Source organism: Kangiella taiwanensis (assembly GCF_020005165.1).
GTDB classification, from domain to species: domain Bacteria; phylum Pseudomonadota; class Gammaproteobacteria; order Enterobacterales; family Kangiellaceae; genus Kangiella; species Kangiella taiwanensis.
The window spans coordinates 1-57,671 of the sequence record NZ_JAHCLT010000002.1 but is presented as its reverse complement, the minus strand read 5'-3'; the positions used below and the strand labels follow the sequence as shown (position 1 = coordinate 57,671).

Here is a 57,671-nt window from a genome sequence, read left to right as displayed (position 1 = left end):
GCATTTCTGAGTGAAGTGCTCCAAACGCATGATACTTTTTTAGTTTCCCGCCATCTTGCCATAAGCTATCGAACTCAAGCGAGGCTGAGTTTAGTACAGAGTCCAGAATCGAACCAATATTAGGCGCTCTAAAGCCGATGGAGTAGGTTATGCTGTTGTCCACTGAAACGCCCCAATGTGGTGTATTTGGGGGGATGTATAACACATCACCTGGATTTACAATCACATCTATCGTTGCTTCGAAGGGTTCTACTTGAGCAATTTGAGGGTGCGGGTTGATGGTGCTAACTTTTTGGCCTTGATAGCCTACTCGCCAGCGTCTTTGACCTTGCCCTTGCACCAAAAATACATCGTATTTATCCAAGTGAGGGCCGACGCCACCATTTTCTGTGGCAAAAGACACCATGATGTCATCCAGCCGCCAGCGAGGAAGAAAATTACAAGCCTTAATCAGTTCCTGCAGAGGCGGGTGGAAATAATCTAATGATTGAACCAGTAACGTCCAGTTGGCATCACCCAGATCTTCAAACGCAGACTCTTCAAGAGGACCATGCGATAGCTGCCAACGCTGTTGATTCGCATTATGTTGAATTAGGCGAGACTCAATATCATCATCAAGACTATACCCGGCTAACTCTTCAGGAGTGATTAGCGCAGGATCGTCAGCAAAGCCACCCCTTATTAAGAGTGGTTTTTTTTGCCAATAGTCCGAAAGAAACTCTTCCGGACTCATATCGCCGAGCATGCTGGACTGAATCTGCGCTACTTTAACCATAATACCGTCTGACTATTACTGAGTAATCAAGCGTTAATTTAAATCGCCTTTGCTTGCGCGACAGCGTTACCAATATAGGTTGCTGGAGTTAGCTGCTTCAAGCGGTCTTTTTCTTCCTGAGGAAGTTCTAAACTATCGATAAACGCCTTTAAGTCTTCTTGAGTCACGCGCTTACCACGAGTTAACTCTTTTAATTTCTCGTAAGGGTTTGGAATCGCATAGCGACGCATAACCGTTTGGATTGGCTCGGCTAAAAGCTCCCAGTTAGCGTTTAATTCGTCAAGCAATGACTGCTCATTGACTTCCAACTTAGAAATGCCTTTCAAGGTTGCCTGATAAGCAATCACACTATGAGCAAAGCCTACGCCTAGAACACGTTGAACTGTTGAATCTGACAGATCGCGCTGCCAACGAGAAATAGGCAGTTTCATGGCCAAATGATCAAATAAAGCGTTTGCAATACCTAGGTTTCCTTCCGAGTTTTCGAAGTCGATAGGGTTGACCTTGTGTGGCATGGTCGAAGAGCCAATTTCACCAGCAATGGTTTTTTGTTTGAAATGGCCCAGCGCGATGTAGCCCCAAACATCACGATCAAAATCGATAATAATGGTGTTATAACGTGCAATGGCATCAAATAGTTCGGCCATGTAGTCGTGTGGCTCAATCTGGGTGGTATAAGCGTTCCAAGTTAAACCCAGTGAGGTTACGAACTTTTCTGCGAAGCTTTGCCAGTCGAATTCAGGATAAGCTGACAGATGCGCATTGTAGTTGCCGACTGCGCCATTAATCTTACCTAAAACTTCTTGTCCTTCGATTTGCTTTAACTGACGCTCTAGACGGTAAACCACATTGGCCATCTCTTTACCCATGGTCGAAGGAGAGGCTGGTTGGCCATGAGTACGTGACATCATCGGAATGTCTACAAACTGCCCCGCTAAGTCGCGAATAGCACTGACTACTTGCTTTTGGGAATCGATTAACGCTTCGGTGCCTTCTTTTAGCATTAAGGCATAGGAGAGGTTGTTAATATCTTCTGAAGTACAAGCAAAGTGAATGAATTCACTGACTTTGGCAACTTCTTGATTACTTTCAACTTGTTCTTTAAGGAAGTACTCAACCGCTTTTACGTCGTGGTTAGTTGTGCGCTCGATTTCCTTAATGCGCGCAGCATTCTCTTCTGAAAAATTCGCTACAATCGCGTCAAGCAATTGGTTTGCTTCAGCCGAGAACTCAGGAACCTCTTTAATTTCAGCGGCTTGGGACAAGGCCTGCAACCAGCGAACTTCAACCGTTACGCGGTATTTTAAAAGGCCATATTCACTAAAAATTGGACGTAAGTCAGCGGCTTTTGAACCGTAACGACCATCGACAGGAGAAATTGCAGTTAAAGCGGAAAGTTGCATCGTCATACCTAATCCGTAAAAGCTTAATTGATCAGTACATAGTGTACAGTACATTTAAGGGGCTGATCATACCTTAACTGCCTGCTTTTAGCACCTTCTGTCATAAGAAAAGTATTGATGTGATGCATAAAAAAAGCCAGTTTGAACTGGCTTTTTAAGGTGACTGTCCGCTGACTTAGTTAACGATCAATATCGAATACATCGAGAATCATTCGTGTCCCTTCCATCACGCGAATGATTTTGCCTTCGAGCTCAATAATTTTGCTGCCAACTGGACCAACAGGGAGTCGCTCTCTAAGCTCATAGGGAATATCGTGAGCGTGCCTGTATATATCTATCGGTAAAACCTCCCCACGTTGCACCTTCATTTGCCAGCCCGGAGGTAACTCTCCAGTGCGCTCGTATTTCTTTTGTAAACCCTTAGGAATCGTTGTTCGTCCAGAGTCATAACGATGACGGTAGTAGTAATCTTGAATCAAATCGTGTTCATCACCTGAAAAGCGATGATCGCGTTCTGGCTTTGAACTTTTCTCAGCGTGTTGCTGCGCGTGCTGAGGTTTGCCTTTATGGCCTTTGCTATTGTCGTTTTTAGCCCATGCTAGCGGACTACTTAATGTCACAATCACAGCGATGCTGGTTAATGTTATCAATTGGTTTTTCATACTATTTCCCCTAATTGTTCTATAGCGTTATAACACATATTATTATAAGCGTACTGAATATCGACTGAATAAGATAAGCCTCACATTCTTTATGGGCTGTGTTATAATCAGCCGCCGATTTTCGGAGGAATGCGTCCAAAGTACACTAACTGTGTACGAAAAGTAGCCAAATCACTTGAGTTGATAGCAAAAGGTGGTTAACCGGCTCTCAACATTTCTTCGCAAGAGACTGAATTTACATTACATTGAGGAATATAGCGTGTTAGAAGCATACAGAAAACATGTAGCAGAACGTGCTGAGCAAGGTATTCCACCTTTGCCTTTGAGCGCCGAGCAAGTCAATGAGCTTGTTGAATTATTGAAAAATCCACCAGCAGGTGAAGAAGAGTTTTTAGTCGAACTATTAACTGATCGTGTACCTCCTGGTGTTGATGAAGCTGCTTATGTCAAGGCAGGCTTTTTAGCGGCGATTGCGAAGGGCGAGGCAGAGTCTCCATTAGTGGATAAAGAACACGCTGTTAAGCTTCTTGGTACCATGTTGGGCGGTTATAACATCGCGACATTGGTTGAGCTGTTAGACAATAAAGAATTGAGCCTTTTGGCCGGTGAAAAGCTAAAAGATACGTTATTGATGTTTGACGCTTTCCATGATGTTGCTGAGAAAGCTGATGCGGGCAATGAAGTTGCTAAAGACGTTATTAAGTCATGGGCAGAAGGTGAATGGTTCACGAAAAAGCCTAAACTTGATGAAAAAATCACGCTAACAGTTTTTAAAGTTCCTGGTGAGACTAACACAGATGATCTGTCACCAGCGCAAGACGCATGGTCTCGTCCTGATATCCCATTGCACTCATTAGCGATGTTGAAAAACTCTCGTGAAGGTATTAATCCTGATAAAGAGGGTGAAATTGGTCCTATCAGCACCATTGAAAAGTTAGAAGAGAAAGGTCATCCAATCGTTTACGTTGGTGACGTTGTGGGTACCGGTTCTTCTCGTAAATCTGCGACAAACTCTGTGTTGTGGCTAATGGGTAACGATATTCCTCACGTTCCAAACAAGCGTGCAGGAGGTTTCTGTTTCGGTAATAACATCGCTCCTATCTTCTACAACACGATGAAAGACGCTGGTGCGATGCCGGTTGAGCTTGACGTGTCAAAAATGGAGATGGGCGACGTCATCGATTTTTACCCATATGAAGGTAAAGTCACCAAAAACGGTGAAGTGATTGCTGAGTTTGAATACGGTAGCAAAGTTATCTTTGACGAAGTTCAAGCGGGCGGTCGTATCCCATTAATCATTGGGCGTGGTTTAACTGAGCGCGCTCGTGAATACTTAGGTTTAGAAGCGACTGATTTATTCCGTAATGCAGAAGAAGTTAGCGACTCAGGCAAAGGCTATACATTAGCGCAAAAGATGGTTGGCCGTGCTTGTGGTGTTGAAGGTGTTCGTGCGGGTCAGTACTGTGTACCTAAAATGACTACTGTTGGTTCGCAGGATACTACGGGTCCTATGACACGTGATGAGCTTAAAGATTTAGCGTGTTTAGGTTTCTCTGCAGACTTAGTGATGCAGTCATTCTGTCACACCGCTGCGTATCCAAAGCCAGTAGATGTCGACACTCAGCATACGCTTCCTGATTTCATCATGAACCGTGGTGGCGTTTCGTTGCGTCCAGGCGACGGAATTATTCACAGCTGGTTAAACCGCATGTTACTTCCTGACACGGTTGGTACTGGTGGTGACTCGCATACACGTTTCCCTCTCGGTATTTCTTTCCCAGCAGGTTCAGGCTTAGTTGCCTTCGCAGCTGCTACAGGCGTTATGCCATTGGATATGCCTGAGTCAGTTTTGGTACGCTTCAAAGGTAAGCGTCAACCAGGCATTACTTTGCGTGACCTGGTCCATGCGATTCCTTACCAAGCAATTCAAGATGGCCACTTAACGGTGGAGAAAGCGGGCAAGAAGAATATCTTCTCTGGTCGTATTCTTGAGATTGAAGGTCTTGAAGATTTAACTGCAGAGCAAGCGTTTGAGTTGTCTGATGCATCTGCTGAGCGTTCTGCTGCAGGCTGTACGATTAAGTTAAGCGAAGAGTCAGTTGCTGAATATCTTGAATCGAACATCGTCCTACTGAAGTGGATGATTTCAAACGGTTATGGTGATGAGCGTACGCTATCACGTCGTATTGAAAAGATGCAAGAGTGGTTGGATAACCCAAGTCTGTTATCTGCTGATGCTGATGCTGAGTACACTGAAGTTATCGAAATTGATATGGATAACTTAAAAGAACCTGTGCTGTGTGCGCCAAACGATCCTGACGATGCTCGCTTGTTGAGTGAAGTCGCTGGCGACAAAATTGATGAGGTTTTCATTGGTTCTTGTATGACTAACATTGGTCACTTCCGTGCGGCAGCTAAATTACTTGAAGATGTAGAAGCGGGTACATTAGCTACACGCCTATGGATTGCTCCGCCAACTAAGATGGACGAGCACCAGTTGATGGAAGAAGGGCACTACAATACGTTTGGTCGTTCTGGAGCCCGCCTTGAAATGCCTGGCTGCTCATTGTGCATGGGTAACCAAGCACGTGTTGCTCCTAAGTCTACGGTAGTTTCAACTTCAACTCGTAACTTCCCGAACCGCTTAGGTCAGGGTGCGAACGTGTACTTGGCTTCTGCTGAGTTGGCGTCTGTGGCAGCTGTGATTGGTAAATTGCCAACAGTTGAAGAGTACATGGAGTATGCAAACAAGATTGATTCAATGGCGGATGATATCTACGTTTATATGAATTTCCATCAGATGGAAGAGTATAAACAACAAGCGAACAAAGTAACTATCCCTGTCGCAAACCAAGTGACAGTTGGTTCTTAGTTCTAGTGTCATAAAAAGGCCCGCATAATGCGGGCTTTTTTGTGCGTCACTTAAACCTACTTATGAAGTTATTTGTTAGTCGATCGTTTTGAGTATTGGTCAAGGCGTACAACTTTTGGATCTTTATTGTTGGAGCCTTCGAAATGATCAAAGTATTTTTCTTCCATTTGTTCTAATGAAATAGGGGGATCAAAGTAAAAACCTTGGAAGAGGCTACAGCGCTCTTTGACTAAGTACTGTAATTGATCTTTAGTTTCTACGCCTTCTGCAATCACTTCTAAGCCCATATCTAGGCTCATGCCAATAACGGTTCTGATGATGGTTTCGCTATCCGGATCGCCTGGTACATCTTTAACAAACGAGCGGTCAATTTTAAGCTTGTCTAGAGGTAACTTTTTTAAATAAGTTAAGGAAGAGTACCCTGTCCCGAAGTCATCAATTGATAACCTGACTCCAAGTTTTTTTAATTCGTTTAAGACATCAACAGACACGCGAGCTTCATGCAGTAAGACCGTTTCTGTAACTTCTAGCTCTAACAGCTGTGGTGGAATTTTTGTTTGATCTAGGAGTTTCTGAATATAGTTGACTAGATCTGAGTTGCGTATTTGTACCGCTGATAAATTCACTGTAATAAAAGGAGAGTGTCCATACTGTTCAAGCCAGTGTTTAATTTGGTAACAGACTTGCTTCAACACCCACTCGCCGATGGGAATAATTAGGTGGTTTTCTTCAGCGATCGGAATGAACTCTGCTGGAGAAATAATGCCTTCGGTAGGGTGGCTCCAGCGAAGTAGTGCCTCGGCTCCAATAAATTTATCGCCTTCTTGAGTAACTTGGGGCTGATAACGAATGATAAAGCGGGACTCAGCTAAAGCTTTGCGTAGCTCTTTCTCAAGCACATGCTTCCTCACTACCGCCTTTTCCATGGCTTTTTTGAACACCGCGTAGCGATTTCGACCCATGGACTTAGCATAGTACATGGCTGTATCTGCTCTTTGAATAATCGACTCTTCCGTATCTGCGTCTCGTGGATAGATAACGACGCCTATACTCGCTGTTGAGAAGAGTTTATTACCATCAACGGTATATTCTTGAGCCAAAGTATAGTTAACTTTTTCAGCTATTTGACAGGCTACTTTCTCTGCCTTATCGGGATCTCCAGATAACTGGTTAAGTTGTATAATAAATTCGTCGCCTCCTAGCCGTGAAATAGTATCGCCATCACGCACAATGCCTTGTAGTCTTTTGGCCACCTCCTGTAGCAATGTGTCGCCAGCCATGTGACCCAGTGAGTCATTAATAGTTTTAAAGTAATCGAGATCAATAAATAATACTGCACCACTGTGACCATAGCGCCTAGTTAGGGCTAATGACTGGTGAATTCGATCATTAAGCAGCAAGCGATTAGGTAGCTCGGTTAATGAGTCGTGCTGTGCCATATGTTGGATTTGCCGTTCGTACTCTTTTGACTCAGTGATGTCTACGCCAACAGTTACAACGGAGGGGATTCGGCTGTATCGAGTGATGAATGGAACTTTGGATACGTTGAGAGTTACTTTGTTATTCTCAATGTCAAAAGTTTCGATTTCTTTTTGGATGGCGTGAGCATCGCGTCTTAGAAGAATAGCTTCATCTTCAAACAAATTTTCTGCGTTAGGTAGGTTGTCTACTAGATCTTTTTTACAGTATCCCTCTATGTCAGTCATGCTGATTCCAAAGAAATTAGCTGCGTAACGGTTAGCGAGGATTATTTTTCCATTGGCGTTGGTCGCAAGTATCATGTGCGGAACAAGATTGATGATTTGACGAATTTGATCACTTTGGTCTTCTAAATCTTGTGTTTGTTTCTTAACTTGTCTTTTCAATAACACGGCTATAAGAGCAGATATGAACAGTAGCCCAACGGCTACTAATAGTGCGTAAATTAACCATGTTGGAAAGACTTTATGCTCTTCGATGATACCTTGGAGATATTTCTCTTTTAAGCTGTAGTAGGGAGAGCTTGCATCAAAGCGCCATAGCTTGGTGTATCGATCGATGGTTTGCAGGATATCATTGTTTGTATTTTTAGCCGTTGCAAATAGAACCTTTCGAGGTTCAAACACTATTGGGGTAAGTTTAACGTGAGGGTTGTTATGGCTATAGCTGACAAGGTTGCTGGTGACCGCTGCGTATGCGTCGCCTGATTCAATTGAGGCCAACGCTTCTTTATAGGTTTGAACTTCAACAAAAGGGCACTCTATATCAAACAGTTCGCATAAACTCTTTAACTTAATGCCGTAAACTTCATTCTTGATAGCTGCAATTTTTTTACCAGATAAACCGATAATATTTTCAGGGACTTCGTCATCTTTGTGAATATAGACTTGCCCCCAACCGGTAAGGATACCTTCTTCGTTGTAATCCAGGTACTCGGCTCGGTCTTCTGAGTAAGCAATAAAGGGAATGAGATCGAGTTCGTGATTGAGTGTCTTTGGAATAACTTGTGGCCAGTTAAGTCTAACCCACTCTATGTCCCATCCTTCACGTTCGGCGATGGTCTCTAGTAACTCGACCATAAACCCTGAATTGTTTCCTTCTTGGTCAACAATCATGATAGGGGGAGCGTTAAACATAGCAACCCGTATGGAGCGCTTGGGCTCCTGACTCGGTGTGTTTGCCAATGCGTCAAGCGCTGGGATATGACTTATAAAAAGTAATGTGACCAGCACCAGGGTTTTAAAGTAGGTTTTATGCAATTTTTACCCCTCACTACCGATTACCTTATTATTTTTTCTTATTTTTAGCAATATAATTTATTAGTATTGGTAATTGCTTCCGGACTTTGATTTAAGCCACAGTTGGGCTGGTTCGGTGGCTGGAAATACACCAATTGAGTAGGCTGATTTAGGGCTTTTGAAAGGTGCTTGTGGCTGGTTTATGTACAATTGTTCTAGATAGTGCCTCTCCAACACCGACATATTTCCTTTACTCAGAATAAATGCTACAGACTCATAAAGGTCTTGGTGAGCTTTCGATTGAATATAACTTTTACAGTCAGACCCAATCTCCGAAATTCCATTCAGATAGATCAGTAGTTGAGGTAAGCGGCTGTGAAAGCGGTGGTATTGTTGAACAAGAAGTTCATCTTGTTGTTTCAAAAGGTCTGCAGTGAATTCTGCATTATAGGGATAGTCAACGCTAATCAAGGTATCACGAACCTCTACGATCGATATGGTTTGTGACTTCTTCGCTCTAGATCCATGTCTAGGCCTAGTCACTAGTTGCTTATCCATTGTTGAACCTCTTGCTCAATTCACTAAAACGTCGCCATTATAGAGAACAAGTGGTCGGATGTTTGTTATATTGTTTAAAATGTATACAAAAAGGGCAGCCCTAGAGCTGCCCTTAATCTTTTTTACATTGTGGAAATGTTAAATCAATACATTATCGAACAATCTTCATCTCTTTAATAAGGTTGCTGGCACCATCAATATGCTCCATAACCCATAACATGTAAGCACTGCTGACGTGGATTGAGCGATTCAGACTAGGATTGTAGTCCCAGTCACCAATGATCGACTCATAGACGCCATCAAATAGCAGTCCTACAAATTCAGCATCACCATTCATTGTTGGAGAGCCTGAATTACCACCTGTGGTGTCGACAGTACTTAGGAAATTGACTTGGACACTGTTAAGCGCCTCATCTTCATATTCCCCATACTGCTTGTTCTTAATAAGCTCTAACTGCTTTGCAGGGGAGTTGAATGGCTCTTCACCAATATGCTTTGCCGCTAAACCTTCAAGCGTGGTAAACGGTGTTGCAAACATACCGTCTTTAGGAGAGTAGCCTTTAACATTACCGTAGGTCACGCGAAGTGTGCTGTTAGCGTCTGCGTAGACTGCTTTGTCTTGTGATTCATAGTAGTCAATGATCGCAGCCATGTACTGTGGACGTAGCTTCTTGAATTTACCTGATTGCTCTTTGTCTTCCAGCTCTTTCGCGTGTTTCTCATCGAAAGTAGCAACAGCCAGCTGAATAAATGGGTCATTTGAGTTTTTAAACTCATCAACTGATTTACCAACCCAGCTTAAGCGCGTTTCTTCATCAGTAAGACCTGTTTCAGCAAACATGTTGTCAACTTTGGCATTGAACTTTTCTGCATCAAACTCTTCATCAATGCCCATGAACGTGTCATAGCTTTGGACGCGGTCTTCCGCTGGCAGTTTAGCGTATTCAGCAACGAAGTGCTTATACAATGCTTTTTCAACGTCAGCATCCCAACGACGGTTCATACGCTTCAAGCCTTCCCTGATGCGAATTAAGTCGCGTTCTTGGTAGCCTGGCTCACGCTCTGCGTCTGGTTTCTGGCTTTCAATGGCTAGACGATATAGCTGAGCGGCTGTACCAGAAAGAGTATCTCGGTTCATGCCCCACTTTTTAAGCTCCACTGCCTGATCTTTAATGTCTTCTTTAATCAGGGCATCAAGCTCAGCAACAGCATCACCATGCTTTTCCTTCATCTCAGGATTATCAAGTAGCCAAGCTTCTAAGTCTGCTTCAAGTTTTTGTCTGCGCTCTAGCAAGTCACCTTTGCCATAGCTTTCAATCATACTACCCCAGTTTTTCTCAGCATTGTTTAGACCTGCTAGAGTACTGGCATACTTAACGCGGGCATCACTGCCTTCAGGTGCGTTTTCTTTGATGATATCGATGTATTTGTGAAGAATGGTGCGGAATGTCGGGTAGCGCCATTCAAATTGGTTCTCTACTTCTGCGCTTGTACGGTAGCGGTTTGTACGGCCCGGATAGCCGGTAACCATGACGAAATCACCTTTCTCAACACCGTTAGCGTTAACTTTCAAGAAATGCTCTGGCTCATAAGGAACATTGTCTTTAGAGAAGTCAGCTGGTTTACCGTCTTTGCCCACGTATGCACGGTAAAAAGCGAAATCGCCGGTATGGCGTGGCCACATCCAGTTATCAACATCACCGCCGTATTTACCAATGTGTGACGATGGTGCGTACACTAAACGGACGTCACGGATTTCCATTTGTTTAATTAAGCGGTATTCCAGTCCACCGTGGAAAGCGTATACATTACAGCGGTAACCGTCTTCAGCTTCACAATCTGCGACTAAGGCCTTTTCTTTTTTCTCAACGGCTTTGTAGCGCTCCATACCAGACATTTCATCTGTTAAACCATCGTTGATGGTGTCTGTTACATCAGTGACTTCCGTGGTTACATATACTCGAGAGCCTGGTGCTGCTGCTAGTTCTTCTGAAAAATCTTTTGCTAAAAAGCCTTTTTCCAAAAGGTTGTTCTCAGCAGTTGAGTTGAACTGAATGCTACCGTAGGCACAGTGATGGTTTGTTGCGACTAAGCCTTGAGGAGAAAGGAACGATGCCGTACAACCACCAAGACTGATGACAGCCCCCATTGGGAATTCGGTCAACTTGCTTAAATCTTCAGGATCAATATTTAAGCCTGCATCTTCCAGCTGATCTTCGATTAATGGCAATTGGCTCGGTTGCCACATACCTTCATCCGCCATCAATGGCGAAGTCGCTGCAGCAACAGAAATCGCCGCAACTGATAGTAACTTCTTCATGGAGTAGTCCCCTGATGTTGTCATTTGAATTATTGCAGCCAAACAATATAAAGAGTTGGAAGACAATTTCCAGTGGGGTTGGGTAGTAAAATGTAAATAAGTGTTGCAGTAGGAGATCGTAGTATTGTTCCTTTTCTTGCTTGTCCAAGAAAAGGAACCAAAAGAAAGACACCCCTAGATTAAGGTTATCCTGCGGATAACTCCCTTCGTAGTAAATCAATCACTTAACGCATCGTGAAATACATCCCATCCATGGTCTGAATTTCACTATTCAAAACGTCCTGTTTTGAATTGCTATGATTGCTTTTCTACTCAGCTTAATCTAATGGGTAGGTATGATACTATCAAGCGTCACTAACTCTGAGTGTTCAGATAAGACATGTGAATTAAGGAGATAAAACAAATGAAGATAGAAGCGGGCAAAAAATTTTGAAGTTAGGGTTAATTATGTTTCAAGTTATACCATTACTTTAACAGATGGTAGTAAAATTAGAGGTTTGATCACACCAAACAACGCTTTTACTGGTAAGTCTGAGGGGAGTATTATAAGTATTGATGTTGAAGTGCTAGTCCCTAAAGAGACAGGAAAAGAATTTTGATTAAAAAAGCGCTCGGTTTAGAGCGCTTTTTTAGTGAAGCTTAGACGTTCATTTCAGGAACGTGGTCTGGAATAACTAAGTCTGCTTCTGTTTTTTCTTTAATTTCTTCTACCGATACGCCTGGTGCGCGTTCAACGAGGTGGAAGGCGCCATCTTTAATTTCCATTAAGGCTAGCTCTGTGATGACGTGCTTAATGCATTGTGCGCCAGTCAGCGGTAGGGTACATTTCTTGAGGATTTTCGATTGGCCGTGTTTGTTGGCGTGTGTCATGGTGACAATGATGTTTTCTGCGCCCGCTACTAAGTCCATTGCGCCGCCCATGCCTTTGACCAACTTGCCAGGAATCATCCACGAGGCGATGTTGCCTTCTTGGTCAACTTCAAATGCACCCAGTACGGTTAGGTCGACATGGCCACCACGGATCATGGCGAAGCTTTCTGCAGATGAGAAAAATGCTGCGCCGGTTGCGGCTGTTACTGTTTGCTTACCTGCGTTAATCAAGTCCGGATCAATCGTTTCTTCGGTAGGGAACTCGCCCATGCCGAGTAAACCGTTCTCTGACTGCATCATGACTGATACGCCTTTTGGAACATAGTTAGCGACTAGGGTAGGGATACCAATACCTAGGTTTACGTAGAAACCATCTTCAAGTTCTTGCGCCACTCGCATGGCGATTTGTTCACGTGATAGTGCCATGATTGCGCTCCTTATGCTTTAACTGTGCGTTGTTCGATGCGTTTCTCAAAGCTATCGCCTTTAATCACGCGTTGAACATAAATACCTGGTGTGTGAATAAAGTTAGGATCTAACTCGCCGGGCTCAACAATTTCTTCAACTTCCGCTACAGTGATTTTGCCTGCGGTTGCCATCATCGGATTAAAGTTCATGGCAGTTTTGTTGAAGATTAAGTTACCCATAGTGTCGGCTTTCCACGCTTTAACTAGCGCGAAATCTGCTGTTAGCGACGGCTCTAGTACATAGTCACGGCCATCGATATTTCGAGTTTCTTTACCTTCAGCAACTTTCGTACCGAAACCAGTTGCGGTGAAGAAAGCAGGGATGCCTGCGCCACCAGCTCGAATTTTCTCAGCTAAAGTACCTTGTGGCGTTAAGATCACTTCCATCTCGCCAGAAAGCAGTAACTTTTCGAACAATTCGTTTTCACCAACGTAAGAACCAATCATGGTGCTGATTTGGCGCTTTTCTAACCACTTACCTAAGCCAAAACCGTCAACACCCGCGTTGTTTGAAATTGCAGTGAGGCCTTTATTGCCCATTTTATAAACTTGTTCGATCAAGCCTTCTGGAATCCCGCAAAGGCCAAAACCGCCAATCATAACGGTCATGTCGTCTTTGAAGCCCTCTAAGGCTTCTTCGTAACTGTTTACGACTTTATTAAAACCTGACATTTTAATTCCTCGTCATATTTTAAGAGTATTTGTGTAACCAATATCGGTTCTTTTGTACTATTTCTTGCTATTTTCTTTTTGCAAGAACGGCATTCGCTACACGCGATACCGGTTTTCTTCCTAGCTCGTCAGAGATATAAACACCAGCATCGACTAGCTTATCTAAATCAATGCCTGTTTTAATACCTAAGCCATTCAGCATGTAGACCACATCCTCAGTCGCTACGTTACCCGTCGCGCCCGGTGCATAGGGGCAACCACCAAGGCCTGCCACAGAGCTGTCGATGGTGCTAACACCAAGTTCTAAGCAAGCATATAGATTTGCCAGCGCTTGTCCATAGGTATCGTGGAAATGGCACGCTAATTTCTCTACTGGTACAACCTTTGATACGGCTTCAATCATCGCCTTGGCTTTGGCTGGCGTGCCGACACCAATGGTGTCACCCAGTGATATTTCGTAGCAGCCTAAGTCATAAAGGTCCTTAGCAACTTTGGCGACTTGCTCAGGTGCGATCTCGCCATCGAAAGGGCAGCCCAGTACGCATGACACATAGCCACGAACTTTAATACCGTTCTCTTTAGCAGCTTCCATCACAGGCTTAAAGCGCTCGATGGATTCAGCGATTGAGCAGTTAATATTCTTCTGCGAAAAGCCCTCAGAAGCGGCAGCGAACACAGCCACTTCTTCAGCGTTACCGGCTAGAGCACCTTCAAAACCTTTGATGTTCGGCGTCAACACTGGGAAGGTTACCTCTGGATGAGCTTCTTTCAAAGGTTTCAGCGCTTGCATCATCTCGTGATGATCCGCCATTTGAGGTACCCACTTTGGCGAAACAAAAGCTGTTGCTTCAATATCATTCTCGCCAGCGGCGATTAAACGCTTAATCAACTCAACTTTAACTTCGGTTGATACAGGTTGCTTTTCGTTTTGCAAACCATCGCGAGGTCCCATCTCTACGATGCGAACCTCCTTCGGTAAATGCTCAATATGATCGTCAACTAGAACCATAATCGTTTCCTAAAATCAGTTGTCTCGAGTATTACTCAGCGGCATCAAGAATCAACAACTCAGCTCCGTCGTCGACCAAGTCACCTGCATTGTATAATACTTCAGCGACTGTACCTGCCGTTGGCGCATTAATGGTGTGTTCCATTTTCATCGCTTCTAGGATGATTAGTGGCTGACCAGCTTCGACCGAGTCACCCTCAGAAACTTTGACTTCAATAACCGTGCCCGGCATTGGTGCTGTTAGGCTACCGCCGGCATCTTCAGAGTCACCGTCCAGACCTCGCTCAACTTTTTCAAGCATCTGGTATCTTCCACCAAAAGAATTACCGTTAACGAAAATGTGCAGGCTTTTACCATCGTCAACAACCTTAGCATTGTATCGTTTACCAGAAGCATCAAGGCGCAGATCGTTGCCCTTTAACTCAGCAGCATGAATTTTGACTTCCTTAGACGGAAGCTCTAGCAGATACTGATGATCGTGCGTTTCGTCACGATAGTGTGTTGTCACCGACACTTCGTTTGGAATGCTGTCGACATAATCAATGTATTCAAACGCATGATGGTTATCGGTATTTAATCGCCAGCCGCTAACTGAGTTCCAAGGTGAATAAGGGTCGGCGCTATTTGCTGCGGCTTCTTCAGCAGCCTGTTGACGTTGTACCAATTGGTAAACTGTTGCTGCTACCAAAGCATCTTCATCGGCGGGAGCATCTTCCAAAATTAGCTCGTCGCGATAACGCTCGATGAAGTTAGTGTCTAAATCACAATCTTCGAATGCTTGGTTGTTCGCTAGTGCAGAAAGAAACTCAACGTTAGTCGTTAAACCAACTACTTGATATTGAGCCAAAGCACCACGTAAGCGGGCTAGGGCAGCGTTACGGTCATGATCCCAAACAATAAGTTTCGCAATCATTGGATCATAATGCACAGAAACCGTATCACCTTGAAGAACACCCGTATCAATTCGAACGTGTTCACTTTCTTCAGGTGTGCTTAAGTGCAATAAAGTACCGGTTGCTGGTAAGAAGTCTTGGCGTGGGTCTTCAGCATAAATACGAACTTCGAAAGAATGCCCGTTAATCGTCAGGTCTTCCTGTTTCGCTGGAAGCTCTTGTCCTGAAGCCACTTTTAATTGCCACTCAACCAAGTCTTGCCCAGTGATTTTTTCAGTCACTGGGTGCTCAACTTGAAGACGAGTATTCATCTCCATAAAGTAGAAAGAACCGTCTTCGTCATATAAGAACTCAACGGTTCCAGCGCCGACATAGCCAATGGCTTGTGCCGCACGGATAGCCACTTCGCCCATCTTCTGACGGTTTTCTTCTGACATGCCTGGAGCAGGGGCTTCTTCGATCACTTTTTGGTGACGACGCTGAACTGAGCAGTCCCGTTCAAATAAATGAACTGCATTGCCGTGTTTATCAGCAAACACTTGAATCTCAACGTGGCGAGGCTTGGTGATGTACTTTTCAACCAACACCTTATCGTCGCCAAATGAAGCCGCTGATTCACGTTTACAAGATGCTAAGCTTGATTCAAATTCTTCAGCTTTCCAAACGATACGCATACCTTTACCACCGCCACCAGCTGTGGCTTTGATGATAACAGGGTAGCCGATATCGTCTGCTTGAGATTTCAAGAACTCAGGGTCTTGGTTTTCGCCATGATAGCCTTTAACTAAAGGCACGCCTGCTTCTTCCATGATTTCTTTTGCCGCTGACTTTGAGCCCATCGCCACGATAGCGCCTTCTGGCGGGCCGATGAATTCAATGTCTGTTTCTGCTAAGGCTTTAGCAAAACCGGCGTTCTCTGATAAGAAACCGTAGCCAGGGTGTACTGCTTGTGCACCAGTTTCTTGAGCCGCTTTGATAATAAGCTCAGGTTTTAAATAAGAATCTTTTGCAGGAGCAGGACCTAAGTAAATGGCTTCGTCCGCCATAGCAACGTGACGAGCGTTTTTGTCTGCCTCGGAATAAACCGCGACGGTGCGAATACCTAGCTTTTGTGCGGTTTGAATCACACGACAGGCGATTTCACCACGGTTTGCAATTAATATTTTAGTAAACATAGATGCTTCCTTAACTGTCGCTGTGTTCATTTGTGTTTGAAGTACCTACTGACCAGTCAGCGGGGCGCTTTTCTAAAAATGCGTTTAGACCTTCTTTGCCTTGTTCACTTGCTCGAATATCAGCGATACGTTTCGCTGTTTCGTCTAAGACGTCTTGATTAATTTCTTTTCCTGCAACCGCTTTAATTAAGCTCTTTGCAGCACGAACAGCCTGCGGACCATTCGCTAATAACCCAGCGATCATTTCGTTTGATTTTGCAACAAGATCTTCTTCAGCGACCACTTCATGGACTAACCCAAACTCTTTAGCCTGAGGTGCTTTAAAGCGCTCTGCAGTTAAGAAGTAGCGTTGGGTTTGGCGCTCGCCGATAGCTTTAACAACGTATGGGCTAATCACAGCTGGAATTAAGCCTAGCTTAACTTCAGACAGACAGAAGCTCGCGCGCTCAGATGCGACAACGATATCGCAGCAAGCGACAAGACCGACGCCACCACCGAATGCTGCGCCTTGAACCACAGCAACTGTAGGTTTGCTTAAGTTGTAAATTGTATGCATGAGGTCAGCTAAACCCTGAGAATCTTTGTAGTTCTCATCCCAGGTGTAATCTGCCATGCGGCGCATCCAATTTAAGTCTGCGCCCGCGGAGAAACTTTTTCCTTCAGCTTCCAGCACGACAACTTCAACGCTCGGGTTAGCGTCTAAACGACGGAAAGCTTGTGTTAAGTCGGCAATTAATTGATCATCAAAAGCGTTGTGGATTTCACCACGTGCCATGGTGATACGGCCAACGCCACGACCTTCGGAGCCGAGCTCTTTGGTATCGATAGAAATGTTAAGTGCTTCAGTCATAACTAATGATTCACCTTACATTCTGAAGACGCCGAACTTAGTTTCTTCGGCTTCTTTGTTCATTGCAACGGAAAGACCCAAGCCCAGTACCATGCGCGTGTCTGCTGGATCGATAATACCATCGTCCCACAAGCGTGCGCTTGAATAGTAAGGGTGACCTTGTTTTTCATACTGATCTTCAATCGGCTTCTTGAAAGCTTTTTCTTCTTCGTCTGACCACATTTCTTCGCCACGACGTTCGAAGTTGTCGCGTTTAATTTGTGCCAGTACGTTAGCCGCTTGTTCGCCACCCATCACAGAAATACGCGAGTTAGGCCACATCCATAAGAATTTAGGGCTGTATGCGCGACCGCACATACCATAGTTACCCGCACCAAAACTACCGCCAACAATCACGGTAAACTTAGGGACTTTGGCACAAGCAACAGCAGTCACCATTTTCGCACCATGCTTAGCGATACCTTCGTTTTCGTACTTACGGCCGACCATGAAGCCTGTGATGTTTTGCAAGAAAACCAAAGGAATGCCACGTTGTGAGCATAGCTCGATAAAGTGAGCGCCTTTTTGCGCTGACTCTGAGAATAAAATACCATTGTTGGCGACGATGCCTACAGGGTAGCCATGGATGCGTGCAAAACCACAAATTAGCGTTGTGCCGTACATGGCCTTAAATTCATCTAGTTCTGAACCGTCAACAACGCGTGCAATAATTTCACGAATATCGAAAGGTTTACGAGGATCTTTATTGATCACGCCATACAGTTCTTCTGTTGGGTACAAAGGTTCGACTGGTTTTTTAACCGTGACGAAAGGTTCTTTCTTGCGATTTAAGTTAGACACCACTTGGCGTGCTAATTTTAATGCATGCTCATCATTTAAAGCATAGTGGTCAGTAACGCCTGAATTTTTACAGTGAACGTCTGCGCCACCTAAATCTTCGCTCGATACCACTTCGCCAGTCGCTGCTTTAACCAGAGGAGGGCCACCCAAGAAAATCGTACCTTGTTCTTTAACGATGATTGACTCATCAGCCATTGCTGGGACGTATGCGCCGCCAGCCGTACAAGAACCCATTACCACGGCAATTTGTGGAATGCCTTTCGCAGACATGTTGGCTTGGTTATAGAAAATACGACCAAAGTGATCTTTGTCTGGGAATACTTCGTCTTGCTGTGGCAGGTTTGCGCCACCTGAGTCTACTAAGTAGATACAAGGTAAGTTGTTCTCTTCAGCGATTTCCTGAGCACGTAAGTGCTTTTTAATCGTTTCTGGGAAATAAGTTCCGCCTTTTACCGTTGCATCGTTAGCAACAATCATGCACTCAACGCCAGAGACACGGCCAATACCCGCGATTAAGCCAGCTGCTGGAACCTTGTTGTCGTACATGTCCCACGCCGCCATTTGTGAGATCTCTAAAAATGGCGAGCCAACGTCCAGTAGCTTACGAACGCGATCACGAGGAAGTAATTTTCCACGTGATAAATGTTTTTCTTGGTACTTTGGGCCACCACCTTGGGTGATGTACTCCATCTTATCGCGTAGGTCATCGACTAAAGCGCTCATGGCTTCAGAGTTTTCGATAAATGACGCGCTACGCGAATTAATCGAAGATTTAATTACTGGCATATAATTTTCCTGTCTAAAATCTTACAAATATCTCAGTCATTCCCGCGAAGGCGGGAATCTCTCTTGCGCTAATTTTATAAAGATTCCCGCCTTCGCGGGAATGTCTTAATAGCTCTTAATCCTGGCCTATTGCTCTAGCAATAACCATTTTTTGAACTTCACTGGTGCCTTCATAAATTTGTGCAATGCGAACGTCACGATAAATACGCTCAACAGGGTAGTCTTTAAGGTAACCATAACCACCTAAAACTTGAATCGCGTCAGAGCACACTTTCTCCGCTGCTTCAGAAGCGAACAGTTTCGCCATGCAAGCTTCTTTCAAACAGGGTTTACCTGCGTCTCGAAGCTGCGCTGCGTTAAGCACCATGTTACGCGCGGCATCAACCTGAGTCGCCATTTCAGCTAGCTTAAATTGTACTGCTTGATGTTTGAAGATCGGCTTACCAAAAGAAGTACGGTCTTTTGAGTACTCTAAAGCGTACTCATAAGCCGCTCGTGCCATTCCGACAGCTTGAGCAGCGATACCAATACGACCACCTTCAAGGCCTGAAAGCGCGATTTTATAACCTTCACCTTCTTTGCCTAACAAGTTCTCAGCTGGAACTTTGCAGTCTTCAAACACGATTTGAGCCGTATCAGAAGCATTTTGCCCCATCTTGTCTTCAATATTGGCGACAATGTATCCTGGCGTATCCGTTGGCACGATAAAAGCACTAATACCTTTCTTACCGGCATCAGGATCGGTGACGGCAAATACGATAGCAATATCACCATTTTTTCCGGAGGTAATAAATTGCTTAACGCCATTGAGGATGTAGTGATCACCGTCAGGACTCTTGTGAAAAGACGCTTTCGTTTTAAGGTCCGCAGCATCAGAACCAGCATGCGGTTCAGTTAAACAGAAAGCACCCAGTGCTTCACCAGAAGCCATTGGCTTTAAAAACTTTTCTTTCTGTTCATCGGTACCAAAGTTTAAGATCGGCATACAACCAACCGAGTTAGTGACCGAGATCACCGTGGAACAAGCGCCATCGCCAGCTGCAATTTCTTCTAAGACCAAAGCTGCGGCGGTGTAACCAATTTCGCTGCCACCCCATTGCTCAGGCACCAGCATGCCATAGAAACCTAGCTCACCTAGGCCTTTCAATGCCTCGGCAGGAAAGGTTTTGTTCTTGTCCCACTCTTCAGAGAAAGGGGCAATACGTTCTTGAACATAGCCGCGAGCCATGTCCTGAATCATTGTTTGTTCTTCTGTCAGAATCATTTTGTCTAGTCGCTTAGGTTTAACTTGTCATTCCAAACCGAGGCAATGCCTCGGATTTGGAATCTTAGATCCTGACTTTCGTCAGGATGACAGGGTTTAGTTAATAATTTTAAACCAGTTCAATTGCTAACGCCGTCGCCTCACCACCACCAATACACAGTGACGCCACACCTTTAGACTTGCCATACTTGCGTAATGCTTCAATCAATGTCACTACGATACGAGTACCAGAACAACCGATAGGGTGGCCCAGTGCACAAGCACCGCCGTGAACGTTAACTTTGGCATGGTCAAGCTCTAGCTCTTTCATCGCCGCCATAGTCACTACGGCAAAGGCTTCGTTAATTTCAAACAAATCAACGTCGTCTTTTGTCCAACCAGCTTTTTCTAGAACTTTCTCCATTGCGCCAACAGGAGCGATTGTGAATTCCGCAGGAGTACGAGCGTTAGTCGCGTGTGCATGAATCTTGGCGAGTGGCTTAAGTCCACGCTTTTCAGCTTCTGATTGACGCATCAATACCACTGCTGCAGCACCGTCAGAAATTGAACTAGCGTTTGCTGCCGTTACCGTACCGTCTTTCTTGAACGCAGGGCGCAGCGCAGGAATCTTGTCCGGACGAGCTTTTAATGGCTGCTCGTCAGTGTCAACTTCTACGTCACCTTTACGCGATTTAACCGTTACCGGCGTGATTTCGTTTTTGAACGAACCGTCTTCAATCGCTTTGTTAGCACGAGCAAGTGATTCGATAGCGAAGTTATCTTGATCTTCACGGGTGAAACCATAACGCTCAACCGTTTGTTCAGCGTAAACACCCATTGCTTGGCCTTCGTATGCATCTTCAAGGCCATCAAAAGCCATGTGATCAAGGGTTTTACCATGACCAAAGCGTTGACCATAGCGGCCAGTAGGCAATAGGTACGGCGCTAAACTCATGCTTTCCATACCACCAGCAACCATAACTTCGTTTGTGCCCGCGACTAATAAATCGTGCGCTAACATGATGGTTTTCATACCAGAGCCACAGACTTTGTTTACTGTTGTAGCGCCAGTTGATTTTGGAATGCCAGCGCCTAGAGAAGCCTGGCGAGCAGGTGCTTGACCAACACCTGCTGGTAATACACAACCCATGATAACTTCTTGAATATCTTCAGGTTTTAATGTCGCACGCTCTACGGCTGCTGCGATTGCGTTAGCACCAAGTTCTGTTGATTTAACAGTAGAAAGAGAGCCGCCGAAACCACCCATTGGTGTTCTAGCAGCGGAGACAATTACGATAGGATCTGACATACTTTCATTCCTTTTCGAAGTGGCTGCACTTGCTAATACGGTGTTAAAAAGTTTCTCAAATGTGCTCATGTACTTTTTGTACACTGCGCATTTTCGAAACTTTTTGCCTTGTCTTAGCTGCGCTCGCTCACTTCTCAGTTGTAAGTGAGTTTCAAGTTTTTGACCGAACTCTTAAATGCTCGGTCAGTTCTTTAATTTAGTTCGAGAAGGTAGGTTCGCTACTTCTCTATTTAGTGAATTTAAAACTAAAACTTAAATCGTCATTCCCGCGAAGGCGGGAATCTTTTATTAATTAATACGTTAGCTGACTGAGATTCCCGCCTTCGCGGGAATGACAGGCCTAAGCCGTCTCGTTGAACAACTCGCGCCCAATCAGCATTCTTCTGATTTCAGACGTGCCGGCGCCGATTTCATATAACTTAGCGTCACGAAGTAGGCGACCAGTAGGGTATTCGTTGATGTAACCGTTACCGCCTAGAATCTGAATCGCGTCTAACGCTAATTTAGTCGCGTTCTCAGCAGCAAATAAAATCGCCGCTGCCGCATCTTTACGAGTGGTTTCACCACGATCACAGGCTTTAACTACTGAGTAAACGTACGCACGACTTGCGTTCATGGTGGTGTACATATCAGCGACTTTACCTTGAATTAGCTGGAAGCTGCCGATAGCTTTACCGAACTGTTTACGCTCGTGTACATAAGGAACCACAACGTCCATACATGCACGCATAATACCTAGTGGGCCAGCAGAAAGAACGGCACGCTCGTAATCCAAACCACTCATCAAGATTTTAACACCTTGGTTAACTTCGCCCATGACGTTTTCGACAGGTACTTCACAATCTTCGAAAACTAATTCACAGGTGTTTGAGCCACGCATGCCCAATTTGTCGAGTTTCTGAGCTGTACGGAAGCCTTTCATGCCTTTTTCGATAATAAAGGCTGTAATACCTTTGGAGTGAGCTTCCATATCGGTCTTAGCGTAAACCACTAGAACGTCAGCTTCTGGACCATTGGTAATCCACATTTTATTACCGTTTAGAACGTAGTGATCACCTTTTAGTTCAGCTTTAAGCTTCATGCCGACAACATCAGAACCTGCGCCAGGCTCAGACATGGCTAATGCACCAACGTGCTCGCCCGAACAAAGCTTAGGAAGATACTTCTTCTTTTGCTCTTCAGAAGCGTTACGACGAATCTGGTTAACGCATAGATTTGAGTGAGCACCGTAGCTCAAGCCAATAGAAGCACTGGCACGGCTAATTTCTTCCATCGCTACAACGTGCTCAAGATAGCCCATACCAGAGCCGCCGTACTCTTCTTCAACGGTAATGCCTAAAAGGCCTAAGTCACCGAGTTTTTTCCACATCTCATGTGGAAACAGGTTTTCCTCGTCAGTTTTTTCAGCGATTGGAGCAATTTCTTTCTGTGCGAAGTTGCTAACCATTTCGCGGATCATGTCGGCTGTTTCACCTAAATCGAAGTTCAATGATGGATACATGTTTTGTCCTCTAATAAATCTTGGTATCGACTATTTTGCTTGGTGCTCGGAGGTTAACTTCTCCTCCAGCACATCAAATTCATTTAATAAGTACTTGATATCTTTGAGTTGTTGTTTAAGAGACTCACGGCGAACGTTTATCAGTTCTAACAATCGCTCTGTTTGTCTCTGTTCGCCTTCGACGCCATACAAATCAATAATTTCTTTAATTTCAGCCAAGGAAAAGCCGAGTCGCTTGCCTCTAAGAATCAGCTGCAGGCGCACACGGTCGCGGGCGCTGTAAATTCTATGAACCCCACGACGAGTAGGAGTGATGAGTTTTTCGTCTTCATAATGGCGAATAGAACGTGACGTAATCTCGAACTCTTTCGCTAAATCGCTAATGGTGTATTCAGTTTTCTCATCGCTCATAGGCGTTAATTCCTTAGTAATCACGCGCAACATTTTAGCTTACCTTTACGCAAACGTAAACTTCGAAAGTCTGCTGAGCTACTGTTCAGAGCAGTGCAGTGTGTTATTGTGAAAAATTGTTGGGAGATAGATTCATATAATCAATAAGTTACAGGGGTTATGTCGAGTCATTTGTAATAAGTTCGGGTAACCAATTAAGACTTCATTTTTATGATTTTTTTGTGAACTTTTTCGTCACAAGTCCCTCAAAATGGTGTAATCTGGTTAAAAGTTAAGCATATTGAATAAGGTAGGTAATGCCTCTAATCATTCAACACAACGCGCAGCTGAAGCGAAACAACGACTAATAAGCCGATAACTCCTATGAGTGCTCGGCTTTTTTTATGCTTAATTTTTAACACAAAACTAAAAAGTAACGCTATACATTCAATCAAATGTACAAAAAGGGTATGTATCAATGAAAAGACAGAAAAGAGATAAGTTGCAAAGAGCACACGCAAAAGGTTTTCATGCAGCCATGCAAGGTCAGTCAAAAGAAGTGTGCCCCCATGAAGATATTCATGCAAAAGAAGAGTGGCTAGGAGGTTGGCGAGAAGGCCGAGAAGCCTTTACCCAAAATGGAATGAAAAACTACTTATAATATTCTTCAGCATCATGAGAAGCCTGGCAGTTGCCGGGCTTTTTGCTATCGGTTTTCTTATTTGGTATCTTTGCTGCGAGAATAACTTATAAATACAAAGGATTAAGGATGAACTTAAAGCGTATACTGATCGCATTTCTATTATTACCATCATTAGAATTAAAGGCTACTTTCCAAGACGCTACTGAGCTGTACGACAACCAATCCTATCAGCAAGCATTTACTGAGTTTGAAAAACTAGCCAAAATCGGTCACAAGTCCTCACAGTTTAACCTTGGCGTTATGTACTTAGAGGGGACAGGCGTTAAACAAGACCTAGTGAAAGCCTATGCTTGGGTCAAGCTGTCTGATGAGGATGCTAATAAGGAAGTAGACTTCTTAGAAGAAATTAAGGGATATATTAGTGACAAAGAACAATTAGCCAGCGCCGAAGAGCACTTCAATTTTCTCAAGGCTAAGTACGGTACTGAAGCGATTGTTGAAAAGTATAAGCCTGAAATCAATGATGTGAACATAACAGAAGTAAACAATATCAAACCCTTAAAGAACACCAACCCTGACTACCCAATTACTGCGCAACTAAAGGGTATTGAAGGCTTAGTGACCCTAAATCTGCACGTGTCACCCTCTGGGTACCCAACTGATATTCGTGTTGAAGATGCTGTTCAGGAAAGATACTTTAAAAGGGTAGCTTTAAAAGCGGTCAGAAAGTGGATGTTTACTCCTAATGAAAGTGATTTTCCACATGTATTCAAATATCGCATGGGCTTTCAGCTAGGTAGCCCTAAACGTGAAAGGTTGGTTAGCTTAAAAGAAAAGGCTATAGATGGAGACGCAAAATCTCAGTACCTTTATGGAAAGTATGGTTCTTTTGGTGTTCCTTATGATGAAAACGGACATAGACCTTTTAATTCAAATTCGTGGTATTTTGAAGCTGCCAGCAATGGTGTCGTGAATGCGCAGCATGCAGTCGCGGATAACTTGATTGAGGGTAAAGGTTGTGAGGCTGATCCTAAAAAAGGAATCGCTTGGTTAACTATTGCGGCCAGTGCTGGATATGAGCCTTCAATGTTTTACCTAGCGAAGTTAAGCTTTGACAAAGGCAATGGTGAACAAGGGACTGAGTGGTTGACTCAGGCCTTTGAAACAGATGACCCTATACTGTCGTATAAATTAGTGAGCTATGTTTTTGATAACGATATCCAAGGAATAAATCCGAAGACTTTATTAAAACTCCTTCAATCTGTCCTTAATTCAGGTGTAAAGAACCCTGTAAGAACCTATTACTACTTGGCTCGTGCGTATGAGTTAGCGGGTAACCTAGATGAAGCGATTGACTACCAAGAAGAAGCTATTGAAGAGCTTGAGGATCTTGGCGAGACAAAGATACCCGTTGAGTTCACTTCATACCTTTCCAAGTTAAAAAAGAAGGTTAGTTAACCTTCCTAATTAAAAAGCCTCACTCTGATGGGGCTTTTTTTGGGGCTCTTATTCTAAGGTCCTTAGTTTTCACTGTTTATTCACTGGTCTAGGTTGAGAGATTAGAATAATATCGTACCTATTCGGCACAATTCGTCATAATGTTAACCCGTTCTGGTAATAGTGACGTTCATATAATACGGGCTAATAATAGAAATCGTTACAGGGGAGTACCATGTCTTATCATTTGCGTTCGTTGTTGGTTAGCATTGTTTTAATGTTGTTTATAGTGGGTTGTAGTGGCGATGAGGACTCCAGTACAACGGGCGCTAAGAAACAATCATCTGGGCAAAATATTGAGGGAAGTGTAGAAACGGAGCATGATGAACTAACACCTTTCAATGTGTTGAGTGTGTATCAAGGAAGTTATGATGATGCACCAGCATTACAGATCAATTTTACTCGCCCCATAAAACGCGACCAAGATTTGGAGCAGTTAATCCAAGTTAACGTCGAAGGTCAAAGACAATCTGGTGGATGGATCATTAGTGACGATCAGCTGCGGCTTTATTACCCCTATGTTCAACCAGAGCAAGTTTACAGTATTCAGTTTTCGAGTGAGCTGAGCGCGGATAATGGTAAAACGTTAAAGCGCAGCTTCAAAGAACAGGTTAAAACCACGGCCCTCGAACGACAACTGCGCTTTCTAAGTCAGGGTTCGACTATCTTGAGAGATAGCGGATTTTTGCCTGTCGAAGCTGTCAATGTTGATGAAGCGGATCTAAAATTTTGGCGATTAAAGCCAAGCCATTACGATAGTTTCTTTTCCAATAATCATTACCGTAACTACTATCAGCTTCAGAACTTAAAAGAAATCGCCGATCTAGTTCATACCGGTCGCTTTGCTTTTGATGCAAAAAAGAATCAACGCCTAACGCACCAAATTCAACTGAATGATATCGATGCTCTGGAGGAGAACGGAGTTTACGCCGTTACCATGAGTCCCGCGGATGATTATCCGTATCAGTATGAGTTTAGCTGGTTTGTGATTAGTGACATTGGCCTCCATACGAGACAGTATCAAGATACTTTTGTGACCTTCACTCATCAATTGCCATCCACTCAGCCCTATCAGGCTGTGAAGTTGGCTCTGTTAGATGATAAAGGCCAGCGTCTTGAAGAAAAGACTAGTGATCATGAAGGTTTTGCTGAGTTCGATGCAGACAAATTAAATAACGCTCGCTTCTTGGTGGCGACTAAAGGCCAAAATACCAACTTGATTCGTTTAAGTAATCCCAAGCTGGATTTATCAGAGTTTAAATTGACTCAACGCCAGCAACATCCTATTGAGTTGTTTTTGTATGGCCCAAGAAACTTGTATCGGCCAGGAGAAGTCGTGCGGATGCAAGGGATCTTGCGTGATTCTCAAGCCAACTGGTTAGAGCCGACACCTGTATCTGTTCGTATTTTACGTCCTGATAATAAAGTGTATAAAACCTTGCAGTGGAAAGGTGATGAGTCAGGGTATTACGTGGTTGACTTTAAGTTACCTTCGGATGCTATGCGGGGTAAGTGGACGTTTGAAGCGACCCTGGGCAACAAGACTGTTTTTGACTATGAGTTAGCTGTAGAAGATTTTTTGCCTGAGCGTTTGAAGTTAGAACTGAGCGCAAATGATTCCGCTACGTTGAACACGAAGGAAACTCCTGCAATACAAGTACAAGCAGACTACCTGTACGGGGCACCCGCCAGTGGCAACCGCTATGATGCAACGGTTACTGTTTCCAGCGCTAGAAATCCGTTTGATGGCTACGATGGATTTTATTTTGGCTCTAATAAATACCGAGATTTTGATCAAATCGTGGATGTTCCAGCTGGCTCATTAGATGAGAAGGGACATGCAGAGCTTTCTTTGAAGAATCAATGGTCAGGAAGCCAATTTCCAATACGTTTACTTAGCAGTGTCAATGTTTACGAAAGTGGTGGTCGGCCGATTACCCGCAGGCATGTTCAGTTTGCATTACCGCATGATGAACTGGTTGGTGTGAGGCCCTTGTGGACGACTGAGCGTGAATTTGCTGAGCCGAATCAGAATAATTCAATGGAACTAGTTGCTGTTGATAAACAAGGTGAGCAGTTGATCTCGGGACGGCAATATCATGTGACGCTAATTCGTGAGGATAGCCGTCGCTATTGGCAGTACGGAAGTAGTGGCTGGGAGTACCGAACGTCAGGCGCTAATGTTCCTGTTTACTTTAAGACGATTCAATTCAATTCGGCTGAGCGTCAAAAAATATCGCTACCTCTGGAATACGGAAACTATCGCGTAGAAGTGCGTAATGATAAAAGTCAGCTCCTGACGCGCTATCATTTCTTTGCTGGTTGGTATTGGTCAGATGATTCGGAACACAGTGGCGAGCGACCTGATCAGGTGAGCTTGTCGATGGAACAAGACTTTATAACGCTTGGAGACGATTTAGCGTTAAATATTAAGTCACCTTATGCAGGTCAGGCTTTGATTACAGTAGAAAGTGATCAACTGCTGTGGAAGCGGGCTGTGAAGCTAGATTCAGCTGAATCGACAGTTCGTATCCCGATCGATGCGTCGTGGATGACTCACAACCTTTACGTGTCAGCGATGGTGCTAAAGCCGGGTGATATCGACCGCAAACGCTTGCCAGCACGCGCTTTTGGTGTGATGCATTTACCGCTAGATAGAGAGGCGCGTAAACTTCAGCTTGATGTTTCCCACGCAGAAAAATTGCGCCCGCAGCAAACGGTTGAAGTTAATATTGAAGCGAAAAATATTCAGTCCGGTGAAGATGTTTATGCCACTTTGGCGCTGGTTGATAGCGGTGTTCTGAGCATCAGTAATTTCGAGTCGCCTAAACCGTTGGATTGGTTTTATGGGCAAAGGGCTTATGAGGCTGCCTTAAAAGATAATTATGGCAGCTTGGTAGACTTAGTAGATGGCAAGCGAGCACAACAACGCTTTGGTGGTGATGCTGATTTGAGCCGCGGAGGTGATGCCCCTGTGTCTGACGTTCAAATCGTATCGATTGTTAAGGATAAAGTGCAACTAGACAGCCAAGGCAAAGCGACACTATCCGTTGATCTTCCTTACTTTAATGGCGAGTTACGCTTGATGGCGGTAGCCTTTAGCAAAAAGCGTTACGGCTCAGCTGAGTCCAAGGCTACGGTTGCAGCTCCTCTGGTAGTACAGGCATCAATGCCACGCTTTTTGGCAAAGGGCGACCAGTCAGAAGTGTTATTTGATATTAAAAACATGGAAGACGCGAAACAAACCTTTACGGTTAACCTGTCGTCAGACGATGCTTTGGGCAGCACCTCTGTCAATAAAACATTCGCCCTTGAAGCAAAAGAAAAGGCATTGGTTTCACTTCCCGTCAAAGCATCTCAGTTTACGGGTGCTGGTCAGGTTTCGCTAACCGTGGAAAGCGATAACCAAGATTTAAACATGGAGCGCAACTGGTCACTCGGCTTGCGACCAGCCTATGCAGCATCAACCATTAGCAAGCAAGCGGCAATAAAGCCGGGTAGCAACTTTACTGTTAATCAAAACTTTGCCAGCCTGTATGATGACTTTGGCTTAAAGTCGGTACTGTCAGTGTCTACGACGCCACCACTTGATGCCGGCAGTTATATTGATGGGTTGTTGCAATATCCTTACGGTTGCTTAGAGCAAACCACATCAAGAGCCTGGCCTTGGTTGTATGCTGATCAGTCTGATCTGACATCGCTGGATACAAGTAGAGCGCAAAAGCTGTTTAGTTCCCGCCAAGAATTAATTGACTCTGCAGTTAGCCGCGTGATTTCAATGCAGCGCTATGATGGCAGTTTTGGGCTTTGGTCAAACGATAGTCCAGAAGAGCCATGGTTAACAGCTTACGTTACGGACTTCTTAATCGCAGCGAAGCAGTTAGGTTATCAGGTGCCTGAAGATAACTTGAATCGCGCCGTGCGACGTTTACAGCGCTATGTTCGCTCAAGCGCCTTTAGATCGAATGACTGGGGTTATTATGATGACCGCGAGCATTTTGAATTGGCCTACCGCTCGTACTCAGCTTACGTGTTGTCCAAAATTGGTCGAGCTAATTTACAGGACGTTCGAACTTTATTTGACAAAAAGTCCTCAGACGCAGAACGTTCTTTACCACTGGCTCATCTAGCTTTTGCTCTTGAAAAGCTGGGTGATCAACGCCGTGCTAAACTAGCTTGGGGCAAAGCGTTTACGACCAAGTTTACTTATCATCGTTACTGGTATTATGGTGATTACGGTTCACCTATCCGTGATATGAGTCAGGTAGCAAACCTGAGTCTTCAAAGCCAAGTGGTTGAGAGTTTAGATATTAATGGTTTGGACTTGGTGTTTGACTTAAAAGGCGAACTAGAATCCCGCAGCTGGCTATCGACTCAAGAAAAGGGTGCGTTGGCGCTATTGGCTAATCAACTTAACAACCTAAGCGATACCAGTGCGCAGTTGAACTTGGATGCCGCACGAGGTGATAAGTCTGAGTCGTTTAAACAGAGTGCTGACTATATCAGTGTGGACAGAGCGCAATCTGTTAAACAACCGTTAAACTTAAAGAACAAAGGCCAAGAAACCGTTTTTGTGGATTACAAAGTTCAAGGCTATCCGAAGTCTGCTCCTGATGGTTTGTTTGATGATATTGCTATAGAACGCCGTTACTTCAACTTGCAGGGTGAGCCGATTTTAATTCAGCAACTGAATGCCGGTGACCGAGTGATTGTTGGTGTGTCGATTAATCTAGCTAAAAGGCATAACAAGTTACGCAATGCAATGTTAATTGATTTGTTACCTGCTGGACTTGAGCTTGAGAACCAAAATCTTGAGCATTCGTTTAAAATTGATGAGATCAAAATTGATGGCAAAACGATCAAAGAGTTAACCGAAAACACGAAGATTGCACATCAAGAGTTTTGGGGCGATCGCTTTATGGCGGCTTTGGAGTTACGAAGCTATCAAGCGGCGCATGTCTTTTATATGGTCAGAGCGGTTACGCCGGGTGATTACACGGTGCCGTCAAGCTTTGTTGAAGATATGTACCGTCCTGAAATTCGAGGCATTAGCCAGCCTGAAAAAGCGATCACGATCAGTAAGCCGTCTCAGTAATTGTTGTAGCTGATGAAAGAGGCTTTAGTGGCTAGCACAAAGAAACCGGTAAAGAAAAAGAACTCAAAGCGCTTTTGGTTTAAGAACCTAAAGCGCTTGCTGGCTTTATTTATCGTTTGTTTCATAGCGTTTTGGATACTGGATAAAGTGTATCCATTACCCATAGACCAGTTCGACAAACGCAGTTTCGCTCAGCTAGTCGTTGATGCTAACGGGAAACCACTGCGAGCCTTTCCAGATAAGCAGGGCGTTTGGCGTTATCCGGTGACTATAGATCAGGTTTCGCCGCTGTATCTCGAGGCATTAATTAATTATGAAGATCAGTATTTTTATCAACACCCGGGAGTGAACCCTATTGCGCTCATAAGGGCCGTTGGACAGGCTGCCTATCATGGAGAAGTGATATCGGGCGCCTCAACTCTAACCATGCAAGTGGCTCGAATTCTGGAGCCACACGACAAAAGTGTAAGCGGCAAGTTACAGCAAATGTTTCGCGCCTTACAGTTGGAGTGGCATTACTCTAAAGATGATATTCTGACTTACTATCTAAATTACGCCCCGTTTGGCGGCACGATTGAGGGGGTTGAGGCAGCGAGTTTTACCTACCTTGGAAAGTCCTCGAAAGATCTAACGGCATCAGAAGCTGCTTTGTTAGCGGTATTACCACAAGCGCCATCATGGAATCGCCCTGATTTACATCCAGAACGGGCCAAAGAGCAACGTAACAAATTACTGGATAGGTTAGCAGAGTTTGGTGTTTGGTCAAAAGCACAGGTTAATGACATCAAGCAAGAAGATGTTTGGGCTGAGTATTATACGCAACCGATACTGGCACCTTTATTGGCCCGTGAGCTTATTCAGCGCTACCCTAAGGAACGGTTAATTCAAACGTCCATCGACCGCACTTTGCAAACGGAGATTGATTGGACGGTGTCTGACTATATCCAAGGCAAAGAAGAAGGAATGTCAGCGGCTGTGATCGTTATGGACAATGATACCTCTATGCCGCTGGTGTATATCGGCAGTGCTGACTTTGGTAATGAACAACGTGCTGGCTATGTCGATATGACGCAAGCCATTCGATCACCTGGCTCGACGCTAAAACCCTTTATTTATGGTCTTGGGTTGGATCGTGGACTGATCCACTCAGAGTCTTTGCTGTTTGATGTGCCGCAGTCATTTGATGGTTATAAGCCAAGAAATTTCAGCGAAAACTTCAATGGCGCGGTTAGTGTTTCACAAGCACTAGGGCGCTCGCTCAATATGCCAGCCGTGCAAGTCTTAAACGAAGTCTCACCCGAGTACTTTTATAGCAAACTGACTAATGCTGGCTTAAAGCTGTCGTTACCGGAAACCGCTTCACCAAATTTAAGCTTGGCTCTCGGTGGTGGTGGCGCGAGTTTACAGCAGCTGGTTGGCGTGTTTTCATCATTGGGTAATGATGGTGTCGCGACCAAACTGAGGTTATCGGAAGCAGAGCCACGGCTACAACTTCCTTTATTAAGTCAGCAGTCGAGCTGGATTGTGCAGCAGGTATTGTGGCAAGTTCCGCTGAATAACCAAATCAGTCATCGTTACTTTTCTGCCAATACGCCTATCGCGTACAAAACAGGTACCAGTTACGGCTCGCGGGACGCGTGGGTCTTGGCGTCCAACGCAAAAGTTACTATCGGTGTCTGGGTCGGAATGCCCGATGGTTCTTTCAGTGTGAATAATAGCGGCCGTACCACTGCAGTACCTTTGTTGCAACGCATCATGAACACACTGCCACAAGAATGGATTGAACCGATTAATAAACCTGGTTCGGTGACAACCGCTACTATTTGTTGGCCATTAGGAACGCTCGCCTCGCTACAGTCGAAAGCTAGTTGCCACAAACAACGTAGCGCCTACTTAGTCGATGATACGGCTCCTGCGACATTTACCGATCCTCTGTCGAGTGAGTGGAGTCATGGGCTGTTCAAAGTGCAGGTGGATGCTGAGACAGGGCTACGAGTCAACGCGCAATGCTTTGATGGGGAAGTGGAGCATAGAGAGTTCGCTTTATGGCCAAAAAGCTTGGAGCCTTGGATTGCAAAACCATACCGTAGTGATAGCATTCTTCCGAAATATGCTGCTGGTTGCGACAGTCGTGTCAGCCTCAATAAACCGCGCATTAAAGGTATTGACCAGGATTCAACATTGTATGCAGAGCCACAACAGGATAGTTTGCCCGAAGTACAACTATGGGCCGAAGGAGCGACAGGTCAGCTGCATTGGTTTTTAAATGGTCATCTTCTGGAGCCCTCGCTGCAAACTTATCATCGAATCGCATTGAAAGATTTAAACCAAGGTCAGTATGAGCTCATCCTCATCGATGAGACTGGAGCCTTTTCGGAGATTAGCTTTTCAGTCGCAAAGTAGGTCCCTCAAAATGGCGCAAATGCTTGCGTTTTGGGGATGAGCCGATAAACTAGGCGCATATTTTTTCATGACCCCGTAAGGTCAGTACCTCATGCAATTAAAAGATTTTCACTTCGATTTACCCGACGAGCTTATCGCTCGTTATCCTACTGAACAGCGTACGGCGAGCCGCTTGTTACGCCTTAATGGCGAAACAGGTGAGGTTAATCACAGTCACTTTTATCAACTGGTTGATTTCCTTGAACCAAATGATTTATTGGTTTTTAACAATACTCGAGTATTACCTGCACGTCTTTTTGGCAAAAAGGCCAGCGGTGGACAAGTAGAAATCCTTATTGAGCGAGTGGAGTCGGATCTTGAAGCGATTGCACACGTTCGAGCGAATCGTAGTCCCAAGCCGGGTGCTCGTTTGGTACTTGAAGACGGCTCAGAACTTGAAGTGTTAAGTAAAGACGGTGCTTTGTACGAATTAAAGTTGCTGACCAATGATTGGCATAGCGTGATGCAGGCTGTTGGCCACATGCCGCTTCCACCCTATATTGACCGCGAGGATGAGCTTTCAGATAAGGAGCGCTACCAGACCGTTTATAGCAAAGTAGAGGGCGCTGTAGCTGCGCCTACGGCAGGTCTACACTTTGATGATGAGTTGCTGGCAAAGATTGCTGAGAAGGGCGTTGAGACGGCTTTTGTTACTCTACACGTTGGTGCTGGAACCTTTTCACCTGTGCGTGTTGATAACGTGGAAGAGCACAAAATGCATTCTGAGTGGTATGAGCTCAATCAAGATGTCGTCGACAAAGTTAAAGCGACTCAAGCCAAAGGCGGTAGAGTGATCGCGGTGGGCACGACTTCTGTACGCTGTTTAGAGTCTGCATCATTAAACGGTGAGATTAAAGCAGGCTCAGGCGAAACTGATATTTTTATCTACCCAGGCTATATATTTCGCTCGGTTGATGCCTTGATAACCAATTTTCATTTGCCGGAATCAACACTCATGATGCTGGTTAGTGCATTTGCCAGTAAAAAGCACATATTAAACGCCTATAATGAAGCTGTTAGCGACAAATATCGGTTTTTTAGTTACGGTGACTCGATGTTTATTACGCGACCCTTTACGGGACAGCACCCTGAATCTTTAACTGAAAAAGAGTCATTCATTAAGAGTAGCCTAGAGAAGTAGCCAAGGTATTTTAAGTTATGAAGTTTGAATTGAATAAAACGGATGGTCAGGCTCGTAGAGGTCAACTGACGTTCGAGCGCGGTACTATCCAAACACCAGCCTTTATGCCTGTGGGAACTTACGGCACCGTAAAGGGCTTAACACCCGAAGAAATCAAAGACTTGGGCGCTGAAATCATTTTGGGCAATACGTTTCATCTTATGTTACGTCCTGGAACTGATATTATTGAGCAGCACGGGGATTTGCATGACTTCATGCACTGGGACAAACCTATCTTGACGGATTCCGGCGGCTTTCAGGTGTTTAGCCTAGGAAAACTACGCAAAATTACGGAGAAGGGTGTGGAGTTTCGTTCACCCGTCAATGGCTCTAAGGTGTTTTTAGGTCCTGAAGAAGCGATGGAAGTCCAGCGTAAACTGGGCTCTGATATCGTGATGATCTTTGACGAATGTACGCCATACCCAGCAACTGAAGCCGAAGCGCGTGAGTCTATGGAGTTATCATTGCGCTGGGCGAAACGCAGCAAAGATGCTCATGAGGGTAATGATGCGGCGCTATTTGGAATTGTCCAAGGTGGTATGTATCCACATTTGCGCAAAGAGTCGTTAGAAGGCTTAACAGCAATAGGGTATGACGGCTATGCGATTGGTGGCTTATCGGTGGGTGAGCCCAAAGATGAAATGTTGAAGGTTTTGAATCATATAACTCCGGAAATGCCCGATGATAAACCGAGATATTTGATGGGGGTCGGCAAGCCCGAAGATATTGTTGAGGCTGTTCGACGTGGGGTGGACATGTTTGATTGCGTCATGCCGACTCGAAACGCTCGAAATGGACACCTTTTTACACGTAAAGGGGTTGTAAAACTCCGAAATAGCCACAATAAAACATTCACAGGCCCGCTGGATGATGCATGCGAGTGTTATACCTGTAAGAATTATAGTAGAGCCTATTTGCACCACTTAGATAAATGTAACGAAATGCTGGGTGCAAAACTGAATACCATCCATAATCTTCATTACTACCAAGATCTGATGGATGGATTGCGAAAGGCGATTGAAACAGGTACATTGTCCGACTTTGTAAACGAATTTTACGCAGCTCAGGGTAAAGACGTCCCTGAACTGTAACATTTTGATTTTTAGTTGTTTTAATTAATTAGAGGTAACAATAAATGTTATTAGCAACAGCAGGTGGCGCAGCGCCTCAAGGTGGCGGTTTAATGAGCTTCTTGGTTATGTTCGTGCCATTAATCTTGATCATGTATTTCATGATGATTCGTCCACAACAGAAAAAAATGAAGCAGCACAAAGAAATGATGGGCGGCTTAGAAAAAGGCGACGAAGTTATGACAACTGGCGGTATCATCGGAAAAGTTAGCAAAATTAAAGATGACTATGTTGTATTAAGTTTGTCAGAAGGCATGGAAATTAAGTTCCAAAAAGCTTCAATTGCACAAACTTTGCCAAAAGGCACTATAAAATCTATTGAAGATTAATACCTAAAGCCCGGCTAGAGTCGGGCTTTGTTGTATTTATAAGAGCTTCATAACAATAGGCAAAATTATGTTCGTCAACCAACCAAATCAACAACAACTACCAATCAACACCTATCCAAAGTGGAAGTATGTGTTGATTGTTATCGTGCTATCGTTAGCATTTTTATATGCAGCACCCAACATCTTCGGTAAAGATCCAGCCGTTCAGCTATCTGGTTTACGCGATGCGATGATAACCCAGCAGCAGCTGGATGAGATCGAGTCATCCTGGGAAGCTAATGGTGTAGAGCCAGTCAGTGTCAAACCTTCGGCGATTGGCGAAGAAGGCGTAAAGCAAATTATCGCTCGTTTTAAAAAAGATGCTGATCAGTTAAAAGCACGAGAGCTAGCTAACGATGTGCTAAACCCTACGCTAGAAAATCAAAACTATGTGACTGCATTGAACTTAGCACCAGCCACACCTGAGTGGTTAGCAAACCTTGGTGGTGAGCCGATGAAGCTAGGTCTTGATTTGCGTGGCGGTATCCACTTCTTAATGCAAGTGGACATGGAGCAGGCATTGAAACGCCAGCAAGATCAGCTACGTCGTGACTTTATTGATACCTTAACTGATCAAGAGCCATCGATAAGAGGTCGAGTTGAGCCAATAGAAAACGGCATGTTGTTGAGTTTTAGAAATCAGGAAGATGCTGAGCGAGCCTATGAAGCCTTATTTAAAGAGCACACTGGCCGTATCGATTTACAGCTTTCTGAAAAGGGCGGTCGTCCTATTATTCGCGGTACTTTGAATCAGCAAAAATTACAAGAAATCAAAGATCACGCAATCGACCAAAACCGAGTCATTTTAAGCTCTCGTGTTAACTCATTAGGCGTTGCTGAGCCGTTGATCCAGCGTCAGGGTGCAGACCGTATCGTGGTTCAACTTCCTGGTGTTCAAGACTCAGCTCTCGCAAAGCAAATCCTAGGTGCGACTGCTAGTTTGGAGTTCCGACTGGTTGACCATGAGGCAGATGTTGTGTCTGCACAGAATGGTAGAGTGCCACCCGGAAGTAAGTTATTTGAATCAGAATATGGGCCAATAGTGGTATTTGATGAAGTTGAGGTTGCTGGTGAGCACTTAACGAATGCGACAGCTAGCTATGACCCTCAGACAAATGAGCCGATTGTATCGGTTCGTTTGGATGGCGAAGGTGGTTCTAAGATGACTCGTACAACCACTGCTAACGTCAATAACCAACTTGCCATGATCCTTAAAGAGTCACGTCCAATTTTCGATATCAAAGATGGTAAGCGTGTTCTTGTGGGTTCTGAGCTTGAAGAGCGTTTAATCAGTGCTCCGAACATTAACGGTCCATTTGGTAGTCGTTTCCAAATCACTGGTCGCTTCACTGAGGCTGAAACTCGCGATCTTGCGCGTAAATTACGTTCAGGTGCTTTAATTGCTCCAACGTTTATTGTTGAAGAGCGTACCATTGGTGCAACACTCGGCGAAGAAAACATCCAGAAGGGTGTCACGTCAGTTATTATTGGTTTTGCCTTAGTTCTAGGCTTCATGCTGGTTTATTACAAGCTATTTGGTTTGGTTGCCAATGTGGCGTTAACGTTAAACTTAGTCATGATTGTTTGTGTGATGTCTCTGATGGGGGCCACCTTAACCTTACCAGGTATCGCGGGTATCGTTCTAACTGTCGGTATGGCAGTTGATGCGAACGTCTTGATTTTTGAGCGTATCCGTGAAGAGTTACGCAGTGGCTCGCGTCCAGCTCAGGCTATTGATAAAGGTTATGGGCATGCAGTATCGACCATTGCTGATGCCAACATAACAACGGCGATTGCAGCGATTATTTTATTCGCAATTGGTACAGGTCCTGTGAAAGGTTTCGCTATCACATTGTTTATTGGTATTTTGACTTCTATGTTCACGGCCATCTTTGTTAGCAGGGGTATTGTTAACTTGATGTACGGTGGCAGAACCGTCAAAAAGTTATCAATATAGGTAGAGGTGAATTATGCAAATATTAAATAAAGAGACCAATATTGATTTCTTGAAATTGCGTAAGTTCGCAATGGTGTTATCGATATTGTTAATCGTCGGTTCTGTAACCTCATTCTTTACAAAAGGTCTTAATTACGGTCTGGATTTTACAGGCGGTACTTTGATTGAAGTGGGCTATGAACAGGATGCTGATATCCCTAAGATTCATGACCAATTAGAGGCGATTGAGATCAATGGCGCGGTTGTGCAAAACTTTGGTTCAGCAAAAATCGTTCAAATCAGAATGCCACAACAAGAGCATATTGAGAATGCTAAAGTAGGTGATGAGGTACTATCTGCATTGCGTTCTGAAGGTGCTAGCGTAACCAAGCGAGATCAATCTTTTGTCGGTCCTGTGATTGGTGAAGAACTTAAAGAGAAGGGCGGCTTAGCGATGATTGTTGCCTTAATCTGTATCATGATTTATGTTGCGTTACGCTTTGAGTGGAAGTTTGCCGTAGGTTCTGTTTTTGCCTTGGCTCACGATGTCATCATCATTGTTGGCTTCTTCTCAATAACAGCAGTAGAGTTTGACTTAACTGTTCTAGCGGCGTTACTTGCCGTGATTGGTTACTCTCTTAACGATACCATTGTTGTTTTTGACCGTATTCGTGAGAACTTCTTAAGAATGCGTAAGGGTAGCTCAGAGGAAGTTGTTAATACTTCATTGAATCAGACCTTGTCTCGCACCTTAATGACGTCGATTACCACCTTGTTGGTATTGCTGGCGTTATTCTTTTACGGTGGGCAAACGATCCATTCGTTCGCGGAAGCCTTAATTGTTGGTGTTTTCATTGGTACTTACTCTTCTATCTATGTAGCAAGCCCAGTGGCTTTGTTGTTAGGCGTGAAGAAAGAAGACTTGATGCCACCAGAAGTAGAGAAAGAAGGCGAAGAGTTCGATATGCCTTAGTATCTTTACGGTAACTTAGCTAGAAGTATAAGACGCTAAGTTATTAGAAAATTTGATATTTTCCTTAAACGGCTTAGAATAAAATTCTAAGCCGTTTTTTATTACAGAGGTAGCAATGGCCGACGAGGGTTCCAAAAATGAGTCTGTAGATACCAGCAGTAAAGTTGCTGAAGAAATGTTCAGTGATATTAAGTCTAACCTTCCGGATGCAGTTGCACCTCTTTGGCAAAGCTTAGAATCCAACCCTTGGCTGCTTGCCGCCGCGGTGATTGCCACGGGTACAATCATTGCAAAACTTGCGCAATGGCTCTTTAGAAGTAGTCTCGGCAAGCTGGCAAGCAAAACAAAAGGTGATTTTGATGACCAATTGCTGAAGGTCTTAGCAAAAGGTTTATACTCTCTTATTTTCTATCTATCGTTGTTATTGGCGATTGAAGCGCTACAGTTTGCTTCAGGTATTGATACCTTCTTAAAGCGCTTTGTGGTGACCTTGCTTATTATCTCACTGATGGTAAAAGTGCTGAAAATAACGCGTCTGACTCTAGAAGCGTTTTCACATAACAAAAAACGATTTAAGTTCATTGAAGAACGAACCATACCGATTCTCGATATCACCACTAAGATCTTAATTGTCGGTGCGGGACTGTATATTCTCATTTTGTCGTGGGGTATTAATCCTACTGCTTGGCTAGCATCGGCAGGTATTGTTGGTATCGCAGTGGGTTTTGCGGCTAAAGATACCCTGGCAAACTTATTTTCAGGCTTCTTTATTGTTGCCGATTCGCCTTATAAGTTAGGCGACTACATTATTCTGGATACTGGAGAACGTGGTCGCGTGACTCATGTTGGCATAAGAAGTACTCGATTATTAACGCGTGACGATGTTGAAGTAACCATACCGAATTCGGTTATGGGTAATGCTAAAATTGTTAACGAAAGTGGTGGCCCCTGGGAAAAAACTCGAATCCGAATTAATGTGGGCGTGTCTTATGATAGTGACCTTGAACAAGTCCATGATGTCTTAATGGAGATGGCTGAAGACAACGCTGATTTGTGCTCTAGTCCAGAGCCAAGAGTACGCTTTAGAAGTTTCGGTGGTTCGAGTATTGATCTACAGTTTATGGCATGGATCGAGCGACCGGAACAGAAAGGGCTAATCTCGCATCGGCTTATTATGAAAATTCATAAGTTATTTAATGAGAAGGGTATAGAGATACCTTACAGCAAGCAGGATTTGTATGTTAAAGAATGGCCTAATAGCCCTAGTTAGCCTAGTAGTTACTTGGGCTGCTCACGCAGATAAGTCTTTTGAAGAGTCGGAGTTAACGGCCCTTAGCGCTTGTGGTGAAAATAAAAAAGCACAGTTACTGGCAAAGTTGGTAAAGGAAGATCCTGACCAGCTAAGAAGCTCACTGTCGTGCAATCAAAAGCTGACCAGTATTGCGCAGCAGAAAGCTGAAGAAATGGCGGAGGCTGGTGAGGTAAGTCATCACGGTGTTGGAGGATACCCTGACCAACGATTAATTGAAGGTGGCTACAATTTGAAGTTACCTGAAGGTGTTGGTTTGGAGGGAAATCATGTTGAAGCTGTTCAAGGTGGTAGCTCACGAGCCGAAGACATCTTGTCTAAATTTAAAAACTCATATCAGCATAGAGTTCATCTGTTTGGAGAACATTCATTTTTCTTGGAGCAAGACGAGATAGGTGTTGGTTACGCTTATAACTGGAACAGCCCGCACGTCGATTATTGGGTAGTGTATATTGCGAGCCGAGCTGAACCCGAGAATGGTACGGAATAAGTAGCGTTACTAAGCTTTTTTTTCTTTGGCTGGCTTGGACACCTGATAGCAAGGAACGTAATTTTCGGCGTTGAGCTTCATACGCTTTTGCGTCACAAAGGCTTCAAGCAGCGCATCTAATTGATCCATGATATGGCTATCACCAGTGATTTGATAAGGACCGTGTTTTCGAACTTCTTCAATACCTTTTTCTTTAACGTTACCAGAAACGATACCCGAAAAGGCTTTTCGCAAGTTTGCTGCAAGCAAGTGAAGAGGTTGATCCGAACTCAAGTCTAACGCGCTCATATTTTCATGAGTGGGCACGAACTCTTCTTGGAAATCCCATAGAATTTCGAGCTGCCAGTTAAAGTGATAAGCATCATGCATTCTCTTACGGTATTCTCTAACTTCTGCAATACCCTTTTGAATGGTGCGTGCAACTGCTACAGGATCATCAATGATGATCTGGTACTTAGACTGTGCCTCTTGCCCCAAAGTATCACCGATAAAGCGGTCAATATGTTCGAAGTAGGATGCCGATTCTTTTGGTCCTGTAAAAATAAGAGGGAAGGGGGTGTTCTTGTTCTCCGGGTGAAGCAAAATGCCTAGGATGTACAATATCTCTTCCGCGGTCCCAACGCCGCCAGGAAAAACGACAAAACTGTGTCCAAGCCTTACGAAGGCTTCTAAACGTTTTTCGATATCCGGCATAATGATCAGTTCATTGACTATCGGATTAGGTGATTCTGCAGCGATAATTCCAGGTTCAGTAATTCCAATGTATCGTCCATTATTAATACGCTGCTTAGAGTGCCCAATTAAAGCGCCTTTCATTGGCCCCTTCATAGCACCAATACCGCAACCCGTGATGATATCGAAGCCCCTTAGTCCTAAACGATAACCAACTTCTTTTGTGTATTGATATTCGAACTCCGGAATTGCGTGTCCTCCCCAGCAAACGACCATGTTGGGATCGCAGCCCGGTCTTAGCGCTTTCGCGTTCCTTAGAATATGGAATATGGCGTTTGTACAGCCATTACTCGAGTTAAAATCAATTCTCGAGTTCGACTCTAATTCTTGTTTAAGAAAAACAATATCTCTAAGCACACTAAAGACTTGCTCTTTGAGCCCTTGTATCATGAAACCGTCAACTAGTGCTGTAGTTGGCGCGTTTTTGATTTTGAGCTTTACTCCTTTATTGAGCTGTAACACTTCAACATCGAAATGTTTTAGCTGCTCGTTATGGAAGCTAATCTCATCAGTGATTTGTGTGCTGTTTAAGACTGCCAACACGCACTTTTTAAAAAGCTCATGCTCACCGCCTTTTGAATGCTCGCTCAATCTTGCGATTTCATCGTTGGTGAGTAGTTCTAGTCCTGATTCTGCAGTGATCTCTATGTCTATATGCTTCATTTTCGTATTATAGTAATTTTGCGTATTTATTATCTCTACTCATACTCTAGAGTAATCAATGAGGGCACGCAATAGCTTTAGTATTAAAGGTTTATGTCATACCGCTAAGACTTTACTGAACATCTTTCATCTAACTTACTAGAATGCTGGATTGTCGTCACCCTGCCTGATTTACTGACCACAAGGGCGCGATGGAGCCTTCCGTCACGACGATGGCAAAGGTACAGACTGCCATTTTGATGATGTGTGTAGCCGGTAGGAGCGATGGTTAGGCCTGCCTTGTTCTGGAATGCCGCCCATGTGACAGATTCATACTCTGCCTTAAGTTCGGTCTGGTAATGAGTATTTCTAGTTGAGCGCTCAAGCACCCTTAACTCACTCCAGTCTCTGGAGCAGTCATCTTCAGGAGAAAAGCCACAAATAATGAAAAAACGATTACTGCTAATGGCTTTAGTTCTGGTTGTTTCAATAACATTTTTAATGGTAAATACATCGCTTTCAACGCTGCTTTTTTCTAGCATGTAGCTGATAGGTGGCGTAGCTATTAATCCGATGATTGATACGATGGCGACTGAAACTAAAACTTCGGGTAGTGTAAAGCCTTTGATCACTTTGAATTCCTTTTCCTGTGATTTATGAAGTGGCTAAATTAAAGAAAAGTGAAAGGCCTGTCTTTAAGTAATTACCTATACTTTTGTATGATATCTCTGATGATGCCTGGGTTTATTGGATACCAAGCTTTTTCATTTTATAGCGAATGGTTCTGAAGCTTATTTTAAGTAGCCTCGCTGCTTCAGTACGGTTCCATCGTGTTTGCTCAAGAGCTTTCTCTATTTCTTGTTTCTCGATTTCTTCGAGGTACTGATCGAGTGCTTTATCACCGCGCCCAGCTGCTTCAATATCATGGTGTGCTTTTGTACTTTTATTGGTATCCATCAAAATGATGTCATCTGGTTGGATGGAGTCATGAGTCGCTAGAGTGGTGGCTTTAAAAAGAATATTCTCCATTTCTCTATAATTATATGGGAACGTGTGTCGGGATAGCTTTTCTAAAGCATCTGGGCTAAGTGATTTTCCTGTTTTAAAGTCCTCAAGATAGGAGCCAATAATTGCTGAAAAGGCTTCTTCACGCTCCCTCAATGGTGGAATGGTAAAGTTGATGACATTAATTCGGAAGTACAGATCTTCACGTAATAAACCTTTTTCAACCAGCTCACTTAGATGGACCTCGCTACAAACAATGATTCGAATATCCAGTTGTGTCGGCTCTGTCTGGTCGTCCGCGATAAAGCTTTTATCTTCTATTAGTTGCAGTAATCGTTTTTGCAAAGGGAAGCTTAGCAAGTGCAAGTTGCTGATGACTAAGGTACCTTGATCTGCTTGGCTTAAATAGGATGTCCTAGTGTCTGAATTAAGAAACACAACATCCTCTTGGTCCTCAAGGGGATGGGCTTCAAAGTCTAGATAAACCAGTGGGCTATCAGCTCGGGAGCTCTGTTGGTGAATGATTTTTGCCAACGCTTCTTTTTCAGTACCTGGGTCGCCAATAATGACTACTGGCGCTTGTGAGCCTTTAACTTTATTTAGCTTCTGTCTTAAGTTCTCAGCATGCTTGTCATTACCCGCTAGTACTTTATATACGGTGTCCTTTTGTGGCTCTTGACGTTTTTGATTGAATTTAAAAGCATGCTTCAGGAGTTGCCTAAGATGATTTAAATCAATCGGCTTGGATAAAAAATCAAAGGCTCCAAGCTTCATTGCTTCAATGGCTTTTTCCGTGCTGCTATACGCAGTAATAACCGCAATCGGCATCTCTGGGTAATGTTTTTTGCAGTAACTTACCATCTCCAATCCATTACCATCAGGTAGTCTTAAATCGGTTAAACAAAAGTCAAAAGGCTCTTCTTTTAAGGCTTTCTTGGCTTCAGCTAAGTCTTTGCAGCTAACCACGTCTAGCTTCATCTGTATCAAGGTCATTGTCAAAAGATGACGAATGTCGGCTTCATCATCTATTAGGATTACCTTTGGTTTGGTCTCGCTCATAACAATCCTGATTAATTGTAACTGTCAAAGCTGATACGGAAGCAAGCTCCGCCAAATGCGACAGGAATACAGTCTAGGTGAGCTTGGTTTGCCTCGCAAAGCTCTTTAGATATATACAGTCCTAACCCAGTGCCATCGTGGGCCGTCGTATAAAAAGGCTCGAATATTTTTTCTTTTTGCTCAAGCGTGACGCCTGTTCCTTCATCAATCACGTCAAGGAATAAGTCTTCGCTGATAGGGTCTTGACCAGCTGCGACATGGAGTCGATATTCTTTGGTATTGATATAGCTAAATTTTAAACCGTTATCAAACAAGTTTGAGAGTACTTGTTTCAATTGGCTTTGATCGAATGCGACCATAAGATCTTCGTCAATATCCTCTAGAGTAATGACGGGCTCGAACTTAAGGCCTTGTTTATACTCCTTGATAAAACGCTTAATGAACCGATTCAATACAATTGCTTCCCTGTTCGGAGGCTTGCTTTTAGATACTTTTTGTACGTTTTCAATGATTTCATTGATCCTTTTGGATTGACGTTGAATGATTTTAATAAGTTCTTGGTCGTCGTCAGAAATTTGCTTTTTTTCAGCCAATAAAGCTGTCGCTTGACTTACTGCGCTCAGAGGGTTTTTAACTTCATGAGCGATGTTGGCTGTTAACTGCCCTAAAGAAGCTAATTTTAATTGATGGGCTTTTTTCATCACTTCGGAGTAATTATCCAATGTAATGAGGATTTTCTCTCCTTCGACTAAGGAAATGAAACGTGGCAATAACTGAGGCCCAGTATTCGTAGCTCTAAATGGTAATCCTTCCTCAGAATCCAGTCGGCCCGACTCACTCTTATCCTTACGAGCTTTTTCAAGCTGATAGGCCAAGTCATCAGTAACGAGCTTCAGTGGTTTGCCAATGGGGTTTTCAGGCAATCCTAGGCCGTACCAAGCGGTTTGGTTAATGTGCTGTATGGTATTCTTTGTATCGACGACGATGACACCACGGTTCATTTTATCGATGATTTGATTATTGAGCTCGTGCATTTTGTAAATCGACTGACTTTGCTCTAAGGTTTCAACTTCATAATCAGTCATACGGCGAGCAAGAATATTGGCTAGAACCGTTACTGCCAATATGCCAGCAATTTGTAGGCTCAGTTCCGAAAAGTCTGCAATTGAAATGGAGTCTACTCTTGAGTGCTGAATGAGGACTACGGCACCACATGCAAACAAACCATAGAGTAACCCGCCACGATGCCGTGTTAAAAAGAGACCGACAATTGACACTAGTGACATCATTACGATGTAAACCGCGGTGTTTTGGTTTCCAGAGTAGGCAAGCAAAGCGATAAAGAGAATGTCAACCAATGGTTGGCTGAGAGCCTGTATCCGAAACTGGTGCTCTACAAAGGCCATGAACAGCAGTAGATTCGCGACGATTAAGTAACTGATAGCGACCGAAGTATAGGTTTCTGCGTCGTGAAGTTGTTCTTGCGCGCTAAAAATATAAGGAAGCAGCAACAGGAGTAGGGCTAATATCAGCCTGACTACTGAATAATACCGTAGAAACTGCCAACCGAATTCAATTTTCTTATTGTTATTAAGCACTCGAGATCCTTTGTAACTTATTGTCATAACACAGATTAAGTCTTGTCGAGGTTCTTTTCAAGTTTTCCGCTTTAACACTTTGAAAAATGACGTATTTATTAGACAATAGGCAAATAATTTAGACTTGAGAAAGCAAATGCGTATTGCTCTCGCGCAAAATAACTATATCGTTGGCGACATTCGCCACAATTTAGCGCTCATTAAAGCTTCAGTTCATCAGGCAGAAAACGCCAGTGCTGACATTGTTGTATTTTCAGAGTTGGCGTTGTCTGGCTACCCGCCAGAAGACCTTTTACTGAGACCTGATTTATTTGATTTGGTGGAAGGTGCACTAGAGGAATTAAAGTCTCTACAGAGTAATGTGGCTATGGTTGTTGGGCACCCACGAAGATCTCATGGGCGCACATACAATTCTGCTAGCTTCATCCATAAAGGCTCGGTTTTACTGTGTTACGACAAACAGTTATTACCGAATTACTCTGTTTTTGACGAAAAGCGTTACTTCACGCCAGCGAGTGACTGTCCGATTATTAACTTTAAGGGCATCAATATCAGCATCCTGATTTGCGAAGACTTATGGTTTAAAGAGCCAGCACAGGTAGCTAAGCTGGCTGGTGCAGAGTTGATTTTAAGTCCGAACGCCTCCCCTTATTATTATGGTAAAGCACCTGTACGCGGAGCAGAGATGGCCAGCCGGGCTAAGGAAAATAGCGTGCCGGTTATTTATGTGAATCAAGTCGGAGGACAAGACGAACTGATATTTGATGGTTGCTCTAGCGCTTATAATTCTTGTGGTGAAAGTGTATTTACTGCTGCCGAAATGGCCGAAGATTTTGGCTGCGTTGAGTTTGATAAAGCGGCGAATCGGTTAACTTCAATGCAGGAAAGCTCTCAGCAATGGGACGATGAAGAGGAAATATGGCAAGCTCTGGTACTTGGTGTCAGGGATTATGTGAATAAAAATGGTTTCCCTGGAGCGTTGTTAGGTCTTTCTGGTGGTATCGATTCTGCGGTAACTCTTGCGGTGGCTGTTGATGCTTTAGGCAAAGAAAATGTTAATGCCGTCATGATGCCCTTCAAATACACGTCAAGCATGAGTATTGAGGATGCCAAAGAGGAGGCTGAGGCATTAGGTATTGAGTTCGATATCATCTCAATAGAACCAATTTATGAGGCGTTCATGCAACAAATGTCACAACAGTTGGCTGGGACGGAGCTTGATACGACCGAACAAAACATCCAAGCCCGTTGTCGTGGTACGATTTTGATGGGACTTTCCAATAAGTTTGGCCGATTAGTCCTAACTACGGGTAACAAATCCGAAGTGGCTGTGGGTTATTGTACGCTCTATGGTGACATGGCCGGTGGTTTTGATGTTCTGAAAGACGTATCAAAAACCATGGTATATAAATTGGCTAGGTACCGAAATACGGTATCTGCAGTGATACCTGAGCGTGTTATAACGCGACCACCTTCAGCAGAACTCGCGCCAGATCAAAAAGATGAAGATAATTTGCCCCCTTATGATATTTTAGACGGTATTCTTGAGGCCTATGTTGAGCACGATAGCAGCATTTCTGATATTGTTGCGCTTGGTTATGATGAAGCAACGGTGCGAAGAGTCATTCGACTGGTTGATATTAATGAGCATAAGCGGCGTCAGGCGCCTCCAGGCATAAGGATCAGTTCCAGAGCATTTGGGCGTGATAGACGTTATCCCATCACCTCAGGTTTTGGCCGACAGTTTAAGTAGGAGTTTTAGAGGAAACTGCAATGAAAAAGATTGAAGCGATTATCAAACCATTCAAATTGGATGATATTCGAGAGTCACTTACCGACTTAGGTGTAAACGGTATGACGGTAACGGAAGTAAAAGGGTTTGGTCGTCAGAAAGGGCATACCGAGCTCTATCGCGGTGCCGAATATATGGTTGATTTCCTACCTAAAGCGAAGGTTGAAGTCGTGGTGGATGATGAGTTGGTCGATAAATGTGTTGAAACCATCATTGAAGTTGCAAGAACCGGAAAAATTGGTGATGGTAAGATCTTTGTAACTAATATTGAAAGGGCTGTTCGTATTCGTACTGGTGAAGAAAGTAGCGAAGCTATATAGGACAGAAGTGCTATACCCTCACAAAAAAAGCGGCTTTTAAGCCGCTTTTTTTGTGCTGAATATTTAAAGGTCCGCGAAGTCGTAATCAGGGTAGTTGAGTAATAACACTTTACGATACTGCTCAGCTAACTCTGGAAGCTCAAGAATGTTGTAGGCTTTTATTAGCATATCTAAAGCATAAGGGACTGCAGGCGTCTGCGGAAAATTCTCAACAATGTACTTGGCACGGTTTGCAGCGCCAATGTATATGTCGCGCTCCATATAATATCTTGCGATATGCAGCTGATTTTCAGCCAGCAAGTTTCTGATTTGAATCATGCGCTTGCGTGCATCTGGAGCATACTTACTTTCTGGGTAAACTTCGACAAGCGCTTTAAAGTTGTCAAACGCTGCTTCCAGGTTAGTCGTATCTCGAGTCTCTAAATCTGCTTGGAACGTTTGTTTAAATAAGCCGACTTCTGACTCATAGTGCATGACACCTTTCATATAATACACATAATCTGCATTTTCGTGCTGTGGATGCTGACGTAGGAATCGATCAGCTAACGCCTGTCCAGCTTCATAGTCTGCTTTTTTGAAATAGGCATACAGCAAGTCCATTTTCGCTTGCTCTGAAATACTGCCGAAAGGGTAGCGGGTATCAATTTCCTCAAGCATTTCGATGGCCCGAGTGTAGTTACCACTACGTAGTGAGGTTTTAGCGCGGTCAAACAACTGTTGGGCCGTCATGACCTCAAGTTTTGTTTCTTCTTCTAATTCATCCTTTTCTGGCGTGCTCGAACACCCAGCTAACACTAACATAAGGCTGGCAAGCGATACTAAAACGATTTTTTGCATATTAATTCTTTCTGTTTATATTAAGCCTGATACAATGTGAGTCATTCTAACTGACAGCATGTCATACGCCAATCTTTTTACGCGATTTTACAATGACTACCCAATCTATCGAACTCAGACACACATTTGACGAAAAAGTTTACGGAAAGCGACTCGATTTAGCACTTTCTGAAGTTTTCGAGGAATTTTCGCGCTCTAGAATCCAGGACTGGGTGAAGCAAGGCTATGTCAAGGTCAATGACGAAGTGGTGACCTCGAACAAGCACAAAATGTCAGGTTTTGAGTTGGTGGAAGTTAATGCTGTGATCAAAGTTGCTGGTGAGTGGAAGGCACAAGCCATCACTTTGAATATCGTTCATGAAGATGATGACTTATTGGTTATCAACAAGCCTGCGGGTTTAGTGGTACACCCAGGAGCAGGGAATCAGGACGGTACTATGGTTAACGCCTTGTTGCATCATGTGCCAGATTTACAGAAGCTACCTCGTGCGGGAATCATCCATCGTTTGGATAAAGAAACTACAGGTTTACTTGTGGTTGCAAAAACTATTGCAGCTCATACAAGTTTGGTGGAACAGTTGCAGAACCGTGCCTTCACACGTGAGTACGATGCGTTGGTGAACAGGGTGATGGTTTCGGGCAGCTCAATTGATGCGCCTATTGGTCGCCATCCGACAAAACGTACTGCAATGGCTGTCATTCCTGACGGTCGCCGAGCGATAACTCACTATCGTGTGGCAGAGAAGTTTTTGGACCATACGCATCTTAAGTTGCGGCTAGAAACTGGTCGTACTCACCAAATTCGTGTTCACATGAGCCATTTAAAATTCCCAATCATCGGAGACCCTCTTTATAGTGGCCGTTACCGTGTGCCAACCAGGATTACGCCTGAGTTAAAAGAAAAACTGAGTGGGTTTAAGCGTCAGGCTTTGCACGCCAGTCTACTGGGATTAAAGCATCCTGCGACGGATGAGTATGTTGAGTGGCGTGCGCCGATGCCATCGGATATGCAGGCACTTCGCGATGAGCTGGTAGCGAATCGTGAGTATTACTCAAGCCAAGATGCCTAAAGATGTCGTTACCTCTGGTCTCTCCTAACTGGGATGTTCCTGCAAACGTAAAAGCTTTTTGCAGCACTAGGCATGGTGGGGTAAGTGAGACACCATGGGATAGTCTCAATCTCGCACTTCATGTTGATGATAAAACGACATCAGTCGAAGAAAATCGACTAAGGCTAGAGCAGACAACCGGATTACCAAACCCTAAATGGCTTAAGCAGACACATAGTACTCGAGTGATCCAACATTCTTTTAGCTCGCACGATGCTGATGGTTGCTATTCTGATAGGTTTGGACAAGCCTGTATTGTGATGACCGCTGATTGCTTACCTATTTTACTGTGTAACGAAGAGGGGAGTTGGGTCGCGGCTATACATGCTGGGTGGCGCGGGCTTGCGGACGATATTCTATTCAATGCAGTACAACAGTATAAAGGCTCAAGTCCCTTGATAGCTTGGATTGGCCCAGCAATTAGCGAAAAGTTCTTCGAAGTTGGAGCAGAGGTTAGAAACAGTTTCATCAATAAAAATAGCCAGTTAGATCGCTACTTTAATGCTAATAGTCACCAGAAATGGCAGTGTGACTTGGCCGGTATCGCTGAGTGTGAGTTAACTCGATATGGTGTTAATGTGCACCAAAGTAACTTATGTAGTTACAGCGACGCAGATAATTTTTATTCACACAGACGTGCAACTCATCAGTTTGGAAACACGGCAACAACCGGGCGTATGGCGAGCGTAATCTGGCTTGAGTCACTATGATTGTTGATGATGAGCGAGTAGATACAGACATAATTATTGAGTAAACAGATGGACTGGCTGCAAACAAATATCACCCTAATAATTTGGCTCCTTGTCATTCTTGCCGTTTTTCTATTGGGTTATTACCTTAAAGTTAAAGCAAAAAAGTATAATCATGTCGACTGGGGCTCATGCAAGTTGAATTTTGTTGACGGGCTTTGCCGCGCTTATTGCGTTAAGTTTCACCGCTTAAAGCTCGAAAAGTTTGACTTGCCAAAGTCCGGCGGAGCCATTCTCGTATCTAATCATGTTTCCGGGGTGGACCCTTTGCTCTTAATCGCCGCCTGCGATCGTCCGATTCGTTTTATGATTGCCAAAGAAGAGTATGAGAGATTTGGATTAAATTGGTTATTTAAAGGCGCGGGTTGTATCCCTGTGGATAGAACAGGCAGGGCGGATATCGCTTTTCGCCAATCCAAGCGTGCACTGGATAAAGGCGAGATTATTGCTCTGTTCCCACATGGAAAAATACATCTGGACGATGTGAAACCTTACCGTGTCAAAGCCGGTATTAAACGTTTGGCTCAATTAACTCAAAAGCCGATTGTCGTCGCTAGAATTACAGGGGTCAGAGGCCAAGGTAGCGTCTTTAAGCCCTTATTTATGCGTTCGCATACTGAAGTGATCAGATTTCCTAATATTTCCTACCAATATTTTGAACACGATGATTCGCTACAGGAGCTTGGGGAATTACTGCTGGGGCATCGTCAAGAGCTATCTAAACTAGCTCCCCTTGATTAAATATTAGACTTGAAAATCTAAAATAAAACCACATTTTGTAAGACATCTAGTTGTATTTATTTAAATGAGCATTGACGAATAATATCGTGTTCATAATGAGGTCTTACAGATGAGAATGGATAAATTTACCAGTAAATTCCAATCGGCCTTAGCTGATGCACAGTCATTGGCTGTGGGTCGTGATCACCAATACATTGAGCCGTTACATCTTATGCTGGCTATGCTACAGCAACAGGGCAATAGTGTCTCCGCGATTCTCAATCAAATTGGAGCCGCACCTTCTACGCTAGCCCAATCAGTAGAGTCAGAGATTAAAAAATTACCTCAAGTTTCTGGTAACGCAGGCGAGGTACATTTGTCCCCAGAATTAGGCAAGGTGCTTAACATCTGTGACAAGATTTCTCAGCAGCGCCAAGATCAGTATATTGCCTCAGAGTTGTTTCTATTGGCGGTTCTAGAAACTAAGTCGACATTGGCGAAGCTACTCAATGAGCAAGGCATCACTAAGCATATGGTAGAGGATGCTATTAATAAAATTCGTGGCGGCCAAGGCGTTGATGACCCTAATGCTGAAGAAAATCGTCAAGCACTTGAGAAGTACACTATCGATTTAACGGAACGAGCCGAGAGTGGCAAGTTAGATCCTGTGATTGGGCGTGATGATGAAATACGCCGCTGTATTCAAGTACTGCAACGCCGTAGCAAAAACAATCCAGTCTTAATCGGCGCGCCCGGTGTCGGTAAAACTGCGATTGCTGAAGGTTTGGCACAACGCATTATCAATGGTGAAGTGCCTGAAGGCTTAAAAGGTAAGCGCGTTTTATCTTTAGACTTAGGTGATTTGGTTGCAGGAGCTAAGTTTCGAGGTGAGTTTGAGGAGCGACTTAAAGCGCTACTTAGCGACTTATCGAAACAAGAAGGCAAGATCATCCTCTTTATTGATGAGCTACACACCATGGTTGGTGCCGGTAAAACCGATGGCGCGATGGATGCCAGCAACATGCTCAAGCCTGCTTTAGCAAGAGGCGAGTTGCATTGTGTTGGCGCAACAACATTGGACGAATACCGCCAGTATATTGAGAAGGATGCTGCGCTAGAGCGACGTTTTCAGAAAGTGTTGGTTGATGAGCCGTCGACAGAAGATACTATTGCTATCTTGCGTGGCCTAAAAGAGCGTTATGAGGTCCATCATGGCGTTGAAATCACCGACCCTGCAATCGTAGCAGCAACCACCTTATCGCAGAGGTATATCACAGACCGTCAGCTTCCGGATAAAGCGATTGACTTGATAGATGAAGCGGCAAGCCGTATTCGTATGGAAATAGACTCTAAGCCAGAAGCGATGGACCGCTTAGAGCGTCGTTTGATTCAGTTGAAGATTCAACGTGAAGCGCTGAAGAAAGAAACGGACGATAGCTCTGTTAAAAGGCTGGGCGATTTAGAAGAGCAAATTGAGTTACTCGAAAAAGAGTACGCAGAGCTGGATGAAATTTGGAGTTCAGAAAAGGCGTCTGTACATGGTGCACAAAACATTAAAGCTGAGCTTGATAAAGCACGGGTTGAGTTAGAAGCCGCGCAGCGCTCGGGCGACCTAACGAAAATGTCTGAGTTACAGTATGGAAAGATACCTGAGCTTGAAGCGAAGCTTGAGCAAGTCTCGGAGCAAGATACCCAAGAGATGCAGCTGTTGCGGAATAAAGTGTCCGATGTAGAAATTGCGGAAGTTGTTTCCAAGTGGACGGGGATTCCTGTGGCAAAAATGCTCGAAGGCGAGCGTGAGAAATTGCTGCAGATGGAACAAGCGTTGCATGATCGTGTAGTGGGGCAGAGTGAAGCTGTTTCCGCGGTATCAAACGCCATTCGACGCTCGCGCGCAGGTTTGTCGGATCCCAATCGTCCTAATGGGTCATTCTTATTCTTGGGACCAACTGGCGTTGGTAAAACTGAGCTTTGTAAAACATTGGCCACATTTTTGTTTGATACAGAAGATGCTATGGTCCGTATCGACATGTCGGAGTTTATGGAAAAGCATGCCGTTGCTCGTTTAATTGGTGCGCCTCCAGGGTACGTTGGTTATGAACAGGGGGGCTATCTAACAGAGGCAGTACGTCGCAAGCCCTATTCAGTGATTCTATTTGATGAGGTCGAAAAAGCGCACCCAGATGTCTTCAATATTTTATTGCAAGTTCTGGAAGATGGTCGTTTGACCGACAGTCAGGGCCGGACCGTAGACTTTAAAAATACTGTTATTGTGATGACCTCAAACATGGGTTCTGATCTGATTCAGCAATACAGTGGTGCGGCAAAAGACGAATCGACGTCTAATGAACAGAAAAGCTACAACGAAATGAAAGATATGTTGATGGACGTCATTGGTAATCATTTCCGCCCAGAGTTTATTAACCGAATTGACGAAATTGTTGTCTTCCATCCTTTGGCTAAAGAGCAAATTAAAGCCATCGCTGCCATTCAAGTGGATAGGTTGTTGCAGCGTTTGAAGGATAATGGTTTTGAGGTAATGATTACTGATCGTTTGTTAGAAAAACTGGCTGAAGCAGGCTTTGATCCTGTTTTTGGTGCAAGACCCTTAAAGCGTGCGATTCAAAGCCGACTAGAAGATCCTTTATCCAAAGCGATTTTATCGGGTGAGCTACAAGCAGACGCTGTCATAACACTCGATGTTGAGGGAGATGAACTTAAGATTCAACAATAACTATTAACTGATACTAAACTTAGCCTGCACTAAAACTGTGCAGGCTTTTTTTACTCGCTAGTAAAAACACAATTCCTCGATATAATCGAGGGAATTCAAGTTCTTTGATTATTATGATGTATCGCTATTTGATTTGGCTATTTTTGGCTACTGCATTACTGACCATTGGTAGTCTTTGCTACTTGCAAGGAGAAAAGAGCGTTGTAGCTATTGAGTGGTTAAACCAAGTAGCGCCATCTGCTTATCGGTGGCTAATGGCCGTTGCCAATAGTCTTCCCCGTATTTATTACCCTGGGTGGATTGCAAACCATTTAGCAGACATCATGTGGTCAATGAGTTTTGCAATGCTTATTTGTGGGATTTGGGTTAACCAGTTCTCATTTTCGAAATTATTGCTAGTTGGAATAGCCTGTGCTATTTTTTATGAAGTATTACAGCTGGTTGGGGCTGCGCCTGGAGTTTTTGATATTTGGGATCTTTTTTACTCTCTTTGCGCAGGCGCTGTTGGAGCTTCTCTAACTTACCTTCTACTAAAAAAGTATCATATTAAGGAACAATATAATGAAAACTTGCTTGATAAGTCTAGCCGCTAGCGCCATTGTTCTACAGTCATGTGCTGGACCAACGTATTCTGTGGCTCCCAAAGAACCTTCGTATGTGGGTATCCACCCATTAGTTTTAATCAGTAATGATAAAAGCCAATCGCAAAGTACTCTCGTCACTATTAATGGAAAAAACTTCGTTCTTCCTGAAGCTTGTTCAATGAGACGACAGTTTGGTGATGCCGTGGATTCACGACAGTTTGGCGATGCCGCGGATTCACGACAGTTTGGCGATGCTGCAGACTCACGACAGTTTGGCGATGACGCCGATTCACGCCAGTTTGGCGATGACGCCGATTCACGCCAGTTTGGCGATGATGCAGATTCACGCCAGTTTGGCGACGATGCAGATTCAAGACAGTTTGGTGATGACTCAGATTCACGCCAGTTTGGTGATGCTGCGGATTCAAGACAGTTTGGTGATGATGCAGATTCACGCCAGTTTGGTGATGATGCAGATTCACGACAATTTGGTGATGATGCAGATTCACGACAATTTGGTGATGATGCAGATTCACGTCAATTTGGAGATCTTGCCGATAGCCGTCAATTCGGTAATCAAGCTAGTCAATATAAATGTATTAAAGTGCCATCAATTAATTCTGTTGTGATTACTGGTCTTGTTGGACACGAGGTCGTTAATGTGACGACTGGAGATGATTTCTTAAACTATAGACATGTTAATAACAGTATAATTTTAAAATATTAAAACTGAGGAGACTAAAATGAACAAGTGGTTAAAGGTAGGGGCCAGCACCATTGTTATATCTGGAATGCTGATGCTTGCAATGGGATCAGATGAACCGTCACCAAGATTAATCAACTACACCAATAAGACACCTATGCCTATTCAGCATGGTGTGGTGGAGGAAGGCTTAACAATTGTTGCTGAAGACAAGTCTTTTGAGTTGAAAGGTGGGCAGCGCTTCCGCTCTCCATTCCAGTCTAATCTATGGACTTATGGTTGTGATCTCAGCAGTATCAATGGGAAAAATGTTTTAAACAGCGCGGACAAAGGATTACGCTGTGGTGGTAAAAAAGTGCATGTTTTCCACGGTAACAACCCAGAGCCACTCTATGGCGTATTGGTGTTAAATACATCGGTTGCAGCAGCAAAAGGGCCTGCTTCTCGCTCTTACATGGTCAAGGTCCCAGACGATAAAATTGCTCATGCACGCGAAGGGAATACGGCGGTATCATTTGAAATTATGAAGTGGGATGAAAGTCAGCGTTGGTCGCATACAGGAAGAACAGTGACTAATGAGAAAACAGCTTATAGCTGGATTCTATGGGTATCGGCTTATCCTTTGTAATTGGCTCATGAGCAAGCGTAATATAATAAAGCCCTCATCTTGGAGGGCTTTTTTCTTAGTCCTAATTGCAATATTTGGCAACGTTTCCCTTTGCCGTATTTAATCTAGCTATTCGGTCTTCCCCTGAAATCATTTTTTCTTTGCCATCTTCCATTATCATAATGCGCTGATTTGTTTCCAAACTTTGCATATTGTTTTTAGCAATTTCGCAGTTTTTTCTACGGATTTCTTCATTGGCTTGTTGTACTCGCTGCTTTTCAGCCTGCTGTTGAGCTAAAATATCATCTTGCTCAGCTGTGATGCTAGACTCGGTATCAGAATTAGCATTGTCTTCTGGTGGTTTCTTAGAAGTATTTTGATAAATGGCTTCATACTCAGTACCGCGCGGAGGTTTTGACTGCGTATACTTGATGTTCCCTTGGCTATCTTTCCATTTATATATCGGCTTGTCTGCAACCGCGCTGAAACTAATTGTTAACGCAGTTAACGTGCTGATGAGCAAGGCTTTCTTATTAATCATAATGACTCTCTTGTCGTATTGTGAGAACTATGCTGTAACAACATCCTCTTCTTTTACCACTAATTTATTGGTTTTGGCAAATTCGAGCAATTCTTTGAAGAGGTTAGGGTGCTGTATTGATAACTGGTTAGCCATTATTACCGATTTTACACCCTCATATATAGCTGGACGAAGGAGAGGGGAGTAGATAATGCGGCGATTGCGAAAGGTACATAAGTTACCGCACATGCGCTCAGCCCAATCGCTGGGTCGGAACTTTTTTCCGCTCTCCGTAATACCTAAAATAATAGTGCGCTTGTCTGTTTGTTCATCACTCATATAATTTTTACTGAAATGATTTTCACTATTGCTAGTTATGATAAGATGTAATGCATTGATTATAACGTGTTTTTAATAGGTAATACCATTCTATGAAAGTGAAGAAGTCATTAGCCAACCGTCGTGGCATCTATCTCTTGCCAAACTTGTTAACAACGGCAGGTTTATTTGCAGGGTTTTATGCCGTTGTTGCGTCGATGCAGGGACACTTTGAAAATGCTGCTATTGCAATTTTCATTGCCATGATCATGGATGGATTGGACGGCCGCATGGCTCGCATGACCAATACTCAAAGCGATTTTGGCGCGGAGTATGACTCTATGGCGGATATGGTTTCTTTTGGTATTGCCCCATCGCTGGTGGTTTATAACTGGGCTCTAACGGATATTGGTAAATTTGGTTGGTTAGCCTCTTTTGTGTATGTGATTGGTGCTGCTCTACGATTAGCTCGCTTTAATACACAAGTTGGCACAGCCGATAAGCGTTATTTCCAAGGATTAGCAAGCCCGTCTGCCGCCGCTGTACTGGCTGGCCTTGTATGGTTAGGTGTTGAATATCAGTGGGATGCCAAACCATGGGGAATCTATATTGGCATCTTAACATTGGTCACTGGCTTGCTAATGGTCAGTAATTTCCGCTATTCAAGCTTTAAAGAAGTCGACTGGAAAGGCAAGATTCCATTTATTGGGGTATTAATCATCGTTTTGGTCTTCATCTTCATCGCAATGGATCCTCCTTCAGTATTGTTTGGTGGTTTTGCCCTATACGCACTTTCTGGTCCAGTTATGACCTTATGGCGTATTAAGGATATAAAAGAAGAGCGTCGCCAGCGCAAAAGAACGGAACCCGTGGATACCGAAGTGCAGGATAACGATTCTTCTGATACTGAAGAAGATGGTGTAGACAAGAAATCATAACGATATACACATCTGACGCGAATTTTCCGTCCAGAATCTTGGACGGATAACCTCACCTAATCATGCGAAGCTAAAATATCTAATCAATAACGCCAAATCTGCTTAATTTTTGCTCAAGTTGGCGTTATACTAAGCAGTTCCTCCGTAGCTTTTTGAACTCTTGAAATTAATTTAAAAAAAGATTCAAAAAAGGGTTGCGGGGAGCGATTTAGTGTCTATAATGCGCACCACTTTCGAGGCAAACGAAACATTTGAAACGCAGCGAAAGAGCTCAGGAAGAGCGGTTTTTAAGACGGTTTAAAAAGTTTTAAAAAATGTGTTGACAGGAA

45 protein-coding genes (1 of these 45 running past the window's edge) are annotated in these 57,671 nt (G+C 43.9%); 22 read left to right on the top strand and 23 right to left on the bottom strand.

Features of this window, described 5'->3' with window-relative positions; genetic code table 11:
• The 3 genes from KFK88_RS05760 to KFK88_RS05750 all read right to left on the bottom strand — a co-directional run.
• A protein-coding gene (locus tag KFK88_RS05760; RefSeq protein WP_223577720.1) for a cupin domain-containing protein crosses the window boundary here: on the bottom strand, positions 1–775 show its 5' portion. It extends 398 nt beyond the left edge of the window; 775 of the gene's 1,173 nt are visible here — the first part of the coding sequence; it begins with the start codon at positions 773–775; its stop codon lies beyond the left edge, outside the window.
• A 38-nt stretch (positions 776–813) separates the two neighbouring features.
• Positions 814–2,178, bottom strand: coding sequence for an adenylosuccinate lyase (gene purB / locus KFK88_RS05755; RefSeq protein WP_223578795.1), 1,365 nt, complete (start codon positions 2,176–2,178; stop codon positions 814–816).
• A 179-nt stretch (positions 2,179–2,357) separates the two neighbouring features.
• Complete coding sequence (locus KFK88_RS05750) at positions 2,358–2,840, bottom strand: hypothetical protein (protein WP_223577719.1); 483 nt, start codon at positions 2,838–2,840, stop codon at positions 2,358–2,360.
• Positions 2,841–3,099: 259 nt separating this feature from the next.
• Between KFK88_RS05750 and acnB the strand changes: the two genes are divergently transcribed.
• A complete protein-coding gene (acnB, locus tag KFK88_RS05745) occupies positions 3,100–5,712 on the top strand; it encodes a bifunctional aconitate hydratase 2/2-methylisocitrate dehydratase (RefSeq protein WP_223577718.1) in 2,613 nt (870 codons plus the stop codon).
• Positions 5,713–5,780: 68 nt separating this feature from the next.
• On the opposite strand, the gene KFK88_RS05740 is transcribed toward acnB, so the two are convergent.
• From KFK88_RS05740 to KFK88_RS05680, 13 genes are all read right to left on the bottom strand, one after another.
• Positions 5,781–8,450, bottom strand: coding sequence for an EAL domain-containing protein (locus KFK88_RS05740; protein WP_223577717.1), 2,670 nt, complete (start codon positions 8,448–8,450; stop codon positions 5,781–5,783).
• Between the two features lie 60 nt (positions 8,451–8,510).
• Complete coding sequence (locus KFK88_RS05735) at positions 8,511–8,987, bottom strand: hypothetical protein (protein WP_223577716.1); 477 nt, start codon at positions 8,985–8,987, stop codon at positions 8,511–8,513.
• A 151-nt stretch (positions 8,988–9,138) separates the two neighbouring features.
• Entirely contained in the window at positions 9,139–11,307 is a 2,169-nt protein-coding gene (locus KFK88_RS05730; RefSeq protein ID WP_223577715.1) for a S46 family peptidase, read from the bottom strand.
• 639 nt (positions 11,308–11,946) lie between these two features.
• Positions 11,947–12,603, bottom strand: coding sequence for a CoA transferase subunit B (locus KFK88_RS05725; protein ID WP_223577714.1), 657 nt, complete (start codon positions 12,601–12,603; stop codon positions 11,947–11,949).
• An 11-nt stretch (positions 12,604–12,614) separates the two neighbouring features.
• Entirely contained in the window at positions 12,615–13,316 is a 702-nt protein-coding gene (locus KFK88_RS05720) for a CoA transferase subunit A (RefSeq protein ID WP_223577713.1), read from the bottom strand.
• A gap of 67 nt (positions 13,317–13,383) precedes the next feature.
• Positions 13,384–14,325, bottom strand: a complete 942-nt coding sequence (locus KFK88_RS05715) for a hydroxymethylglutaryl-CoA lyase (protein ID WP_223577712.1) — start codon at positions 14,323–14,325, stop codon at positions 13,384–13,386.
• 31 nt (positions 14,326–14,356) lie between these two features.
• Complete coding sequence (locus KFK88_RS05710; RefSeq protein WP_223577711.1) at positions 14,357–16,393, bottom strand: acetyl-CoA carboxylase biotin carboxylase subunit; 2,037 nt, start codon at positions 16,391–16,393, stop codon at positions 14,357–14,359.
• Positions 16,394–16,403: 10 nt separating this feature from the next.
• On the bottom strand, positions 16,404–17,243 hold the full coding sequence (locus KFK88_RS05705) for an enoyl-CoA hydratase/isomerase family protein (RefSeq protein ID WP_223577710.1): 840 nt from the start codon (positions 17,241–17,243) through the stop codon (positions 16,404–16,406).
• A gap of 15 nt (positions 17,244–17,258) precedes the next feature.
• Positions 17,259–18,869 carry a carboxyl transferase domain-containing protein gene (locus KFK88_RS05700; RefSeq protein WP_223577709.1) on the bottom strand — a complete coding sequence of 537 codons (1,611 nt, stop codon included), beginning with the start codon at positions 18,867–18,869 and terminating at the stop codon, positions 17,259–17,261.
• Positions 18,870–18,984: 115 nt separating this feature from the next.
• Positions 18,985–20,133 carry an acyl-CoA dehydrogenase family protein gene (locus KFK88_RS05695; protein WP_223577708.1) on the bottom strand — a complete coding sequence of 383 codons (1,149 nt, stop codon included), beginning with the start codon at positions 20,131–20,133 and terminating at the stop codon, positions 18,985–18,987.
• A gap of 109 nt (positions 20,134–20,242) precedes the next feature.
• Positions 20,243–21,421: an acetyl-CoA C-acyltransferase gene (locus KFK88_RS05690; protein ID WP_223577707.1), complete on the bottom strand. Its 1,179-nt coding sequence runs from the start codon at positions 21,419–21,421 to the stop codon at positions 20,243–20,245.
• A gap of 340 nt (positions 21,422–21,761) precedes the next feature.
• On the bottom strand, positions 21,762–22,922 hold the full coding sequence (locus KFK88_RS05685; RefSeq protein WP_223577706.1) for an isovaleryl-CoA dehydrogenase: 1,161 nt from the start codon (positions 22,920–22,922) through the stop codon (positions 21,762–21,764).
• Positions 22,923–22,952: 30 nt separating this feature from the next.
• Complete coding sequence (locus KFK88_RS05680; protein WP_223577705.1) at positions 22,953–23,333, bottom strand: MerR family transcriptional regulator; 381 nt, start codon at positions 23,331–23,333, stop codon at positions 22,953–22,955.
• Positions 23,334–23,790: 457 nt separating this feature from the next.
• On the opposite strand from KFK88_RS05680, the gene rmf reads away from it, so the two are divergent.
• From rmf to KFK88_RS05625, 11 genes are all read left to right on the top strand, one after another.
• Positions 23,791–23,973 carry a ribosome modulation factor gene (gene rmf, locus KFK88_RS05675; RefSeq protein WP_223577704.1) on the top strand — a complete coding sequence of 61 codons (183 nt, stop codon included), beginning with the start codon at positions 23,791–23,793 and terminating at the stop codon, positions 23,971–23,973.
• 108 nt (positions 23,974–24,081) lie between these two features.
• Positions 24,082–25,413, top strand: a complete 1,332-nt coding sequence (locus tag KFK88_RS05670) for a TonB family protein (RefSeq protein WP_223577703.1) — start codon at positions 24,082–24,084, stop codon at positions 25,411–25,413.
• Between the two features lie 214 nt (positions 25,414–25,627).
• The gene (locus KFK88_RS05665; protein ID WP_223577702.1) at positions 25,628–30,547 is read left to right on the top strand and encodes an alpha-2-macroglobulin family protein; all 4,920 of its coding nucleotides are present in this window, start codon (positions 25,628–25,630) and stop codon (positions 30,545–30,547) included.
• A 27-nt stretch (positions 30,548–30,574) separates the two neighbouring features.
• On the top strand, positions 30,575–32,950 hold the full coding sequence (gene pbpC, locus KFK88_RS05660) for a penicillin-binding protein 1C (protein ID WP_223577701.1): 2,376 nt from the start codon (positions 30,575–30,577) through the stop codon (positions 32,948–32,950).
• 91 nt (positions 32,951–33,041) lie between these two features.
• Complete coding sequence (queA, locus tag KFK88_RS05655; protein WP_223577700.1) at positions 33,042–34,130, top strand: tRNA preQ1(34) S-adenosylmethionine ribosyltransferase-isomerase QueA; 1,089 nt, start codon at positions 33,042–33,044, stop codon at positions 34,128–34,130.
• 17 nt (positions 34,131–34,147) lie between these two features.
• Positions 34,148–35,260, top strand: coding sequence for a tRNA guanosine(34) transglycosylase Tgt (gene tgt, locus KFK88_RS05650; RefSeq protein WP_223577699.1), 1,113 nt, complete (start codon positions 34,148–34,150; stop codon positions 35,258–35,260).
• Between the two features lie 44 nt (positions 35,261–35,304).
• Complete coding sequence (gene yajC / locus KFK88_RS05645; protein ID WP_223577698.1) at positions 35,305–35,628, top strand: preprotein translocase subunit YajC; 324 nt, start codon at positions 35,305–35,307, stop codon at positions 35,626–35,628.
• Between the two features lie 67 nt (positions 35,629–35,695).
• Positions 35,696–37,624, top strand: coding sequence for a protein translocase subunit SecD (gene secD, locus KFK88_RS05640; protein ID WP_223577697.1), 1,929 nt, complete (start codon positions 35,696–35,698; stop codon positions 37,622–37,624).
• A 13-nt stretch (positions 37,625–37,637) separates the two neighbouring features.
• Entirely contained in the window at positions 37,638–38,576 is a 939-nt protein-coding gene (secF, locus tag KFK88_RS05635; RefSeq protein ID WP_223577696.1) for a protein translocase subunit SecF, read from the top strand.
• A 115-nt stretch (positions 38,577–38,691) separates the two neighbouring features.
• On the top strand, positions 38,692–39,846 hold the full coding sequence (locus tag KFK88_RS05630) for a mechanosensitive ion channel family protein (RefSeq protein ID WP_223577695.1): 1,155 nt from the start codon (positions 38,692–38,694) through the stop codon (positions 39,844–39,846).
• Positions 39,815–40,375, top strand: a complete 561-nt coding sequence (locus tag KFK88_RS05625; RefSeq protein ID WP_223577694.1) for a CAP domain-containing protein — start codon at positions 39,815–39,817, stop codon at positions 40,373–40,375. Before KFK88_RS05630 ends, KFK88_RS05625 begins: the two co-directional genes overlap by 32 nt.
• A 9-nt stretch (positions 40,376–40,384) precedes the next feature.
• On the opposite strand, the gene ppnN is transcribed toward KFK88_RS05625, so the two are convergent.
• From ppnN to KFK88_RS12000, 4 genes are all read right to left on the bottom strand, one after another.
• Positions 40,385–41,770 carry a nucleotide 5'-monophosphate nucleosidase PpnN gene (gene ppnN, locus KFK88_RS05620; RefSeq protein WP_223577693.1) on the bottom strand — a complete coding sequence of 462 codons (1,386 nt, stop codon included), beginning with the start codon at positions 41,768–41,770 and terminating at the stop codon, positions 40,385–40,387.
• 104 nt (positions 41,771–41,874) lie between these two features.
• Positions 41,875–42,381 (bottom strand): GspH/FimT family pseudopilin, encoded by a 507-nt coding sequence (locus tag KFK88_RS05615; protein ID WP_223577692.1) that lies wholly within the window; start codon positions 42,379–42,381, stop codon positions 41,875–41,877.
• A 112-nt stretch (positions 42,382–42,493) separates the two neighbouring features.
• Positions 42,494–43,813 carry a sigma-54-dependent transcriptional regulator gene (locus KFK88_RS05610; protein WP_223577691.1) on the bottom strand — a complete coding sequence of 440 codons (1,320 nt, stop codon included), beginning with the start codon at positions 43,811–43,813 and terminating at the stop codon, positions 42,494–42,496.
• 11 nt (positions 43,814–43,824) lie between these two features.
• Positions 43,825–45,411, bottom strand: coding sequence for a sensor histidine kinase (locus tag KFK88_RS12000; protein WP_223577690.1), 1,587 nt, complete (start codon positions 45,409–45,411; stop codon positions 43,825–43,827).
• Between the two features lie 124 nt (positions 45,412–45,535).
• Between KFK88_RS12000 and KFK88_RS05600 the strand changes: the two genes are divergently transcribed.
• Positions 45,536–47,164 (top strand): NAD+ synthase, encoded by a 1,629-nt coding sequence (locus tag KFK88_RS05600; RefSeq protein WP_345252048.1) that lies wholly within the window; start codon positions 45,536–45,538, stop codon positions 47,162–47,164.
• 20 nt (positions 47,165–47,184) lie between these two features.
• Positions 47,185–47,523: a P-II family nitrogen regulator gene (locus tag KFK88_RS05595; protein ID WP_223577688.1), complete on the top strand. Its 339-nt coding sequence runs from the start codon at positions 47,185–47,187 to the stop codon at positions 47,521–47,523.
• Between the two features lie 63 nt (positions 47,524–47,586).
• Here the strand turns inward: KFK88_RS05595 and KFK88_RS05590 are convergent, their stop codons facing one another.
• Positions 47,587–48,360 carry an outer membrane protein assembly factor BamD gene (locus KFK88_RS05590; RefSeq protein ID WP_223577687.1) on the bottom strand — a complete coding sequence of 258 codons (774 nt, stop codon included), beginning with the start codon at positions 48,358–48,360 and terminating at the stop codon, positions 47,587–47,589.
• A 92-nt stretch (positions 48,361–48,452) separates the two neighbouring features.
• Between KFK88_RS05590 and rluD the strand changes: the two genes are divergently transcribed.
• From rluD to KFK88_RS05555, 7 genes are all read left to right on the top strand, one after another.
• Complete coding sequence (gene rluD / locus KFK88_RS05585; protein ID WP_223577686.1) at positions 48,453–49,430, top strand: 23S rRNA pseudouridine(1911/1915/1917) synthase RluD; 978 nt, start codon at positions 48,453–48,455, stop codon at positions 49,428–49,430.
• Between the two features lie 2 nt (positions 49,431–49,432).
• Entirely contained in the window at positions 49,433–50,179 is a 747-nt protein-coding gene (pgeF, locus tag KFK88_RS05580) for a peptidoglycan editing factor PgeF (protein WP_223577685.1), read from the top strand.
• A gap of 36 nt (positions 50,180–50,215) precedes the next feature.
• The gene (locus tag KFK88_RS05575; RefSeq protein ID WP_223577684.1) at positions 50,216–50,959 is read left to right on the top strand and encodes a lysophospholipid acyltransferase family protein; all 744 of its coding nucleotides are present in this window, start codon (positions 50,216–50,218) and stop codon (positions 50,957–50,959) included.
• Between the two features lie 109 nt (positions 50,960–51,068).
• Positions 51,069–53,672: an ATP-dependent chaperone ClpB gene (gene clpB / locus KFK88_RS05570; protein WP_223577683.1), complete on the top strand. Its 2,604-nt coding sequence runs from the start codon at positions 51,069–51,071 to the stop codon at positions 53,670–53,672.
• Between the two features lie 113 nt (positions 53,673–53,785).
• Positions 53,786–54,265, top strand: coding sequence for a VanZ family protein (locus KFK88_RS05565; RefSeq protein ID WP_345252432.1), 480 nt, complete (start codon positions 53,786–53,788; stop codon positions 54,263–54,265).
• Positions 54,234–54,983 (top strand): hypothetical protein, encoded by a 750-nt coding sequence (locus KFK88_RS05560; protein ID WP_223577681.1) that lies wholly within the window; start codon positions 54,234–54,236, stop codon positions 54,981–54,983. The genes KFK88_RS05565 and KFK88_RS05560 overlap by 32 nt, the downstream gene beginning before the upstream one ends.
• Positions 54,984–54,999: 16 nt before the next feature.
• Positions 55,000–55,587 (top strand): hypothetical protein, encoded by a 588-nt coding sequence (locus KFK88_RS05555; protein ID WP_223577680.1) that lies wholly within the window; start codon positions 55,000–55,002, stop codon positions 55,585–55,587.
• Positions 55,588–55,648: 61 nt separating this feature from the next.
• Here KFK88_RS05555 and KFK88_RS05550 read toward each other — a convergent pair whose 3' ends face one another.
• Together KFK88_RS05550 and KFK88_RS05545 are read right to left on the bottom strand one after the other, a co-directional pair.
• A complete protein-coding gene (locus tag KFK88_RS05550; protein ID WP_223577679.1) occupies positions 55,649–56,107 on the bottom strand; it encodes a DUF4124 domain-containing protein in 459 nt (152 codons plus the stop codon).
• A gap of 27 nt (positions 56,108–56,134) precedes the next feature.
• Complete coding sequence (locus KFK88_RS05545; RefSeq protein WP_223577678.1) at positions 56,135–56,425, bottom strand: DUF3579 domain-containing protein; 291 nt, start codon at positions 56,423–56,425, stop codon at positions 56,135–56,137.
• Positions 56,426–56,517: 92 nt separating this feature from the next.
• Here KFK88_RS05545 and pssA point away from each other — a divergent pair, with 92 nt between their 5' ends.
• Entirely contained in the window at positions 56,518–57,342 is an 825-nt protein-coding gene (pssA, locus tag KFK88_RS05540) for a CDP-diacylglycerol--serine O-phosphatidyltransferase (RefSeq protein ID WP_223577677.1), read from the top strand.
• The last annotated feature ends 329 nt before the right edge of the window (positions 57,343–57,671 follow it).

Excerpts from the sequence above, each read along its gene's own strand:
- purB (WP_223578795.1), bottom strand. The coding sequence starts at position 2,178 with ATGCAACTTTCCGCTTTAACTGCAATTTCTCCTGTCGATGGTCGTTAC.
- KFK88_RS05750 (WP_223577719.1), bottom strand. The coding sequence starts at position 2,840 with ATGAAAAACCAATTGATAACATTAACCAGCATCGCTGTGATTGTGACA.
- KFK88_RS05735 (WP_223577716.1), bottom strand. The coding sequence starts at position 8,987 with ATGGATAAGCAACTAGTGACTAGGCCTAGACATGGATCTAGAGCGAAG.
- KFK88_RS05730 (WP_223577715.1), bottom strand. The coding sequence starts at position 11,307 with ATGAAGAAGTTACTATCAGTTGCGGCGATTTCTGTTGCTGCAGCGACT.
- KFK88_RS05725 (WP_223577714.1), bottom strand. The coding sequence starts at position 12,603 with ATGGCACTATCACGTGAACAAATCGCCATGCGAGTGGCGCAAGAACTT.
- KFK88_RS05720 (WP_223577713.1), bottom strand. The coding sequence starts at position 13,316 with ATGTCAGGTTTTAATAAAGTCGTAAACAGTTACGAAGAAGCCTTAGAG.
- KFK88_RS05715 (WP_223577712.1), bottom strand. The coding sequence starts at position 14,325 with ATGGTTCTAGTTGACGATCATATTGAGCATTTACCGAAGGAGGTTCGC.
- KFK88_RS05710 (WP_223577711.1), bottom strand. The coding sequence starts at position 16,393 with ATGTTTACTAAAATATTAATTGCAAACCGTGGTGAAATCGCCTGTCGT.
- KFK88_RS05705 (WP_223577710.1), bottom strand. The coding sequence starts at position 17,243 with ATGACTGAAGCACTTAACATTTCTATCGATACCAAAGAGCTCGGCTCC.
- KFK88_RS05700 (WP_223577709.1), bottom strand. The coding sequence starts at position 18,869 with ATGCCAGTAATTAAATCTTCGATTAATTCGCGTAGCGCGTCATTTATC.
- KFK88_RS05695 (WP_223577708.1), bottom strand. The coding sequence starts at position 20,133 with ATGATTCTGACAGAAGAACAAACAATGATTCAGGACATGGCTCGCGGC.
- KFK88_RS05690 (WP_223577707.1), bottom strand. The coding sequence starts at position 21,421 with ATGTCAGATCCTATCGTAATTGTCTCCGCTGCTAGAACACCAATGGGT.
- KFK88_RS05685 (WP_223577706.1), bottom strand. The coding sequence starts at position 22,922 with ATGTATCCATCATTGAACTTCGATTTAGGTGAAACAGCCGACATGATC.
- KFK88_RS05680 (WP_223577705.1), bottom strand. The coding sequence starts at position 23,333 with ATGAGCGATGAGAAAACTGAATACACCATTAGCGATTTAGCGAAAGAG.
- rmf (WP_223577704.1), top strand. The coding sequence starts at position 23,791 with ATGAAAAGACAGAAAAGAGATAAGTTGCAAAGAGCACACGCAAAAGGT.
- KFK88_RS05670 (WP_223577703.1), top strand. The coding sequence starts at position 24,082 with ATGAACTTAAAGCGTATACTGATCGCATTTCTATTATTACCATCATTA.
- KFK88_RS05665 (WP_223577702.1), top strand. The coding sequence starts at position 25,628 with ATGTCTTATCATTTGCGTTCGTTGTTGGTTAGCATTGTTTTAATGTTG.
- queA (WP_223577700.1), top strand. The coding sequence starts at position 33,042 with ATGCAATTAAAAGATTTTCACTTCGATTTACCCGACGAGCTTATCGCT.
- tgt (WP_223577699.1), top strand. The coding sequence starts at position 34,148 with ATGAAGTTTGAATTGAATAAAACGGATGGTCAGGCTCGTAGAGGTCAA.
- yajC (WP_223577698.1), top strand. The coding sequence starts at position 35,305 with ATGTTATTAGCAACAGCAGGTGGCGCAGCGCCTCAAGGTGGCGGTTTA.
- secD (WP_223577697.1), top strand. The coding sequence starts at position 35,696 with ATGTTCGTCAACCAACCAAATCAACAACAACTACCAATCAACACCTAT.
- secF (WP_223577696.1), top strand. The coding sequence starts at position 37,638 with ATGCAAATATTAAATAAAGAGACCAATATTGATTTCTTGAAATTGCGT.
- KFK88_RS05630 (WP_223577695.1), top strand. The coding sequence starts at position 38,692 with ATGGCCGACGAGGGTTCCAAAAATGAGTCTGTAGATACCAGCAGTAAA.
- KFK88_RS05625 (WP_223577694.1), top strand. The coding sequence starts at position 39,815 with ATGTTAAAGAATGGCCTAATAGCCCTAGTTAGCCTAGTAGTTACTTGG.
- ppnN (WP_223577693.1), bottom strand. The coding sequence starts at position 41,770 with ATGAAGCATATAGACATAGAGATCACTGCAGAATCAGGACTAGAACTA.
- KFK88_RS05610 (WP_223577691.1), bottom strand. The coding sequence starts at position 43,813 with ATGAGCGAGACCAAACCAAAGGTAATCCTAATAGATGATGAAGCCGAC.
- KFK88_RS05595 (WP_223577688.1), top strand. The coding sequence starts at position 47,185 with ATGAAAAAGATTGAAGCGATTATCAAACCATTCAAATTGGATGATATT.
- KFK88_RS05590 (WP_223577687.1), bottom strand. The coding sequence starts at position 48,360 with ATGCAAAAAATCGTTTTAGTATCGCTTGCCAGCCTTATGTTAGTGTTA.
- rluD (WP_223577686.1), top strand. The coding sequence starts at position 48,453 with ATGACTACCCAATCTATCGAACTCAGACACACATTTGACGAAAAAGTT.
- pgeF (WP_223577685.1), top strand. The coding sequence starts at position 49,433 with ATGTCGTTACCTCTGGTCTCTCCTAACTGGGATGTTCCTGCAAACGTA.
- clpB (WP_223577683.1), top strand. The coding sequence starts at position 51,069 with ATGAGAATGGATAAATTTACCAGTAAATTCCAATCGGCCTTAGCTGAT.
- KFK88_RS05565 (WP_345252432.1), top strand. The coding sequence starts at position 53,786 with ATGATGTATCGCTATTTGATTTGGCTATTTTTGGCTACTGCATTACTG.
- KFK88_RS05560 (WP_223577681.1), top strand. The coding sequence starts at position 54,234 with ATGAAAACTTGCTTGATAAGTCTAGCCGCTAGCGCCATTGTTCTACAG.
- KFK88_RS05555 (WP_223577680.1), top strand. The coding sequence starts at position 55,000 with ATGAACAAGTGGTTAAAGGTAGGGGCCAGCACCATTGTTATATCTGGA.
- KFK88_RS05550 (WP_223577679.1), bottom strand. The coding sequence starts at position 56,107 with ATGATTAATAAGAAAGCCTTGCTCATCAGCACGTTAACTGCGTTAACA.
- KFK88_RS05545 (WP_223577678.1), bottom strand. The coding sequence starts at position 56,425 with ATGAGTGATGAACAAACAGACAAGCGCACTATTATTTTAGGTATTACG.
- pssA (WP_223577677.1), top strand. The coding sequence starts at position 56,518 with ATGAAAGTGAAGAAGTCATTAGCCAACCGTCGTGGCATCTATCTCTTG.